This window comes from Olivibacter sp. 47 (assembly GCF_030372825.1).
GTDB classification, from domain to species: Bacteria; Bacteroidota; Bacteroidia; order Sphingobacteriales; family Sphingobacteriaceae; genus Olivibacter; species Olivibacter oleidegradans.
Map to the genome: position 1 here is coordinate 2,237,956 of NZ_JAUCNR010000001.1, position 57,671 is coordinate 2,295,626.

Here is a 57,671-nt window from a genome sequence, read left to right on the forward strand (position 1 = left end):
CTACCTATGGACGGCTATGGATATCCGGTAAATCCTGTTGGACTAATCTGTTCATCGTTTCGTCCGAGTGACGATGCAACTGTACTTTCCTTTTTAATCCCGTCTAATTTCTTCGCTGTGGTCTCTTTGCGTCAGGCGGCAGAGATGTTAAAGGCGATTCATAACGATAACATTTTAGCCAAAGAGCTGACAACGCTTGCACAGGAAGTAGAAGACGCTTTAGCTAAACATGCAACTACGAAGCATCCAAAATATGGCGAAATATTCGTGTTTGAAACAGATGGTTACGGAGGACATTTATTAATGGATGATTCTAATATTCCGAGCCTTTTGTCCTTACCTTATTTGGGTGCGGTGAAAGCGGATGACCCACGTTATGTGAATACGCGTAAGTTTATTCTGTCTTCTGATAACCCTTTCTTTTATAAAGGAAGTGCAGGAGAAGGAGTGGGGGGACCACACATCGGTAAAGATATGATCTGGCCAATGAGTATTGTGATGCGTGCGTTGACGAGCTCTGATGACAAAGAGATTAAAGCCTGCATCCAAACACTACAAAAGTGCCATGGAGGCACTGGTTTCATGCACGAGTCGTACCACAAAGATGACCCGAAAAAATTCACCCGCTCGTGGTTCGCTTGGACAAACACTTTGTTTGGCGAATTGTTATGGGAAACCTTTGAGCGTAAAAAAAGCTTGTTGAGCTAAGGTTCAACTCTCTTTTTTTGTTGTAACTAAAATGTTTTAGTCGTTTCTGTAACAACTAAAACATTTTTAGTATACAATTAAATTACTTATTTTGGCATATCCCATTGTTAACTGTAATGTTCGATTTTAATAAAAAAAATGATTGGAAGGACGTAGGAGACGGAATCTTCCGGAAAATTCTGTCCTATAATAGCAAAATGATGATGGTTCGCGTACGTTTTGCAAAAGGAGCTATTGGTACCGTTCACCAGCATATCCACACACAATCTACTTTTGTTATCAGCGGGAAATTTGAGTTTAATATCGGAAATGAAAAGAAAGTCATCGAAGCAGGTGATACTTGTCTAATGCCATCAAATGTTTTACACGGCTGCAAATGTTTGGAAGAAGGTGAGTTACTGGATGTCTTTACGCCATTGAGGGAAGATTTTCTTTAAAAAGTTTCGTTATCCCCCTTTAATTTTTTGCTCATGATTTTGTCTTCCATTAAATATCCGGAACCGATGTCTATGTCTTCCGTCCCAATTAGTTCAAAACCTAATCGTGCATAAAATTTTTCCGCTTCATTGTGCTTGTTGACATTAAGTAATAATCTTTTATCGCCCTTGTTTAGCGCTATTTCTTCTACAGCCCTCATTAGTTTTTTTCCAACACCTTTGCCTTGTGCTTCCGGTAAGATGTAGATCTTATGGATTTTGGTTTGTAGCGCATTTTTGTAAGCTGATTCATAAGAAATAAAACCTAGACACTCGTTTTCTTCAGCTGCTAATAAAAAATGATGATTCAGTTCAGTCATTTGCCGTAATAACGATGTTGTACTATACATCATTTCGAGCATGTAACTTATTTGCTCAAAAGAAAGAATGCTACCGAAGGTTATCGGCCAAGTTTTATGAGCGATCTCTTGAATTATATGGATATCGTCGATTTTTGCTTTCGTAATATGTAACATGTGAGTCTTTTTCGCCCCGCAAAAATAAGTAAAATGCGGTTAATAGTCATATCTTAAAGAAACACCTGGTCGAAAGTAATCCGAATGTTAAATGCACGTTATCATTTCATTATGTTTTGTACTTTAACCGTTTTTCTTAATACTTTTTAATCCATAATTCTTTCTTTTATAAGATAATAAGATGTGGAAAGTTACAAAGTTTGCCATAACAGGTGGTGTTGGGTTCACTATAGACTTTTTGTTTACTTGGTTCTTTAGAGAACAGATCGGATTGAATCAGTATGCGGCCAACGGTATTGGTTTTTCGATGGCTGTGCTGAATAATTTTTACCTTAATAAATTTTGGACATTTAATAATAAAAGCAGTGTGAGCTTGCAATTCGGCTATTTTATTTTTTTCAGCTTGGTGGGATTAGCTTTAAACACGTTTCTTCTATTCTGTTTTGTTCATTACTGCAAGCTCAACTTCTATCTCAGCAAGTGCCTAGCTATCGGGTTGGTATTTATATGGAATTTTTTGGTAAATAATTTCATAACATTCAAAGATCAATAGACTTTTAAATAGTGTCAATGATGCATATATATCAGCGTGGATCGACTAATCTGGAAGAAAAAGCCTATTATATTGTAATATGGATTATCGCATTTATAAGCATTTTTAGTTTATTTGGAGGTGTGATGGAGCCGGATGGAGCGCTTTATGCATCCATTGCCAAAAATATGCTTCTTTATAATGATTGGTTGAATTTATATGTTAGGGGACAGGATTGGCTCGATAAACCACATCTTACTTTTTGGTTAGCTGCCAGCTCTTTTAAACTGCTGGGAATAAGTGGATTTGCTTATAAGCTTCCTTCTTTGCTCTTCGGGTGGCTTGGTTCTTATTACCTATATTTACTGGGGTCAAAACTTTATAAGAGAAGGATTGCCCTAATTGCAGTCGTTATGTTCATGACCGCCTTTCACGTTGTCATATCAAATTTTGATGTAAGAGCAGAGATTTACTTAACTACGTTTACCTTAGCGGCAGTTTTTCATTATTACATAGCTTATCGCTCGTTATCTTATCATGTCATTCCCGGTTCGTTCTTTTTGGCTTGCGGTATTATGGTAAAGGGCATTTTTGTAATCATTCCTGTTTTATCAGGTTTTATATGTTATTGGATAATTACCAAACAATATCGAGAATTCATCAAACTAAAATGGTGGCTCGCGCTTCTTTTAGTTGGCATTTTCATCCTACCCGAACTATACGCGCTGTACATTCAATTCGACATGCATCCTGAGAAAGTGATCTTTAATCAACAAAATGTTTCAGGTATCCGCTTTTTCTTTTGGGATAGTCAGTTTGGACGGTTTTTTAATACAGGGCCTATAAAAGGGAAGGGGGATGTCAGTTTTTTTCTCCATACTACTTTATGGGCCTTTTTACCTTGGAGCGTGATCTTTTATATAGCGGTGTTTAACAAGCTGAAGAAGCGGTCAATTATAGGAAAAAAGAAAGCGACTACTTTAATAATTAACAGCAATGCGCTCGTAGCTTTTCTTCTTTTTTCTTTTTCTGAGTTTCAATTGCCGCATTATATCATTATTGTTTTTCCTCATTTCGCACTCTTTACTGCTTCTTATTTATCTTCCTTGAAGCACAAGAAACTGAAAGCAATTTCTATCATACAACAGGTCATTTTTGTCTTAGTATTAGTGCTTTTAATCATGATTGCATTCGTGTTCGACGTGCCATTTAAGTTCTTATTTGTTGTTTTAGCTCTGCTTACCGGAACGATTGCCTATATCCTGTTTTTTCGGGTTAGTGTACGGAACTTAGTTTGTCTAAGTGCCGTGTCAGCGGTCATCTTTATGCTATTTGCTTATGCTTTTTTTTATCCGACTTTATTGCGTTATCAAGCGGGTATGGTCGCTGGTAGATGGTTGCAAAATCATCATCCAAATGGGCCAGTGAAAAGTTACCTTGGACATCGCTTTTCCTTCGATTTTTATGCACCTACTAAAGTGGAATATGTAGACGATATTTCCCAGCTTAAATCGAAAAGCGACAATAAGCAAATCGTTTTTCTTCCTACTACTAATGTACCCGATTTGACATCAAAATACCAGGTTAAGATACTCAAGAATTTCAGCGATTATCATATCACGAAATTGAAATGGGGTTTTCTCAATCACAAAACAAGGGAAAAGACGTTAACGAGCTTTTCCTTGGTGGAACTTCGCAAGATTCAGTAAGTTTGCTTTATGGATACCAATATGTTTGTAGAATTGACTGTTGTAAATGGCAATTACCCTTGGGACCTGCTAATGCTGGCAGATCCAAGTAAGTCAGCAATTGAAAAGTATCTATACGACAGCGATTGTTATATTGCCCGGTGTAATGAAGTTGTCATAGGTGTAGCGGTCATAAAATCACAAGATTCGGAAGTTTATGAACTTATGAATATAGCAGTTTTTCCTGCGTACCAAAATAGGGGATATGGGAGCCAAATTTTAAACTCGCTTATAGAAATTTTAAAAAATAAGCAAGCCAATGTATTGGAAGTAGGGACAGGGTCTTTTGGATATCAACTGAAATTCTATCAAAAATTTGGTTTTAGGGTAGACCAAATTAAAACAAACTTTTTCTTAGATAACTATAGTGAACCAATTTTTGAAGATGGGCTACAACATAAGGATATGTTAATACTGCGTTTAACGCTATAAAGGATGCCTACAATAGCGTAGGCATCCTTTATCTAAACAACCTTATCAATTGCTGCGGCCAATTTCCGATCTTTTTCAGTTATAACATTTCCTTGATCATGTGTTGAAAGCCAAATTTCAACTTTATTCCATTCGTTGGTCCATTTCGGATGATGGTTGGACGATTCTGCAAGCAAAGCTACCTTTGTCATAAAAGCAAAGGCATCCGAAAAGTCTTTAAACTCGAACCGTTTATATAAACTATTGTTTTCTTCTTTCCACATAATCAACGTTTTAGCTGATAAACAATCCGAATTGATGTTTTGTTTGGCTAATTACCACCCACCACCTAAAGATCGATATAGCTCTACCATCGCAACTAATTGAGCCTTTTTTATTTGTGCTAGTTCAAGTTCGCTTTGTAGCACATTACTTTGAGCGGTAATAACCTCAAGATAGTTTGCCATGCCTGTATTGAATAATAAGTCTGCATTGTGAATGGCGCTTTGTAGTTTATTAGTACGATTCAAGGCAATGGATTGCTTTTCTTGCAGCTTGTTGAGTGCAATCAGTGCATCGGAAACTTCTCCTACTGCGGTAATCACTGATTGTCTAAACTGGATAACGCTTTTCTCATGATTAATAGCGGCCAACTCGTAATTTGTTTTTAGCTGTCGCCGTTGTAAGATTGGTTGCGCAATTCCACCGGCAACTGTTCCAAAAACAGATGCTGGAATATTAAACCAATTACTCGCTTTAAAGGAGTTAACACCCGCTTGTGCACTAATCGTTAACGAGGGATACATACTTGCTCTTGCATACCGTTGGTTGGCACGTGCGGCCATAACGGCCAATTCTGCTTGCTTCACATCCGGCCGTCTACTTAGCAATAGGGAAGGGACGCCGGTATTGATTTTTTCCGGAATTTGGATATCGTCCAAGGTACTTTGCGTAGCTATACCTTCCGGTAGTTTACCACTTAAAATGCTCAGCGCGTTTTCCTGTATATTAATCTGTTGTTCAAAATCGGGAATCAATGACGCTGCCGCTAAGCGCTGTGCTTCTGCCTGTTCTAAGCCTAAAAGCGTAATCTCGCCTACATCGTATTGCTGTTTGATAATATTTAAGGTACTATCGTTCAAGGCAAGATTTTGCCGTGCAATTTTTAATTGTTCCTGCAACATAAGCAAGTTATAATAGCCCTGTGCTACATAAGAAACAATTTGTGTTTGAACCGCTTTTTTCGCCTCCTCTGTTTGCAGATAAGATGCAAGGGCTTCCGCTTTTTGGTTCTTTATTTTGCCCCATATATCAGCTTCCCATGAGAGTGCTAGCGTCGCATTATAATCCTCTATATGGTTAGTTTTCAGAAACTGATTCAAGCTGACGCCATTTAAGCTGTTGTTAGATGGATTGGTACTGTTGGCACCCACCTGTAGACTAACATTCGGTATATATCCAGCTTTTGCTTGCTTCAACGTAGCCTGCGCGGCATCGATATTTTTTATGGCCAACTGCAAGTCCATATTGTGGGCGATAGCCGTATCAATTAACGTCTGCAAAGTCACATCATTAAAAAAATCACGCCATGGAATGAAAGCTATACTGGTTGAATCATCCGATGGCACTTCAGCATTTCGGAAGTTGGCAGGGACGGGGGCTTCGGTTTGAATGGCCTTGTCCGTTGTTTTGCAGGCGAAGAAGAATGCCTGCAAAACAAGAATTATAAGGAGATTTGATTTACTGTTCATTGTTTAGAATATTGTTATCCTTTATGATTATTAACTTAAAGGAATGGTATCGGCTACTGCTTCCTTATTCTGCTGATCATTCGAGTCACGTGGTATGACGCTTGGCTTGCCCGATACTCGCTCTTGCAAAGCTTGGAAGACAATGAAGAGGACGGGAATAATAAAGAGTCCCAAGATAACGCCTGACAACATCCCGCCGGCCGCGCCGATACTGATTGAGTGATTTCCCTGAGCTGAAGGTCCATTCGCACTCATCATCGGTATCATACCGACTACGAAGGCTAGTGAGGTCATGATAATAGGCCTCAACCTTAATTGAGCAGCTTCTAAAGCTGCCTGGCCGATTGGTTTACCTGTTTTACGGCCTTGTACGGCGAACTCCACAATCAATATGGCGTTTTTGGCCAATAAACCGATAAGCATAACCAAAGCTACCTGTACATAAATATTGTTAGCGATACCAGTCATACCAATCGCTGCAAATACACCAAAAATACCTGTAGGAATCGATAAAATAACAGCTAGAGGAAGGATATAACTTTCATATTGGGCGGCAAGTAAGAAATATACAAACACCAAACATAAAAGGAAAATAATGGTAGACTGTCCTCCGGATGTTATTTCCTCTTTGGTCATCCCTGAAAACTCATAGGAAAAACCGGAAGGAAGATACTGTTTAGCCACTTCTTCTACTGCTCTAATAGCATCACCGGAACTGAAGCCGGGATTCGGCATAGCATTAATACCGATGGAATTAAATAAGTTGTAACGAGAAGCAGTTTCCGGTCCGTATACCCTGTTCAATTTAACCAAGGTATTAATCGGCACCATTTCACCCATTCTGTTCTTTACAAAAATTCCGTCCATAGATGAAGGTTCTGCTCTTTCAGTTTTATCGGCCTGAACCATAACACGGTAATATTTTCCAAATCGATTGAAGTCGGATGCCTGTGAGCTTCCGAAATAGGCCTGCATGGTTTGCAAGATATCTCTCGTGCTCACGCTTAATTGTTCGGCCTTTACATCGTCCACTTGCAGTTCATATTGTGGGTAATCGGCGCGGAAAGTAGTAAAGGCAACCATGATTTCCGGACGTTTCATCAACTCTCCGATAAAGGTTTGTCCTACTTGACCGAATTTGTCTAATTTGCCTCCTGTCCGGTCTTGTAGTACCATGTCCAAACCGTCAACATTACTGAAACCGGGAACGGTAGGAAAAGTAAATACGAAGAAGTTAGCACCTTTTATAGCAGCTAGTTTTTGACTAACTACGCCCATAATGTCATTGATATCCTTTACTTGTCCGCGCTCTTCATGGGGCTTTAACAAAATAAAAGCAACTCCTGAAGACGGACTTGTTGCTTGGGTTAAGATATTAAATCCTGAAATGATATTAAGCGTCTTTGTAAAGGGTGTATTTTGCAAGTGCTGCTCAGCTTCTTTCAAAGCATTTGTAGTACGTTCTAAAGAAGCACCTACAGGCATAGAAAGGGAGATGGCTATAAATCCTTGATCTTCTGAAGGTATAAATCCTGTAGGTGTTCTTCTAATCATGAAAATGGTTACTACCAAAAGCGCTGCTAAACCCGCCATACTAAACCATTTATAACGCACCAAAAAACGTAAACTACCAACGTAATTTTTCGTTAGTCTGTCAAAGCTAGTATTGAAGCCTACAAAGAATTTATCTTTGAAGCTTAGTTGTTGTTTCTTCTCTCCGTGATGAGTTGTATCCTTCAAGAAAAGCGCACATAAAGCAGGGCTAAGTGTTAAGGCATTAATTGCGGATAGCACGATAGCAATCGCTAATGTGAAGGCAAATTGCCTATAGAATACGCCGGTTGACCCCTCCATAAAACCAATAGGTAAAAATACCGCAGACATTACTAATGTAATCGATATGATGGCTCCCGTAATCTCACTCATCGCGGAGGTGGTGGCTATTTTGGGTGGTAAATGCTGGTGCTCCATTTTCGCATGGACAGCTTCTACCACTACAATCGCATCATCCACCACAATCCCGATTGCAAGCACCAGCGCAAAGAGTGTCAGTAGATTAATGGAGAAGCCGAATAACTGCATGAAGAAGAACGTTCCGATAATAGCTACCGGTACTGCAATAGCAGGAATAAGCGTCGATCTAAAATCCTGTAAGAAGATAAAAACCACTAAGAACACCAAAACAAACGCTTCGATCAGTGTATGTTTCACCTGATCGATGGATTGATCCAATGAATCCTTTGTGTTGTACAGTACCAAATACTTCACGCCTTTAGGAAAATCTTTTGCCGCTTTCTCCATAAATTCTTGAATGGCGATCTGTATTTCGTTGGCATTAGAGCCTGCCAATTGCATCACACCGATATTGAGGCCTGCTTTTCCGTTAATACGTGTATGGCTGGCATAAGTATATGCACCTAGTTCAATTCGTGCTACATCTTTAAGTCTGAGCACAGAACCATCTGCATTAGCGCGTATAATGATATTCTCATAATCGCTAGGTTGATTGAGCTTACCTTTATATTTTATAACGAATTCAAAGGCTTCGCTGCTACTTTCACCAAATTTTCCCGGTGCAGCTTCCACGTTCTTATCCTGTATAGCAGCCATCACTTCAGCGGGCGTCAGCTTGTAACTGGCCATTTGATTTGGATTCAGCCAAACACGCATCGAATAATCTTTACTACCACCGAATACTAAGGCCTGACCTACGCCAGGTATACGTTTTAATTCCGGGATAATATTGATCTGCGCATAGTTCGTCATAAACGTTTGGTCATAGGTCCCTTCATCCTCTGTATAAAGGTCTAACACCATGATTAAACTGTTCTGCTGCTTCGCCGTGGTAATACCTGCTTGAACAACTTCAGCCGGTAATTGACTGGTGGCCTGTGCAACCCTGTTTTGAACATTGACGGCTGCTTGATCCGGATCAGTACCTAGTTTAAAATATACGGTAATCATTAACGATCCGTCATTGCTGGCAGTTGAGCTCATGTAGCTCATATTTTCGACACCATTGATCGATTCTTCCAACGAAGGGGCCACTGCCCGAAGAACTGTTTCGGCATTGGCGCCGGGATAAAGGGCCGTTACCTGTACGGCAGGTGGGGCAATATCGGGAAACTGTTGCAAAGGGAGTTTCACAATCCCGATTATTCCAAGAATTACGAGTAGTATGGATATAACCGTAGCTAATACCGGTCTTTCAATAAATCTCTTTAACATGATTATTTGTTATATGCTGTTAACTTAAGACTGTCTGCACTCAATTTCTGAGGGGCGATCACTTGTCCCTCCTGTAATAAGTCCATGCCTTTGTATACAATGTTTTGGCCGTTTTTAAGGCCACTTTTTACGAGATAGTTGGCACCGCTCTTACCTACCACCTGAATGGCCTGTTTGTTCACTTTGTTACTATCGTTCACGGTGTAGACGAAAATTTTATCCTGCATTTCCATGGTCGCCATTTGTGGCACCAGCAATACTTTGGAATGCTGTTTACCTAATCGAATTTTACCGGTATTTCCTGAACGAAGTAATCCTTCTTTATTTGGGAAGGTCGCCCTTAAGGTAATAGCTCCCGTGTTTTTATCGAACTGGCCGTCTACCATATCGATTTTTCCTGGCTGCCCATAGGCTGTCTGATCAGATAATACAAGGGTTACAGGAGGCAAGTTCTTTATCTTTTCTTCCAATGTAACACCTTCGAAATTGTTTTTAAAGTCTACAAAATCGTTCTCGCCTAAAGCGAAATATACATGAAGCTCGTGGATATCGGATAATTCAGTAAGCGCCTGTGCATCCGCCGGACTTACCAAGCTTCCTTGTTTTTTTAACAAACGTCCGATGTAACCTTCAACAGGAGCGGTAATAAGCGTATATCCCAAATTAATTTTTGCGCTTTCTACCCCGGCCTTTGCTTGCTGTAAATTGGCTTTAGCACCATTTCTGGCAGCAATGGCTGTTTTCAATTGAAAATCTGCTAATACTTTGTTGTTGACTAATCTGGTTTTTTTCTCAACCTCGAGTTCTGCATTTTCCAAAGCGGCTTCTGCGGCATGAAGATTAGCTATGGCCTGATTCAATTGTTCACGATAAGGGCGATCGTTGATCTTAAATAGCGGTTGCCCCTTTTTCACTTTTGCACCTTCATCTACATAAATCGCGTCAAGCGTTCCTTCTACTTGAGGCCGTACCTCTACGTTGACGGTTCCTTCAATAGAAGCAGGATATTCCTGAAAAACGGTCTCTTCACCAGAATTAATAGTAATTACAGGCAACGATGGAGGAGGCGGAGCCCCTTGTTGTTGCTGTCCGGAAGAACAACTATATAAAAAAATAGATGATGCTATGATGGCAAGTCTATTTACGTTATTAAATAACTTAACAACGTTAAATAACGGGTTAAAAGTTTCAAACGTCATGGTGGAAAATAGATGTTTCATTTTATTTATATATGTATAATATTTACAAATGTCCGGAGAGTGCTTTCTCCTTTTTAACAGTGTTAAATGATTTACGATTGTTATTTAATGAGTAAAAAAAATTAATCGACTAACGATCGGGTTATGCCATATATGGCATCTTTAAGAACTTGTTGATTTGTTTCTTCTCCATTTCCTTTATTTACCATATTAATAGAAATCAAACCATGTATAATAGACCAATAGGTAAAATATTTTCTGCAAACCATGTCGTCATCAGGTTGTTTCGCTTTCATGATCTCTTTGATAACATCACTGATGAGAACCGCATGTGAGTCGAAACATCGAAACGTCTTTTCCATTTCGCAACATTGGGTTCCAACCCCGTACATAAGCTGATAAAGCTCTTTCTCCTCAAAAGCAAAATCCCAGTATGTTAGCCACATGGCTTCAATCTGTTTCTCTAAGTCAACTTCTTGATCCCTTGCTTCTCTTACCCTTTTTGCTAACATAAAATACCCTCTACCGGCAAGTTCTGTTAAAATAGCTTCTTTATTAGCAAAATATTCATATATCATTGGGGCTGTATACTCTATTATATCAGCGATTTTACGCATACTCAACGCTTGCCATCCTTCTTCTTTAACTATTTGGAGCGATGCGTCAAGAATTTTTACTCTATTTTCATCTTTCAACCGCTGAATACGCTCTTTACTTCCCATGTCTTAACCCCCTAAAGTTATTTAACAGTGTTAGGCAAACTTCGATATTATTTGTGAATTTTAATGACATGAAATTGTCATTAATTATAACGTGTTGATTTGTAGAGTATTTTAGCATATTTTTATAATATTAAACGAACAATTTTTACAAATCGTTTTTGATAGCGATTATCAAGTAGTGTTTCCGTTACACAACGTATCTTGCCTGAAGAGGCATGAATAAAACGTAGAGGTTCCCCTTTATCGGATATAACAATACCTATGTGACCTATTGACTTTACCTTTGGATTAGTACCTCTAAATAAAATGACATCACCGGCTTGCGCTTCAGTGAGTGGTACTTGTCTTCCCTTGCTGTTAAAAGCAGCTGAGCTACGAGGAACAAGAAAGTGGAAATTACTAAAAACATAATTGACAAAACCTGAACAATCAAAACCTTTTTGTGGGCTGCTACCGCCAAATCTATAAGGCACGCCCAAAAACTGTTTGGCAAAAGCTACGATAGCTGCGGGTGTTATTTCTTGGCGTGTGGTGTAAAAGGAGTAGACCGATTGTTTTTTATCACCTCGCCTTGCTTCAGAAGGAAGGCACAAAGAGAAACTTAGCAATATGGTTAGACAAAGAGGCTTGTTCATAATAACTAGCTAAATTGTAGCCTGTCATAAAAAACCTGTCTGTTATTTGTCAACACGTGCTGTATTTCTTCGCTAGTTCCCATAAAAGGTCCTGAACCTTGAATTTTGATTGTCGACATAGCCGCAGCAAATTTTCCGGATTCTTCCAACGTGCCTCCCTTAATTTTCTTGGATAAATAACCGGCCATATAGGTGTCTCCACATCCGGTAGCATCCGTTACTTGAGAAGGAACATATGCAGGAATGGTATAAAATGTATTTTCTTTGTAAAGAACCGATCCCAAACTGCCTAAGGTAATAACCACCTCTTTTACACCATGGTCGGCCAAAATTTTTGTGCCACTATAGATATCTGAGGTACCTGTAAGCGCTTCCATTTCAAATTCATTGGCTTTTAAAATATCTATGTGTGGAAGAGCCTCTTTCTTATCACGCCAGTCGGCATAGTAAACTTGGTAATTTCTTACGATGCGCAGATAACCCTGAACGTCCAGGGAAACCATTCCCTTTTTTGAAAGAAATTTGATGACTTCTACAGGGATATCATTCGTTAGTAAGGGGCCTAAGTGGAAAATCTTAGCCTCTACATCTACTAAGTGCTCAACCGTGAATGGATCGGCCTCCTGTAAGACTCGTTGCGTACGATGATCCTGATTTTCATTGTATATATTTTCAAAGTAAACAGTCTTTTTCGTCGGAACGGTTTTTATCGACAAACCTTTGTCTTGCAGCGCATCGACGATATACTTCTCTGAATCAGCCACGGCAGTAACCAATGAAAAGGCAATATCCATGTTCCTAATGGCATTTGAAAAGTAAAAGGAAGTTCCTCCTGGCATATTTTTGGCAGCATTGCTCGTAACAACCTTGTCTAAAGTAATATGCCCTATACAACAAATATCAAACATGTTTACACTCAAATTATTCGTATGGAATAGCATTCGACAAATTCCAAATGCTGACAAAGGTAATTATTCGCTAAAATAATCAGCTATTTTTTTGGTAAATAAGTTGACACGTAAATACAGCGGATGGGTGTAGCCATAAACGAACGACCGATTTCCGGTTTGTTTATTGGAAAAAAAACATTAGTTTCGTCCTAGATAAAGCCAAGGTTATAAACCATTTTGATGGTCTTTCTTAAATCCAAGCCTAACGAATCAAATTTGATGGAAGCAAAAAGTGACATGCAGCTGTTGTTGGGATTCGAAATCGGAATTCAACGGCATTTGACGAATTGTTCCATAAGTATTACAAACTACTTTGTGGCTATGCTTATTTGTACCTGAAGGAAGAAGAGGAGTCGAAGGATATTGTACAGAATTTATTTATAGAACTATGGGAAAAGAAGCGTTTTGATAAGCTTAATGGCGATGTTAAAAGCTATCTCTATCGTGCAGTACATAATAGGTGTTTGAACTATTTACGGAATACAAAAACAAGAGCTCGAAAACAATCAGACTATGAGAAACTGAGTGAAGATAATTACCAGATGCAAGATAAGGAAATGTTCGAGCAGATTTATAAAAAATTGGAAGCTAATCTGAACGACTTACCAAGGCAAAGAAAAGAGGCCATCAGCTTGGTTTATTTGCACGATAAGAAATACCAAGATGTTGCCGAAACAATGGGAATAAGTATTAATTCGTTGAAAACTCATTTAAAAATCGGCTTAAAAAATTTGCGTGAAAAACTAAAAAAAACTACTAAATATTAACCTGAATTTGTTTTATCCGTGTATTAGTAAAAATGGTAAGCGAAGAATATATACGAAGGCTCTATGTGGAGAAAATAATGGGAGTAATCAGTGATGATGACGACCGTTGGTTACAGGAGGAGCTATTGCAACATCCGGAGAGTCTGGAATTATGGAAAAAGCTAGAAAATGATTTGGATACGAATGGCCTGAGGCTATTTACGGATAAAATAGATATTTCGAAAGACTTGGCTACAGTAAGAAGTCATTTAAGTGAGCAATCAATCTCGATTTCAAAAAGAAGAAGGTTGTCGTATGCCGCGACTGCCATTTTACTGCTGGCTGGTGGTATTTTTTTCTCTTTATATCTAGTTAATAAGGACAAGATGGATGCCGCTTTGTTAGTAAATGGCGGACAACAGAAAGCGGACACGAATCAGGTACAGTTATTGGTGGGCGACCAAGAAGAAGTGGTAACGTTGGATGATGGTCACACCATCTTGAATGTAGCTGGGCAACAAGTGCGGAAAGAAGGCGAAATGTTGATTTACAATAAAGATATCGCAGGCAGTAAAACAAATACTTTAGTGGTACCACCAACAAAAGACTATAAACTTGTACTGGCTGATGGTACAAAAGTTTGGCTAAATTCTTCATCCGAGTTAAAGTTTCCAATGACGTTCTCCGGAAATTCCAGGGAAGTCTATTTAAAAGGTGAGGCTTACTTCGAAATCGCCGAAAAGGCCGATCAGCCGTTTATTGTGCATACAGATAAAGCAAAGGTGAATGTGTTGGGCACCAAATTCAATTTAAATGCCTATGCTGAAGATCATGTCATAACGGCTCTTCTCCAGGGTAAAGTGCAAATGGAAAGCCCAAATGGTACTAGTTTATTACTTTCTCCCGGACTGAGCGGACGCTATAGTAAGAAGAGCGGTTTTTCACAGGAAAAATTTGATCCCCTTACTGTACTGAGTTGGAAAGAAGGTGTTTATTATTTTCATGGAACCACCTTGTTGGAAATCAGTGAAATGATCAATCGTTGGTTTGATTTGCCGGTAAATTTTGAGAATGGTGAACTGAAACATATTCGTATTAGTGGTTTACTTGATAAGAAAGATCTAAAGGGCTTTTTGCATGATTTGAATACGACAGCGGGTGTGCGTGCTATGGTAATAGATGGTACCTTACATTTTAGACTTTAAACAATAGGCTTTACGCGATAAGCAGTAGGATAGATTACTTTATTACATTCAACTACTTCGCTACTTAATGATCTCCGATGAGAAACGGGAGTTTGTTAATAGAGAATAGCTCTTATTTTCTGATCACTATTCCTACTGCCTATTCCCCATTAACACAAAAAATTAATTTTCTTTCACCCATTTTAAAATGCTTGGTGTGTTTATAGTGAATTAGCTAAAAACCATTATAGACATCAAACCATGTATCAAAAGAAAAATCAATTTAACCGATTTTGTCGATCTATAGCAAAAGGCTTGTTGATTGCAGGCCTGCTATTTCAGATGGAACTATTTGCGACTCCTTTATTGGCTCAATACAGGGTAAGCATTAAAAAGGAGAGCATCAGTCTAACCGATCTCTTTAACACGATCAGAAAACAGACGGGTTTAACCGTATTTTACAGTGAGGAAGTACTCAACGACAAAGAACGAGTATCGGTTAATTTTAACAATCTACCATTAGATGCGGTGTTAGAGAACCTTTTTAAAGACAGAGGAATTCAATATGAGATCAGAAGGAATAAGGTGATTGTATTGGAAAAGCAAAGTTCAGCAAATGGGCTTATGGCCACTTCCAAACAAGAACAGAATACCCTAAAAGGAAAAGTGCTTGATGAAAAAGGACAAGCTTTACCAGGTGTTTCTGTCCGAACAAAAGGTAGCCCATCGACAGGTACTTCTACGGATAGTGATGGCAACTTTGTGATCAGCGCTGCTTCGAACGCGACCCTGATTTTTTCGTATACGGGTTACGCCACACAGGAAATCAACGTCGCCGGTAAATCAACTATACGGGTTACCATGACACCGCGAGAGGCAGCTTTGGATGAGGTAGTGGTAGTCGGATATGGCACTGTTCGTAAAGGCGATTTAACCGGATCCGTTTCATCGGTAAAGTCAGAAGACATTACCGCCTTACCGTCAACCAATGCCATGCAAAGCTTAACGGGAAGAAGTGCAGGTGTGCAAGTAGTGCAAAGTTCAGGAGCACCTGGTGCCAGTATGAATATACGCATCCGTGGAGGCAATTCCTTATTGGGTAGTAATGAACCGCTTTACGTGGTGGACGGTTTTGCACTTTCAGGTAGTCCTACTATTCTTGATCCATCGGATATTGAATCGATGGAAGTATTGAAAGATGCGTCTGCAACGGCCATTTATGGTTCTCGAGGAGCAAATGGGGTGGTTATTATTACAACTAAAAGTGGAAAGAGAGATGTTAATCAGGTTACACTTAACAGTTATGTCGGATTTCAAAATGTGGTAAAAAAAATAGACCTTTTAAATGCCCGACAGTTTGCCGAAATCGCTAACGAACGGGCCCGTAATGATAATGCTGCTCCATATTTTACACAAGAGCAAATCAATAGTTTTGGTGAAGGGACCGATTGGCAGGATGCCATCTTTCGTACGGCTCCAATTCAAAATCACAGTCTCAATATCGCGGGCGGAAATGATAGGACCCGCTATTCAGTATCGGGAAGTTATTTCGGTCAGGATGGTATTGTTATCAACTCAGGATATAAAAGAGGGTCGCTGCGTTCCAATTTAGAGCAGGAGGTGTCTGACAAATTTAAAGTAAACTTAAGTACCATATTGAGTCGTACCATTAACAATGCCATCACAAATGATAATCAATCAAGAGGGTCCGGAGTAGTTTCCGCTGCTTTAGTCGCACCACCTACTGTGCCTGTTTATGACGAAAATGGCAATTATTCCAACGTGGTGCCTTATTCATTTAGCTCTAATGCTGCGGAGAATCCGGTAGCTTTAGCCAAAGAACGCGTAGACAGAACAACGGGAAGCGGCGTGTTAGCCAATCTCGGGCTACAATATACCTTTATGGAAGGGTTGACACTAAAAGTTTCTGCTGGTGTAGATTATGCCAATTCCAAAAGAGACTATTACTCTTCCCGCTTAATCAGGTCAACACCGGCAGGTAATGCTTCTACCAATTATTTCACAAGGACAAACTTCTTAAATGAGAATATTTTGAATTATGCAAAGACATTTAACGATCATTCCTTGGATTTAATGGCGGGTGTTACTTATCAATCAGAGGTGGCAAGTACGAACTCATCGGGAGCTAGTGGCTTTATTTCCGATATATTGCAAAATAATAACCTTGGATCAGGAACAGTCATTGCTACCCCTACATCCGGTATTGACGAATGGAAGTTGATTTCCGGTTTATTTCGGGCAAATTATGTTTATAAAAATAAGTATCTTTTAACTGCGAGTATAAGGGCAGACGGATCCTCTCGTTTTGGGGCCGGTAGTCAATGGGGTTATTTTCCTTCAGCGGCTTTTGGATGGCGATTGAAAGAAGAGGAATTTCTTAGCGATGTCAACAGTATTTCCAACTTAAAACTACGGGCCAGCTGGGGACAGTCGGGAAATACCGCAATCTCTCCCTATGGCTCGTTGAATGTGCTTTCCGGTTTTAATATTATTCTTGGAGATGCGTTGAACACAGGCTTTGCACCAGGAAATACCCGGCCGAATCCGGATTTAAAATGGGAAACTACCACACAAAGTAATATTGGCTTTGATTTGGGCTTATTTGACGAGCGTTTGCGCCTAACGGTTGATTACTATATAAAAAACACAAAAGACTTGTTAGCCAACGTCCCACAAGCAACCTCCACGGGTTATCAAAATCAAATGCAAAACATTGGTCGTATTCGAAACAAGGGTCTTGAATTCGAGTTGGGAGGCGATATATCCCGAGGAACCTTTAAATGGGACGCCTCTGTTAATTTTTCAGCTAATCGAAATAAGGTAATCGAACTAGCTAATCATGCGGATGTATTTGGATCCGGTTTATCTATTCCACTTAGTATTAGTCCCAATCTTATCCGGGAAGGTTATCCGGTGGGTGTTTTTTATGGGTTCTTGGAAGATGGCTTGAATGAACAGGGGCGTATACAATATAAGGACTTGGATGGCAATGGTGTAATTAACAATGAGGATAGAACAATCCTAGGCAATCCCAATCCCGATTTTATTTTTGGCTTCAATAACAACCTAAGCTATAAAAATTTTTCATTGAATATCTTTATTCAGGGAGTGCAAGGAGCCGATTTGTTCAACTTTAATCTGTCAAACCAGGCCAATTCTTTCAATTTCGGAGAAAACCAGATCGCGGATATATTAAATCGCTGGACACCTGAAAATCCAAATCCAAATGCACCATATCCAGCTATTAGCGTTGGTTCCAGCTTCCGGGAGTCAAACCGCTTTATAGAAGATGGTTCCTTTATTCGGTTTAAAAATATCCGGTTGGCTTATGATGTCCCGTTGAAAAGTAGCAAGATTAAATCTTTACAATTATATGTAAGCGGACAAAACTTAATTACCATCACCGACTATTCCTGGTATGATCCCGAAGTAAGTAGCCGAACAGCTAATTCGCCCACTACATTGGGTATAGACCAAACCAGTTACCCTGTGGCAAAAACCTATACCATGGGGGTGAAAGTAAGTTTTTAAATAACAAAATATTAAGGTTCCAACAAAAATTATGGAAAAAATGAAAAAGCTCTTATATATATTTTCGATCATTTTATTTGCTGCCTGCAGTAAAACTTTGGAAGAAGTTCCGATAGATCGACTTTCAGAAGAAAATTTTTATCAGACGGCCCAAGATGCTGAAACTGCCGTTAATGCAATTTATGCGCCATTTCGAGAATTGGGCTATTATGGAGGCTTTTATATGTTACTAACCGAAGCTTGCTCGGATTACGCGAACGGAAGAGGTTCTTTTGGACCTGTCAGTGAGTACAATGGTTTGGACGGTGCCAATATCGGTCGTGCAGAGACTATTTGGCGATTTGCTTATCAATCAATCTTAAGAGCAAATATTGTATTGGAAAGAGTGCCGGCTATTAATATGGATGAAAACAAGAAAAATCAGATACTGGCAGAAGCGCGATTCCTTCGGGCCTTGGCTTATTTTGATTTAGTTAGGAATTGGGGCGGGGTACCGTTAAGGCAATCTTCCAATGACCCAACAGATCTGCCTCGGAGTACCGAACAAGAAGTCTACGACTTCATTATAGCAGATTTAAATACAGGAATTGCGAATCTGCCTGCTGTAGCAACAATTCCTGGAAGACCGACCGTAGGGGCGGCAAAAACGCTGTTGGCCTATGTCTATTTAACGTTAGCGAATTGGGAACAGGCACGTAACCTTGCTAAGGAAGTAATGGATGAGGGAACATACCAATTGGTACCGGTTTCTACAGTCAACGACTTTGAAAAAGTTTTCGGTGCTGATGTAGTAACGAGTGCTGAAGACATCTTTTCTTTCAAATACTCTTCTTCCGGAGGCCTGGGTTTCCAATACCTCGTGTATATACATGGTGAGAACACACTTTACGCGCCATTTGGTTTCCGCACCATCTATGCGCGCGAAACCTTTCCGCTGATTGCCAATTGGTCGGATCGTGATTTGCGAAAAGAATTTAATCTGTATGATTCGTATATTCACCGATCAACAGGAGCATTAGTCCAGTTGCCTGGCAATGAGCCCTATCAGTTTAGAAAGTTTAAGGACTTAGCTTCGGTGGCCGTTGACGCTAGTGCAAACGATATGCCCGTGCTACGCTATGCCGATGTACTATTAATTTATGCCGAAGCCGCAAATCAATTGGAGGGAGGTCCTTCTGCTGAAGCTTATGAAGCGTTGAATAAAGTTAAAAGACGTGCGTATGGGGTAGACGTCAATACACCCAATCCGCAGGTTGATTGGGCAGGATTAAATCAACAATCTTTCCGCGATGCTGTTTTTCAGGAAAGGGCATATGAATTTATGGTAGAAGGCAAGCGATGGAATGACTTAAAACGCTTGGGTAGAGACCAGGTTCGTGCAGTAATCCAATCGGCAAAAGGAAAAGCGGTTAGTGACAGCCACTTTTTATGGCCAATTCCTAAAGTGGAAATGGATAATAATAATGCCCTAAATCCGAGTGACCAAAATCCCGGTTATTGATAGTAATAAATTATATGAAAATGATAAGAAATAGAAGTTCTTACTACCTCTTGGTATTGCTGATTGCTTGCATTCAATTGCAGGCGCAAGCTAAGGATTACGATATTTGCATTTACGGCGGCACTTCTGCCGGTGTAATCGCAGCCTACACAGCAGCTAAAGCCGGGAAATCGGTGGTGCTCGTTGAACCGGGAACGCGACTGGGCGGAATGAGTTCCGGTGGTTTAGGTTATACCGATATCGGTAATAAATATGTTGTAAAAGGTTTAGCGCTCGATTTTTATCGCAAGATCGGACAACACTATGGGAAATTCGAGCAGTGGATTTTTGAACCCAAAGTAGCTGATAGTATTTTTAGGGATTACATGCGAAAGGCTTCAATTGACATTGTTTACGAGCACGTTTTATCAGCGGTCGAAAAGAAAGGAACCCATATCGCGCAAATTTTGGTAGCACCAATAAAAGACACTGATGGTCAGGAGCGCGCTATAAGCGCCCATGTGTTTATTGATTGTTCCTACGAAGGTGATTTAATGGCAAAATCCGGAGTTTCTTATCATGTAGGTCGAGAAGATAACCAGGTTTATGGCGAAACGCTTAATGGAGTACAGCTGATGGACGGCCATCAGTTTCCCGATAGGATTGATCCTTATCAAATTCCCGGTGATAAAAGTAGTGGACTCCTGTGGGGAATCAATGACGAAGTATTAAAAGCGAATGGAACCGGTGATAAAAAAGTACAAGCCTATAATTTTCGAATTTGTTTAACTAACAATCCTGCCAATCGGATAACCATTGAAAAACCACGTAATTATGATCCCAAACGATATGAATTATTGAAAAGATGGAAAGAGAAATATCCTTGGAAGTCTTTAAATGACGTATTTATTTGGAGTAGAATGCCTAATAACAAAACCGATATAAATAATCGGAACGGTTTTTCTACAGACATGATCGGGATGAATTGGGATTATCCGGAAGCCGATTACGCGAGACGGCAGGAAATCATTCAGGCCCATGAAGATTATACCAAAGGGCTTCTGTATTTTGTCGGGCATGACCCATCGGTTCCTGAATTCATTCGGAATGAAATGCTAGCTTGGGGCTATCCGAAAGACGAGTATACGGAGCACGGGAACTGGAGTCCGCAACTTTATATACGGGAAGCAAGAAGAATGATCGGTGAAGTAGTGATGACACAACATCACTGCCAGGGGAGGGAGGTGGTAAAGGATGATATCGGCTATGCTGCTTACACGATGGATTCTCATAACTGTGATCGACTGGTGGTTAATGGTATGGTTAAAAACGAGGGAAATGTTGAAGTAGGTGGTTTTCCCCCCTTCCCAATTTCCTATCGCTCAATTGTTCCGAAAAAGACAGAAGTATCTAACCTCCTGGTACCTGTTTGCCTTTCTGCTAGCCATATCGCCTACGGGTCCATCCGAATGGAACCTGTTTTTATGGTACTAAGTCAGTCAGCCGCTATTGCCGCCTGCTTGGCAATCGACGGAAAAAAAGCTATACAGGACGTTTCTGCTCACGAAATAAAGGCCTTATGGAAGAATAATCCTAAGGGTGATGGCCGTAAACCGGACATCTGGATCAATAGCATGGAGCGGAAAGATGTGCAGCTAACCGGCAAATGGGAAGAGGAAAAGCGAGGTGGTTTTGGATCGAGCTATTTGATTTCGACGGATCATAGTCAACGGAGTACGGCTCGCTTTAGGTCTTCCGACCTTAGTCCCGGAAACTACGACATTTATACTTATTTTCCGAAAATCGAAAATTCCAGTGCACAGCTCTTGTATACCGTGTTTGATGGTAAGCAAAAAACAGCGAAAACACTGAATTTAGCGGATATCAAAATTGAAGGACAGACTTCCGGCGAGTGGGTTTGGCTGGGTAATTATTCAATAAAAAACAGCGAAGCCAGCTACGTGGAGATCAGCAATGAAAAAGCCAGTGGAAAAATAGCAGCCAATAGTGTCCTGTTTGTTCCAAAGGAATAAATTTAGTCTTTGGCGGGCAGTATGATATGCTTGATTGTATTTATTTAAGTTCTATCTTTATCTTGAGTAAATATGATTGTCTATTTCCCATATGAACAAAGCTAATCAATTAGCTATTAATGGTTTCCATGAGGCCTTTAAAGCTTGTTTTTTTATACTATTTATCTTCTTAGCGGTTACGGTAAGTGCGCAGAGCAGCTTGAGAACCGAGCGTTCCAGAAACGACTCGTCGTTGTTAGCAGATACTAATATGCTTTCTACCGGCGATTATTTGGAGGGCTTAGAACGTGTGTATGAAACCTTAAACAAGGTGCCTACCGTAACCGCCTCTTTTGGTCGTATTCCGGAAATAAAAAGTAAGCTGGCTGCGGATGACTCCACCATCAGTTTATTGAAACAACGTTTGTCTTTAAATGTTCGAACATTCAATCTGCAAAATTTGCAGATGTTCAGAACGCTATTGGATGAGATGACCGATAATGCAAACGGATACAATGACATTATCCTTTCGTATGATAAAGATTTAGATGGCATTAAAAAAGAAATAGCGGCGCTTAGAAAAGATACAGTCATTCGACAGATTTTTAGAACGAAGGCGCTTCGCGATTCTTTTAGTGTTCAAATAAAGGCGCTAAGATTAAAAAGGGTCGGAACTGATAGCATCATTCGAGCGGCCACAAACACGCTAAACGGCCTGCGCGCGCATGTAGCCACCAACGAACTGGCAATCCAAGAGCTCTTATACCAAACCAATGTGCAACTAAAGTCAATTGGTCCAAAGGCCTTTCTCAAAGAGAAACGTTATTTGTGGGAAAAGCGATCGAGTACAACGGATGCGAAGTATCCGGAGTTTAATCAAATGTTTGATAGTGAAAAGAAAATAAATACGTATTATTTCAAAAACACAAGAAGTAACCGGGTGCTCCTGCTCTTTACGGGTTTATTATTCTTTGTATGGGTGTTTTATAACTTCAAAAGCGTTAAGAATCATGGGAAAATGGATATTTTGGAAGATCTTAATTTAAGGTTATTAACCCCAATTCCTATATTGTCTGCCTTTACCTTAATATTTGCCCTTGCACCTATTTTTGATTTACAGGCACCGGCCTTGTATTTAGAATTTACCCAATTTTTATTACTGATTATACTTACAACAGTATTTTTAAAAAGATTACCTCGAGAGACTTTGCTATCATGGGGCATATTTGTCATCTTGTTCATTGCGCTGTCTTTAGTGAGGTTATTGGGTGTTTCTTCTCAGGCACAACGATGGATGATTTTATTGATCAACTTAATGTCTACTGCCTTTGGTGTGATAGCGTTGCGTAAATTAAAGCCTATTGCGGGGAATTATCGCATATTGGTTATAGCTGGAACATTGTATATGCTATTTAATGGCTTAGCTATTATAGCCAATATGTTCGGAAGAACCACCCTTATGCAGATTTTTTATACAACCGGTGTATATGCGCTATTACATACGGTTGCCCTCATTGTAGTCGTACGTCTAATTACCGAAGCCTTTCTTTTGCAAATTAAAGCAAGTAGGATGCGTAAACGTTACGCCGATCACTTCGAATGGGAGGGGATTGCCAAAGAGTTTTCAACCATTATATCTTACCTTGCGGTTTTCATTTGGTTTGTATTGCTGACAGCTCACTTAGATATTCTGGAATTCTTTAGCGAAGTTATTGGTTCGTTTTTAAGCACACCACGCAAAATAGGGAGCTTCTCTTTTACCTTTGGCGGTGTTTTACTATTTCTTGGAATTATTTGGACGGCTAACTTTTTGCAGAAATATGTTGCCTACTTTTTTGGCGAAACAGGGGATGATACCATCGAAAATGCCAACGCCGAACACTCCAGGTTGCTGATTACCAGATTGGTATTGCTTATTGCCGGTTTTTTATTAGCAGTTGCAGCATCGGGTTTGCCAGTCGATAAAATCACCGTAGTGTTAGGTGCTTTAGGTGTGGGTATCGGCTTAGGCTTACAGAGCATAGTAAGCAATTTTGTTTCTGGGATTATTTTGATTTTTGATCGTACGATCCGCATTGGTGACGTTGTTGAATTAGGAAATCGAAAAGGAAAGGTAAAAGAAATAGGTATTCGTTCAAGCACTTTGTTAAGCGATGATGGCGCCGAAATTATCATACCAAACGGTGATATACTTTCTAATAATATCATCAACTGGACCCTAAGTAATAATAATATTCGCGTTAGCCTAACGGTAACTATTGCCAAACCATTTAATAAAGAGGAAATTGTAGAGATGATCAAAACCATCATTCTGGATAATGAACACGTGTTTAAGCGGAAAGCACCGAGCGTTATTATTAATCCGTTGAATGGAAAATGGTCAACAGTCAAAATATTCTTTTGGTGTAATCTCAATAATACAGACGCTCCCAAGAGTACGATCAGTGAGGCTATCTATCAGCAACTGGCAGAGAAGGAGATTGAAACACTTTAAATAAAAGTTAGTATGGGATAGGTTGCTTTTAGACGATACAACGTAAGTGGCGCCGGCATTTCTTTATTAAATACAGCCAGATAATTTGTTTTAATTTTAATAAAAAGATACTTTCGTTGATACTATGAGCAAATCGTTAGAAAATAAAGAATTTGGTGTCAAGCAGATTGCACGTTTGGCTAATGTTTCAATCGCTACTGTTGATCGTGTTTTGCACAATCGCAAGGGTGTATCGGAAGCAACCAAGAAGCGGATAAACGATATCATTAAAGAGTTCGATTATAAGCCAAATATTATTGCAAGTCGATTAGCATCAAAGAAAGTTTCAAAATATGCCGTGTTAATTCCTAGTTCTACAGAAACGGATTTCTGGGAGGCTCCGCTATCCGGTATTGATAGAGCCGCCAAAGCATTAAAACAATACGGCATTGTGGTATTGAAATTTTTTTTTGACCTTAATGATAAACAATCGTTCCTAAAGCAGGTCGATTTAATTCTCGAGGAAGCTGTCGACGGGCTATTAGTGGCACCATCATTTGTCGAAGAAGCAATACAATTAACCACACGCTGCAATGAACGCAAAATTCCCTATGTTTTTATCAATTCGGATGTACCCGGGCAGAACAGTGTCTGTTATATCGGGCCGCATCTCTTTTGTAGTGGCTATCAGGCAGCGCAATTGATGGATTTTGCCGTCAAAACGGGCAAAGTATTATTGATAAACGTATCAAAGGAACTCGATCAATACCACCACCTCCTTCGGAAAGAGGAGGGATTCCGCGCTTATTTTGAAAAAAATAACAAAAAGCTTCAAATTTTAAAGCTGGATATTAAACAAACAGATTCTTCTTCCATAGAAGATGCTTTAGATAAAGTTTTTAGCGAGCAGAAGGGGATAGAAGGCGTTTTTGTAACAAACTCCAGAGTCTCTGCTGTTGCCCATTATTTCGAACGGAAGAGCATTGTTAAGGTGCTCATCGGATATGATTTCTTAAAAGAAAATATTAAATACCTCGAATTAGGTATCATTCAATTTTTAATCTGTCAGAAGCCTGAGGAACAAGGTTATAGAGGTATTATGACACTCCATCGCTATACAGATCTGCACGAACGGCGAATTGAAGATCAATTTATGCCCATTGATATTGTAACCAAAGAGAATTATCGCTTCTACCATAATTAATAACCTTGAAATTTTTAAAAACAATTTGCATTTGAAATATCTTTTCGTAAATTGCGGTAACGTAACCGTTATTATAAACATTAGCTGAGTATATTTATTGGGAATAGAATAGAATAGAATTTATAAGACAGCTTATTTTATTATTAAAAGTATTCGTGTACGTACACGTTGTATAAAAATAAATTATGAATAGTATTCCAAGAAGAGACTTTATCAAAAAGGCAGCTATTTCGAGCTTGTCAATCAGCCTGCTCAATCTTCCGCTGACTGGCAAAGCAAGTTTCAAAAATGTGAATGGAAAACGGGTAGGAATCATTGGTTTAGATACATCGCATAGTATTGCCTTTGCCAAAGCCTTAAATGCGGCTACACCGGATGCAGCATTAAAGGGCTATCGAATTATTGCTGCCTATCCTTATGGTAGTAGAGATATTGAAAGTAGCGCCAAAAGAATAGCCGGTTATACGCAAGAGATCAGCACATTAGGAATAGAAATTGTAGATTCTATTGCTGATTTATTGAAGAAGGTTGACCACGTATTATTGGAAACTAATGATGGTCGCCTGCATCTCGAGCAAGCTATTCCCGTCATCGATGCCGGAAAAACTCTTTTTATTGATAAACCCATGGCCGCTTCCTATCGCGATGCAAAGAAAATATTCGAATACGCGAGGAAAAAGCGAATTCCGGTATTTTCCGCTTCTTCTTTGCGTTATGCCGAGCATATTAAAGAAATAACGGAAGTGAAGTCGATTGGCGATGTCACGGGCGCAGATACCTATAGCCCTGCTACCTTGGAAGCCACACATCCTGACCTGTTTTGGTATGGCATACATGGCGTGGAAACGCTTTATGCCGTGATGGGAAGGGGATGTAAATCAGTTACCAGAACTTCTACACCGGACACTGACATCGTGGTAGGTACTTGGAGCGATGGACGTTTGGGAACTTTCAGAGGGATCCGAAAGGGAAAACGTGATTTTGGGGGGACTGCTTTTGGCACAACCGGAATCCAGTTAATTGGCCCATACAAAGGTTATCAACCCTTATTGGAAGAAATCGTGCAGTTCTTTGAAACAAAACGGCCCCCTGTTCAAGAAGAAGAGACACTGGAAATATTGGCCTTTATGGAAGCTGCTGATCTAAGTAAAAGCAGGGCAGGGGCCGCCGTCTTTCTGCATGAGATTATGCAATAAAATGAAGGCAATGGTAAAACGTGACTATAAGAGATGGATACTGGTGGGACTATATCTAGGCTTCGCATTTTCGTTAAATGCGCAGGAAACAACATTGTTTAATAGCCAAAAAGAAAAGATATGGAAAAAAATTGCTCCCTATTTTAGCCCACCACAAGAGTTTAAGGATAAACAAGATTCACTTCGACCACTCAACATCTTTTACAATGGCGATAGTGTATCCACCGTGCAAGACTTCTCAAAGCGCCAACTGGAAATAAAAAAGCGCTGGGATAGTCTGATGGGAAATTGGCCGGCCTTACTCAAGAAGCAACAACTGTCAATTATCGATACCAATGAAAAAGAAAGCTACTTTGAGTGTGAAGTGAAATTTTACTGGACGCCAACGGAGGAAACAACCGGCTATTTATTGGTGCCAAAAACCAAGGGAAAGAAGCCGGCAGTTATCACCGTATTTTATGAACCGGAAACGGCTATAGGTAAAGGAAAACCAAATCGTGATTTCGCTCTGCAGTTAACAAAAAGAGGCTTTATAACGTTATCTATTGGAACTTCAGCCACTTCAGAAAGAAAAGAATTTTCCCTGTTTTATCCGAATATAAAGCATGCGCAGGTACAACCTTTATCCATGCTGGCTTACGCAGCCGCTAATGCCTATTATGCATTGGCAAACTTTCCGGAGGTTTCATCCGATAAGATAGGTATTATGGGACATTCCTTTGGTGGTAAATGGGCCATGTTCGCTTCTTGCTTGTTCGATCGTTTTGCTTGCGCCGTATGGTCAGATCCGGGAATTTTATTTCAGCATGATCGTGAATCGATCAATTATTGGGAGCCTTGGTACCTGGGTTATCATCCAAAACCATGGCGAAAACGCGGCTTGATAAGTAAGGAAAATCCGGCTTTTGGATTATATCCCTGGCTTATTAAGAATGGATATAATCTGCATGAGTTGCATGCACTTATGGTACCGAGACCTTTCTTAGTACTAGGAGGTGCCGAGGATCCGCCGGACCGATGGCACACATTAAATCGGATCATAGCACTAAACCACAGGTTTGGCTATGATAATCGTGTCGCTATGCACAATAGGCCTACACATGAGCCGAATAACGAGGCAAATGAAATTGCTTACTTGTTCTTTGAATATTTCTTGAAATAAATAAAATCTTATATGTAAACCACAAACTCACAAACTTAACCTTAAAACTTATGAGAAGAAAAAATTACGCTCTCTTTCTTAGCGTAGTATGGATGTTACTTCTTGGAGAAGAAGTAATGGCACGTACTCAGCAAACCAACAGGTTGAATAGGCAAGATTTTATTGATGTAGTCGGTAACGTAACCGCTTCCGATGGATCTCCGCTGCCCGGGGTCAGTGTCAAGGTTAAAGGTGGGGTGGCAGGTACTTCAACCGATTTAGACGGCAAATTCCAACTCAGGCGTTTGACAGGGAAGGAGACACTCCTATTTACTTTTGTAGGATATAAGCCACAAGAAGTTAGTTTGCTGGGACGGCGATCTTTACAAGTTCGTTTGGAAGAGGACTTTACCAGCTTAGAGGAGATCGTAGTGATTGGTTATGGTACGCAATCGCGGAAAGAACTTACCGGTTCCGTATCTTCTGTTAAGGCTACTGAATTGCAGAAAGTGGCATCTGCTTCTTTTACAGGCGCTATCCAAGGCAAAGTCCCCGGGGTTACGATTAGTCAAACAACGGGTGCCCCGGGTGGTGCAACTTCCGTCCGCATTCGTGGTGTTGGTACGACTGGTGGGAATGAACCTTTATACGTAATTGATGGATTCCCAGTTGGCGGTGGCGGTATGACCGTCGGTGGAAGTACCGATCGAGTTGATGGAATGTCAATCGTAAATCCAAACGATATCGAATCGATTGAGATTTTAAAAGACGCGGCGGCTGCTTCTATATATGGCGCTAGAGCAGCAAATGGAGTAATATTAATTACGACCAAAAGAGGAAAGGAAGGGGTAACGACAGCTGAACTAAATGCATATGGTGGTTTGCAGCAACTGTGGAAGAAGCCACGGTTTTTAAATGCGGAAGAATTTGCCACCTTGGCTAACGAATTATATAGTAACTCGAATATGACCCCTAATCCCGAATGGGCTAATCCTGCTTCGTTCGGTAAGGGAACCGATTGGATTGAAGAGGTGTTCCGCACTGCTCCTTTACAGAACTACGATGTGAATGTAAGTGGCGGATCTCAAAAAGTGCAGGCGGCTCTTTCTTTAGGCTATCGGGATCAACAAGGGACTTTAATCGAAACATGGAGTAAGCGATATACGGGTAGAGCCAATGTGGATGTCAATGTGAGCAATAAACTAAAATTTGGAGGAACCTTGGCTTTTGCTTATACCCATAGTAAAGGGCAGCGCAATGAAGATTTTCGGCTGGGTATCTTTAACCTTGCACAACAATTTTACCCCACACTGGGTTTAAGAGACGTCGTTAACGGTTCTTCAGCCTATTATTCTACCCAAGGTGACAACCCCATTCTCCGCGCAGAGTCGATGGAAAACTTTCTGAAAAATATGCGGATGTATGGAAATGCCTATGGAGAATATGAAATCGTCAATGGCCTGAAATGGCGGACGAGCATTGGCATTGACGCCAATAATAATAGAAGCACCACTTGGGAACCTAAAGTTGAAAGAGGTCATTATCGCAACTTACAAGCTATTTTGGGAGAAACGTATACGCAGGGATTGAATTGGTTGATAGAAAATACCTTGTCATTTAATAAGGCCTTTAATGAGCATAATATTTCAGCGGTTATTGGTCAAACGGCACAAAAAAACACGAACGACTGGATCGGTGTAACGGCTAGAGATTTCCAGAACGAGAATCTTCAGATTATCAATGGTAGTGCCGAATTAGAACGCAGAGCCAATGGCACGGGATCCGTATATTCCTTGGCCTCTTACCTGGGCCGCATTAATTATACTTACCGAAATAAATATCTCTTCTCGGCAAGTATTCGCCGGGATGGCTCTTCTAATTTTGGTCCGAATCATAAATGGGGAAACTTTCCTTCTTTCTCGGCAGGATGGAATATTTCGGAAGAAACGTTCTTTAAGCAGATCAAAGCGATCAACTCATTGAAATTAAGGGCCAGTTGGGGACAGTTAGGAAACGACGCTATTGGCGCCTTTAGCTATGCGAGTACAATCGGATTGGGAAGAGTGGGCGATAATTATGTGCTAGGTCCGGATCAAGGCTTAGCGATTGGCGCAAGTATGATCCGCCCGGGAAATCAAAACCTAAAATGGGAAACGAGTGAGCAGATTAATATCGGACTTGATGCCTCCTTTTTAAATGATCACGCGTATCTGACCGCAGAGTATTATATTAAAGATACGAAGGATATGTTGGTAAGTTTACCGGTGTCGATGGAGGCAGGTTTTGAGAGCGCACCATCCGTAAATGGTGGAAAGGTTAGGAATAAGGGATTGGAATTACTACTGGGATATAATGGTAACAGCGGCGAATTTAAATACGATGTGAGCTTCAATTTGGCAACACTGAAAAATGAAGTATTATCATTGGGGACGGGTCGTCCTATCACTGGACCAACAGTCGGTTTTACGAGTATGAGCTCATCATACACCGAAGTTGGCGAGCCTATCGGATATTTTAGAGGATATATAGTAGATGGAATCTATCAACAGGATGAGGAAGTGAATAAAGCACTGCAGCCGAATGCACAGGCAGGCGATTTTAGATTTAGAGATGTAAATGGGGATGGTGTATTGTCTGATGCGGATCGTGTCAAGCTTGGAAGTCCTTGGCCGTCGTTAACATATGGTGCAAATATGGATTTTTCTTATAAAGGATTCGATTTGAATATTTTGTTACAGGGAGTTGCAGGGAATGAGATTTTTCATGTAAACAAATTTTCGACCTACCCGATTAAATACTTTGGAGGGAGTGGTGTCATTAATGCATCGGCGGAGGTTCTAAATCGATGGACACCCGAGAATGGCGGTAATACGGTTCCAAGATTGACTTATACCGATGCCAACGGAAATTATGCCAATGTTTCTTCTTTTTACATTGAAAAAGGAGATTTTCTTCGCCTACGCAATGTGACCTTGGGTTACAGCTTGCCTAGCGGTTTATTCGCCGATGAGGGTTTGATCAAACGGATTCGCGTTTATGTGAGCGCTCAAAACCTACTAACCTTTACACAATATTCCGGCTTCGACCCGGAAATCGGTAGTACGAGTCCATTGGCTTCGGGTGTTGACGACGGGGTATATCCTATACCAAGAACGTATATGTTAGGACTAAGAGTCGGACTTTAATGAATGACATGGAGTTACATACTAAAAATAAAAAAATGAAAACAACCTATATACTCGGTTTTTTAACCTTTTTCATTTTGATGTCTTGTGGCGATAAATTTCTATCCCTATCACCAAAAGATACATTAACAGAGGAAAACTTTTACCTTAACGAATCGGATGCACAGGGCGGTTTAAATGGCGCATATGGTATGTTACAGCGAGAGGAAACCTTTAGCAATGTAAGAGATGCAGCGGATGTTGAATGGGCAATTGCAGGTGATATGTACGAGATGGATGGAAGTGCTAACCGAATCGAACTACACACCTTGGCTTTTCCCGCAACCAATACAATTCTAAGAGATATGTATATGGGAGCTTACCTTGGTGTAAGTAGAGCAAATATAGTAATTAATAAGGTTAGCGCTATGGAAAATATCGCTGAAGAGTCCAAACAACTTATCTTGGGGCAAGCAAAGTTTTTACGAGCTTTATTTTATTATCGGCTGGTTACTTATTGGGGAGGTGTACCGCTAATTACTGAAATCCTAGATGCTTCTTCTAATTTGGAAGTATCTCGTGCAAGTGCCGAAGAGGTTTGGGCATTAATTGAATCGGATCTTTTGGCGGCAAAGACCGCTTTGCCGAAGACCTGGACAGGTAATAATGTTGGAAAAGCAACAACAGGATCGGCCCTGGCTTTGCTTATTAAAGCCGCTTTGTGGCAAGAAAAGTATGAAGATGTGGTTGGCTATGGGGAAGAGCTGATACAGTTAGGTGTTCACGGCTTGGTACCCAAGTTTAGAGATGTATTCAGCGAGGAAAACGAAAATAATGAAGAGATCCTATTTTCTACGCAGTTCAGACCTTCGCAAGATAGTGAAGGGAACAATTTAGTGAAGAGAACAGCACCCCGCGGTGCGCCTTCTGAATTTACCGGAGGAGCTGCCTGGAGCAATTTTGTACCACAGCAACACTGGGTAAATACATTTGAAAAGGATGATCAAGGCAAGATAAAAGATAAACGGTATTGGGACGTAATTATCGGTCCGGGAGAACCTCATCAAAATATGCCTGCTTTTGTGATGCCAAATGAAGTGCCGACAGGTTGGTCGAAAACGGGATATATTGTAACGAAGTATTGGGAAAAACCTACTATCAACAATTCGGGGATTAACGCACCGATCATGCGTTTTTCGGAAGCTTTATTGAATTATGCCGAGGCTCTCAACGAAATTGGAAGAACGTCGGATGCCATAGTACAAATTAATAAAGTCCGCGAACGAGCCGGGTTGGACCAGCTTTCGGCTGGTCTAGGAAAGGAAGAAACCCTAGATGCAATCTTTAAAGAAAGACGGGTGGAATTTATATGGGAACCGACGGGTGGATTTTCAGATCTCAATCGAAGAGGTCGTTTCATCGACTTTATAAGGAAGGAAAGACCGAATATTAACGACTTAAATGTTGATCAGAAACCTTGGTTACATACCCGACCCATTGTATTCCCGATTCCAAGAGAAGCATGGGATCGCAATAAAGCATTAGAACAAAACCCAAATTATACATTTTGAGTTAATCAATAACGGAGAGCGAAATTATGATGAATCAATTCAACAAATCCCGCCGATCTTTCCTGAAGTCGGCCGCAATCGGAACCTCGGCTATTACCTTTGGCGGCATCTTGCCAGGCTTTTCTGCGAAGAGTTATGCGAATATCGTAGGTGCAAATGAGAAGGTCCATGTCGCGATGATGGGGGTAAATGCAAGAGGGCTGGCATTAGCAAACAATTTTTCTAGTCAACCAAATTGTGAAGTAGTTTACATCTGCGATGTTGATCGAAGGGCAGCGGCTAAGTGTATCAGTCAAGTAGCTAAAAACCAATCCCGAGAGCCGAAAAGTCAAGGAGATTTCCGAAAGGTTTTAGATCGGAAAGAGGTAGATGCGATGGTCATTGCAACACCCGATCATTGGCATGCGCCTGCTGCTATTTTAGCTTCTAAAGCAGGAAAACATGTGTATTTGGAAAAGCCATGTAGCCATAATCCATACGAGGGTGAATTATTGGTGAAAGTTGCGGAAAAGTATAAAAATGTGGTTCAGATGGGGAATCAACGCCGATCGTGGCCAAATGTAGCTGCGGGAATTTCAGACTTACATAACGGCATTATCGGAAAACCTTATTTTGCAAAACTTGGTATACCAATAATCGACCCTCGATTGGTATCGGTAAGAAAGTTGCCGTACCCGAATGGCTGAATTTTGATCTTTGGCAGGGCCCGGCACCTCGGAAAGAATATAAGGACAATATATTGCACTATAATTGGCATTGGTTTTGGCACTGGGGTACCGGAGAAGCACTAAATAATGGTACGCATATGGTTGATTTGGCGCGTTGGGGACTGAAAGTTGATTATCCAACCAAAGTGACTTCCGCTGGAGGAAGATATCGTTATCAAGACGATTGGGAAACGCCTGACACGCAAGTGATAGCCTTGGAATTTGGCGAACAAGGTACCATTACATGGGAGGGAAGGAGCTGTAATGGACGCACCATAGAAGGAGCAAGCGTGGGTGTCATTTTTTATGGTGAAAATGGTGCTTTACAAATCAATGGTGATAATGGTTATGCCGTTTATGATCTTCAGAATAAGTTAGTAAAGGAAGTAAAAAACAGCAAGGAAATCGATACGAGAAATCTTACAAATCCTTCGCAGGCTCTCGATGCACTGCACATTCAGAATTTTTTTGATGCAATAAAGAAGGGAACGGATTTAAATGCAGATATAGTAAGTGGACACAAAAGTACCCTGCTGGTGCAACTGGGAAATATCGCGCAGCGTGCAGGTGGCCTGTTAAAAACGGACCCTACCAATGGGCATATTTTAGCGAATGAAGAAGCGCTTCAATTCTGGAAACGAAGCTATGAAGCAGGCTGGGAGCCTACGCTGGATTAAATATTTAAGGACCGGCAGATATATTGCCTATTGCAGAAAGATTATAAAGACAAACAATGAAAACAGTAACTGTAAGTACGTTGACCAAGAAAGATACCACGATTTCCATTCTGATTATTGGTTTAATGTTTTTTATATTTGGTTTCGTTTCCTGGGTAAATGCGATCCTTATTCCTTATTTTAAGATTGCCTGCGAGCTTACGCATTTTCAATCATATTTAGTAGCCTTCGCGTTTTACATCGCCTATTTTGTCATGTCGGTACCCGCTTCCTATTTATTGAAAGCCCTGGGTTTCAAAAAAGGCATGATGGTCGGCTTTTTTGCGATGGCTTTGGGAGCGCTGATATTTGTGCCTGCAGCCCTCAGTAGAACCTATGGCATCTTCTTGTTAGGCTTATTTACGATCGGTATCGGCCTGGCCATTTTGCAAACGGCAGCGAATCCTTACATCACGATCTTGGGGCCAAAAGAACGGGCCGCTCAACGCATCAGTATCATGGGGATTTGTAACAAAGGCGCCGGAATATTAGCGCCGATTTTATTTGCTGCCGTTATTTTGAAACCAACAGATCAGGCCTTATTTGAACAGTTAACACATATGGGAGTTGCCGAACGAGCGCAAGAGCTGGATGAGCTGATACGAAGGGTTATTGCCCCGTACACGGTTCTTGGAATAACGCTTGTTTTAATTGGTTTGGGCGTGCGGTACTCGCCACTTCCTGAAATCAATACGGAAGAAGAGGATGAGCAGGTAGCAGCGGCGAATAGTGATAAACATAGCATTTTTCAATTTCCGCATCTAATTTTGGGCGCTGTGGCTATATTTATCCATGTCGGCACGCAGGTAATTGCAATAGATACGATCATTAATTATGCAGGCTCTATGGATATTCCCTTGTTGGAGGCGAAAGTTTTCCCATCTTATACCTTATTTGTCACCATCTGTGGTTATTGCTTAGGCATTATCTGTATTCCCCGGTGGATCAGCCAGGTGAATGCATTACGCATTTGCACCCTTCTTGGAGCTGCCTTAACACTCTTAATAATTTTTGCTCGGGGAAATGTGTCTATATTAGGCCATCATACCGACATATCGATATGGTTTGTCGTGCTATTAGGCTTCGGCAATTCCTTGATATGGGCCGGGATATGGCCATTGGCACTCGATGGATTAGGGCGATTCACTAAATTAGGCGGTTCTTTATTGATTATGGGCCTCTGTGGTAACGCTATTTTGCCCTTAGCTTACGGTTATTTTGCCGATGCTTTTAATCTTCGAATGGCTTATTGGGTCTTATTTCCTTGTTATTTATATCTTATTTATTACGCAGCATATGGACATAAAATTAGAAAGTGGTTTTAACTTAAAGGCCGGTGTATCGGCATAATTTTATATGACAGAAAAAACAATAAAAATTTATAGTGCAAAATTGATTAGCCCGCAACGAGTGATAGACCAAGCGATTGTGCTTATTAAAAATGGGAAAATTGCGGATATATTGGAGGAAGATATAGAAATACCGAATGCGATTCATATAGATGCAAAAGGCAAATATCTTTCGCCAGGGTTTATCGACTTGCATATTCATGGTGGTGGTGGTGCAGATTTTATGGACGGTGAAGTAGAAGCCTTTCTCAAAGTAGCAGAAACGCACGTGAAATTTGGTACGACGGCGATGGTTGCGACAAGCTTGACAAGTGATAAGGCAAATCTCCTGAATACATTGAAGGTTTATGAAGAAGCACATCTCAAAAATAAACGTGGTGCGGCATTTTTAGGTTTACATATTGAAGGCCCTTATTTTTCGATGAATCAGCGGGGAGCCCAAGATCCGCGGTACATTCGAGATCCTGATCCCGATGAGTATCGCGAAATTGTGCAATCATCTAATGCGATCGTCCGCTGGAGTGCCGCACCTGAAAGAAAAGGAGCCATCGAATTCGGCCGTTATCTTCGGCAACATAATATTATTCCATCGGTTGCCCATACAGATGCGATTTATGAAGAGGTAGTGGAAGCCTTTGAAAATGGATACACCTTGGCGACCCATCTATACTCTGCAATGTCAAGTGTGACACGGAAGAATGCCTTTCGCTATGCAGGTGTAATAGAAGCTGCCTTTCTGATTGATGAAATGGATGTCGAGATCATCGCCGACGGTGTACATCTTCCCGCACCTTTGTTGAAATTAGTTTACAAGATTAAGGGTCCCGACAGGATTGCTTTGATCACGGATGCAATGCGTGGAGCTGCTATGCCTCCCGGCCCTAGTATTTTAGGTAGTAAAGAAAATGGTTTAGCGGTTATTGTTGAAGATGATGTGGCTAAGTTGCCGGATAGAAGTTCATTCGCAGGTAGCGTCGCAACTGCTGATCGTTTACTCCGAACCATGGTGAACGTAGCGGAGGTACCTTTAGTGGAAGCGGTAAAAATGTTAAGCTATACACCTGCACGCATTATGAATGTGTTGGATCGAAAGGGGTCGATCAGCGTAGGGAAAGATGCAGACCTGGTAATTTTTGATGCCGATTTTAATATTCATTATACCCTTGTTAACGGCGTGGTTCTTTACGAAAGAACCTAATCTATCTTGTTTAACAAAAAGGCGATCAAAGATTGCCTTTTTGCCATTCTTCAACAGCATAATTAGCGGCACGTGCGGTAAGCGCCATATAAGTCAATGATGGATTTTGATTGCCTGTGGAAGTCATACAGGCACCGTCCGTAACGAATACGTTTTTGCAATGATGTAATTGATTCCATTTATTTAACAAGGATGTGTCCGGGTCGTTCCCCATGCGTACACCTCCCATTTCATGCACTTCAAGTCCCGGATTGCGATTACCAACCTCTTTTTGGTCTGCTGTCTTTATATTTTTACAGCCAGCTTTTTCTAACATAGCAGCACCCTCTCGCAGAAAGTCGCGCATCAACTTTTCATCATTTTCTGTATAATCAATGGAAGTGATTAACAATGGTACACCCCACTGATCTTTCGTTGTTGTACTTAATCGAATATGATTGTCGTAAATCGGCACCGTTTCTCCCTGCATCATCATAGATATCGTCCATTGGCCAGCTTCGGTGAGGCTATCTTTTAAGTGCTGACCAATCCCATTTGCCGACTTATTCCAACTTGATCGACTGGCATTGAAGGCAATCATATAGCCTCTTAAAAAATCAGTTTCCTGTTGGTAAACGTTTCTAAAAGAGGGCATAAAAACCTGTGTTGGCCTTCTACCATAATAATAACGGTCTTCAAAGCCCTCCATCGTCGCCGTTATTCTTCCTCGGTAGTTATGGAAGGCGATATACCTACCCATGAGACTATTAAGATTTCCTAAACCTTTCGGGAATTTACTTGATTTGGAATTCAATAAAATAAGATTGCTGTTCAAGGTAGATCCATTCACAAATATTATATGGGCATTATAGATCGTTTCCTTCTTCGTAATCGTATCAACGGTTCTTACGCCGGTAGCTCTTCCCAACTTTTCGTCGTAAATAATGGAATGGACAACGGTATTTGGCTGGATGGTCAAATTTCCCGTTTTCTCAGCCCAGGGAAGGGTAGAGGCATTGGAGCTGAAATAGGCACCGAATGGACACCCCCTTTGACAAAGTGATCGGGCCATACAGGTTGCTCTTCCCTGTCGTAGATGGATGTCTTCCGGTTTTGTAATATGGGCACATCGTCCTATAATTACGGGTCGATCCGGAAATTCTTGTTTAATTTTATCCTTAATATGCAGTTCCACTGCATTCATTTCGAAAGGCGGAAGGACCTCGCTGTCAGGCAAGTTCTCCAAGCCGTCTCTATTGCCCGAAACGCCAATAAATTTTTCGACATAACTGTACCAAGGCGCAAGGTCAGCGTACCGAATAGGCCAATCCGTTGCAAAACCATCCCGTTTGGGCGCCTCAAATTCGTAATCGCTCCAGCGCTGCGTTTGCCTTGCCCATAACAAAGATTTACCGCCCACCTGATAACCTCTAATCCAATCAAATGGCTTTTCTTGAATGTAAGGGTGGAGGTCGTCACGAATGTAAAAATGTTCGGTCGACTCATCAAAAGCATAATGTTTGCTGATAATCGGATTATCTTCAACCATTTGTCGCGTCTTGTTATTATGGTGCTTAAATTGCCACGGATCCAGCATAGCCGTTGGATAATCCTTTACGTGTTTAACCATCCGCCCCCTTTCTATTACCAATGTCTTTAGTCCTTTTTCACAAAGTTCCTTGGCTGCCCAGCCTCCGCTTATACCGGAGCCTATTACGATGGCATCGAATGTGTATTCTCCTGTATCCATACGTGTATCCATGTTAATGGTTCACTCTCTCCTTTTTAATATCGTCTTTGCTTATTTGCTTTCCTTTAGACGCAAACTTCTTTCGTACATAACTTAATACAATCGCTAAATCCTTGTCATTAAGAAAGGAAAAGCTCGGCATTTCATTTTTTCCGTGTAATATCAAGCGAATGAATTCGGCTGTTTCTCCTTCAACTACTTTGTTATGCAGAAGCGAAGGGTAGGTCCCCGTAAGACCACGACCATTGGGTTTATGGCATGAGGCGCAGTAATTCGTATAGAGTATTTCTCCCTCACTTCGCATCTCTTTAGTATTACTTGCGATTTTTGCTTTTAATACAAGGTTGGCAGTTGATATGCTTTTGTCTACTTTCTTGATTTGTAAAATGCGATCATCATTTTCTTCTGCAAATCCATTGGGATTCCAATCACGATTACTGGTGGCCATATACACTGTTCCGTCAGGGGACGCGTATACGGCGCGGATGCGACCGAAGGTGCGTTCAAAAAAATGATAAACCGTATCGGCCTTCGTCCCTTCTTTGTTTAACGGAAGCGCATATAGGCTATTACCCTTAGGGTTGCCAATAGCAATGTATTTTTCCATTCGGGAATTTCAGCTGATGCGTAATAAGCTAAACCTGCGGGTGCGATGGTCGGTGTCCAAGCATGTAAGGGCGGTGCTAATATAGAATCCTGGGCAAATAATCGTTCTTCTTGGCTGTCGACGTATCCGGCTATTTTAGGCCAGCCATAGTTGCCACCCCTTTGGATAATATTGACCTCATCGTCTGTGGCATCACCATGGTCGGAATTATATAAGATCCCCTTGGGACTAAAAACAAGTCCCTGTGGGTTTCGTAAACCCCAAGCCCATACTGCGTTGTTTGGAAACGGGTTATCTGAAGGAATGCTTCCATCTATATTAAAGCGCAGTATCTTCCCATTTGGAGAGGCTAAATTTTGCGCATTCTCATTTTGTGCGCCGTCGCCCGTGGCTATGATCAATTTACCGTCCGGAGCTATAGCTACTCGGGCCCCAAAATGGCCTTTCCATGCCGGATATTCCAATATCGTTAAGGGGTGAACCAATGTATCTGTTTCATAGGTGTAGCGAACCACCCTTGAAACATGAACTTGATCACTTTTACGCGCAGAATAGGCAATAAAAACATAAGGAGTTTCGGACATATTTGGATGTGTTACCATTCCCAATAATCCAGCGGTCCGTTCACGGTAAAGGTTCGGTAGCGTAAGAAGTGTTTTGATATGACCTGATTTAGCATCTATCTTGCTAACTTTTCCTGATTGCTCTGTAAACCAAATTTCATCGTCGGGTCCGCTGGTAATTTCCCACGGTACATCTAAGTGACTCGCTACAATATTTACACTTACATAGGTTGAATCCAGCAGGAAAATAGGTGCTTCTTCCTCTTGTTTATCTGTATGCTTACAGGTAAAAAAAAGAAATATACCGTAAATAATGAGTAGCCACGCAATGCATTTTTTTTCATCTTATCTGTTCATAATTTAAATTTCGATAGCTTTTTGCCAGGAATGCGCAATTAGCCAGGCACCTGCTACCGTCGGATGAACACCATCCCATGACCAATGATTATCAGGAGCAATCTTACGCGCCTCATTAAATATCGCTTGATAGGGTATAAAAGCAGCCTTAAATTGTTGTGCTAATTCTTTGACAATTGATTGGTAGCTGGCAAACTCAGGATGCAGTGCCTCATACGGACTTCCTTTGAAGCCAGGCTGATACCATGGCTCGCCGATAATTAACTTGACTTGCGGTAAGCGGGCTTTAGTTGCTTTCAAAAGTTGCTCATAGGATTGGCGGAAGTCGCGAGTGGTTCCTTGGTAGCCTTTGGTTTTTGTATGCCAGAAATCATTAACACCAACCAATATGCTTAATACGTTTGGTTTTAATTTTAGGCAGTCTTCTTCCCACCTTTCAGCTAACTGATACACCTTATTGCCACTTATACCGCGGTTGTAAAAGACCATTGGTTTATCAGGATGATCAAATTGAAGTTGAGAAGTAACCAAGAATGCATATCCCGAACCGAGTGCCAGGGGATTATTCATCGAATGATCATTTCTTTTTCTTCCGGCATCGGTAATCGAATCTCCCTGAAAAAGTATGATATCATCTCTTTGAAGCTGAATGCTGGAGGAATTATCGATTAATTGGTTAGCTTTGCATAAGGCATCGGCTATCGGCAGTGTCGTAAGTAAACTAAGTGATGCTTTCTTTAGGAATGAACGTCGGGAAGCTGTAATTTCTTTTTTCATGATCGCGATGGTTGATGAGTATAAACTTAAAGATGATAGGGTTTCCTATAAGCGTAGTGCAGGTATTTATTCGCTTCTTCGTGATTCGTGAAGACTTCCTTTTGCGGATCCCAGGTTAATTGTTGCTTCTTTTCCAATGCGATATTAGCCAAATGTGCAAATACCGTAGAGTAATGCCCTTCCTGTAGTGGACAACAAGGCTCCTTTCTTGTTTGTACACTATGTAGAAAATCGCTTACCATGTTTTCGGTAATATCTAATGAATACCCTTTCGGAAGATTTGCTTGTGTTAAGTCAAATGACTCATCTTCTAGGTAATGATCCCATTTCTGAAATTGTCCTTCGGTAGTATGGTAAATTCGATAACCCCGATCACTAACGTACATCGTTCCATTCGTACCTCTGAATTCCAGTTCGCCATAAGGAAAAGGTTTGCCACTTGATCCTTCGTAAATACCTAAGACAGCTAATGTGCCTTTTGATAACTCAAAGCAGATTTGCATGGTATCCGGAATGGTACGGTCGTCATCAACAACAAAATTACCTCCCATGGCTGAGACGGCGATGGGGGCGGTTTCCCCTAACATCCAACGCATCAAGTCTGCATAATGCACACCCCAATTGGCCATTTGACTCGAATAGTCGCTCCACCACCTAAATTTATAGGGTGCAATATTATATTGGTAGGGCCGATAGGCCCGGGGACCAAGCCATAAATCCCAGTCAAAATCGGATGGTGGGATTTCCGGTTTTTGCTTCCCGATGCCTCGGGGGAATAAATTATTAAAGGTGTAGGAACGTGTTAAGGTAATTTTTCCCAAGCGACCCGATTGCACAATCTCAGCCGCTTTTTGATGTACGATAGAGGCTCTCCGATGCAGACCAACACTGACAATACGATCGCTCTGCCTTTGGGCCTCCAGCATTTTCTGTCCTTCATAAACCGTCATACCTAAGGGCTTTTCAATATAAACATCTTTTCCTGCTTTGATCGCGTCGATGGTTTGCAGGGCATGCCAATGATCCGGTGTAGCAATACATACAGCATCCACATTTTTGTCTGCCAATAGATCCTTATAATTTTTATAGCGTTTCACCTGCATAGGGAATTGTTCGCCCATTTGCGGTATTCTTGCCCCATTCTCTTCTTTAAATCGCTGATTAACTCGACTATCATCTCGGGTTAAGTAGGGTTCATAAATATCGCACAGGGCTACAACTTCACAATTTGCTTGCTTCATAAAGCTACGCAGTAATTGTGTCCCTCTATTTCCAACGCCAATAAAGCCCATTTTTACTTTTTTGGTATTAGCCAGCGAGGGGATTGATAGATTCATCAACCCGGCTACGGTTGCTAAGGTAGCTGTGTCTTTTAGGAAAGATCTTCTGGATGTTTGCTTTTCCATATGTCAAGTTGTTATTTGAACGTTTAATGAGATGTATACATAAAGCGTGCGTTTAAAGCAGAGAACTATAATGTTCAGCGCTTTCAAAAATACCACCACTTGTTGCATAGAAATCTTCATTTAAATAAAACACGCCCTGCTTGATTTTCGTCCAGTTCGCGTTATTCTTAGGATGATAAGTGCACATCTTTTCCCAATTAATATAATTCACATCACCATTGGTCTCGATCAGCCCCATGCCGATATCAGGGAAAGGAAGCACCCTACACGCTAGATTTTTATGCCAGTCTACCAGAATAGGATTAACCGTTAAATCAGAACAAGCACAGGGGATTCCTTTTTCCCAAGCAGCTTTTGCGATTTTTATCGACATGCTAAGCGTTTTTGCAATTCCTTTTAGTATAATAGCCCGATATCCTTTCTGTATAGCAACAATTGCCCCCTGTTCATCATGAACGCTTTCGTCAGCACCAATCCGTATGGGCACATCGGAAATGTCTTCTTCATTTGATTCCATAAGCGGTTCTTCGTACAATAATATTTGCTTGGCAGCGCCAATAGATTCAGCATGTTGCAAATACTTTAAAAACGTTTCTTTTTTTTCGTATCGTCCATTGGCATCCATGGTATAAAGTACTTTACCGTCCTTGGTATGGGGAGTTCGATAAGCTTGAAGTGCCTGATGAATTTGTGTTAACCGTTCTTGATCATGTTGTAACATCGTTTGTTGATCGCCTGGATAACCGGTTTTGATTTTGAAAACAAAATAACCCGATTGGGCGGCTTCTTTAATCTGTTCCAAGGGCATACCATAAGGAATTTGGAACATGACTGCCAGCCGATCACTTTTACTGGATAGTGCCGACTGATACGGTGCCGGAATAAGCGCATCGAAAGTTTCTAGACCATGTTCGGCAGCAAATAATAGCCAAGCTGCATGGTCAATGCCCACATAAGAGTTTAGTATAAAATTAATATGCAGATCGGCTTTGTTCGTGATGGATTTTCCATTTGAAATCAAATCAGGGAATATTTTCTCCTGTAAAGAAATGGGATGAGTAAAAGGCGTTTCCTTAATCAGATTTAAAGTGCTATTAGTCAATGCATACATCAAAGCATTACCTTTTGTTTCGCCATACTTAACAAATAAATCGGCGTCTCCATATAAAATACTTTGATTAGACAGGCCGATACTTTCTAAACTGGAAGAAGCTCTTAGTTTGGTGACAATTTGCCATAATTCGGTGAGGTAAGCCCCCTTAAAGCCAAAGGGACGAATCAGCTTCTCAATTTCAAAAGCACTATCGGTTTCAATAATTTGTATCGTTCTATCTTTTTCCATTTGACAAATCTTTAATTAAGAAATCTTGGAGAAATGTGTGATCCACTAAATCCGGATAGGCATTAAAAATGCGATCAATTTCTTCCATTTGTCCGGCTGAAAGGTCTTCTTCAGGATCCAAGCACCAACGACCGGGTAAAAGGCCCTGTCTTCGTAGTACTTCGTGTATTCCCGGGATACAACCTTTAAATTGATGGGCTGAATCGAATATTACCGCATTCATGTCTGTTACTTGCACACCTTTGGTAAGTAATGCCTGAACACCGGTAAAGTTGGTTCGTTTACACGTTTTTATTTCTTCCAGTAGAGCCACCGCTTTGCTTGTAAAAACGGCCCAGTGTCCCAGCAATCCGCCAACAAATTCTTTGGTAACTAGCTTGCCATTGATGGGAAAAGCGTAGGTGGTTAATAAATCGGCGACAATATTATCGTCGTTACCCGTGTATAACGCAATGTCATCTTTACGGCTTGAATGACATAGCGCGCGCACGACATCCAGGGTTTGATAACGATTGAATGGGGCAACCTTAATGGCCTCGAGATGCTTTATTTCGGCAAATTTTGCCCAAAAATCATAGCTAAATATGCGGCCACCCACGCTTGGTTGCAAATAAAAGCCGATAATAGGAATTATTTCCGCCACCTCTTTTGCATGCAACAGGATTTGATCTTCACTCCATTCGTTTAGTCCGCCAAGACTCAATAAGCCTAAATCGTAACCATATTGATTGGCTAACTGCGCTTCTTTAATGGCCTGTTCGGTGCGGCCACAGATCCCGGCAATTTTTAAAAAAGGATAAGGGGGACGATTACGCTCAATTTCGTCCGCAGCAATAGCTAGCACTTTTTCATATAAATTGACATGGGGTGATCGTATTGCAAATTGCGTGCTATGGACGCCTATGGCTATTCCACCTGCGCCGGATGCTATATAATAGCGCGTCAATTGACGTTGATAGAATTCATTTAGAGTCCTATCGGCGTTCAGCGCTAGTGGATGCGCAGGAATAACGGTACCCGTTTGTAAAAGCGATTTCTTCTCAGCTGATAAATATTGAAAGCTCATGTGATAATGTTGTTTGGTCTTAAAATCGGCCTTGTCTTTCTTGAAAATGCGTCGGCTTTTCGATGGTTTTTCCGCCATGATTTAACCAATTAGCGGTGATCTCGATCATTTGCCTTAAGGTTACTTTCGGATAACCGAATAACTGATGGGCCGCTGATGCATTGCTAAGAAGGGCAGTTGGCTGAGTTTCGTTAATAAAACGGGGAGTTTTGTTTAATAAATTACCGAATTGGTTCGCTAACCATTGAATAGAAACAGTTTCCGGCCCCGTGACGTTTAAAATTTTAGCGGGTACGGTACAGTGGAGCAAAGATCTCAACGCAATCTCATTGGCATCTCCTTGCCAGATGACATTTACATTCCCCATACGAAGATCAATAGGTTTGTCTTCCATCACTGCTTTGGCAATTTCCAGTAGAACACCGTATCGTAAATCAATAGCATAATTGAGGCGATAAATCAAGGTGGGAATTTGATATTTCTCAGCAAAGAATTGGAAGATCCGCTCCCGTCCGAGGCACGATTGTCCATATTCCCCAATAGGTTCCGGACTTTGCTCTTCTGAGCATCCTCCTGCAGTTACCAATGATAAGGGGTAGACATTTCCGGTAGAGAATATAACCATACGCGAATTTTTGAAGCGCTCGGCTATTCTACCTGGTAAATAGGTGTTCATGATCCAGGTAAACGGTTCTTTGCCCGTCGTTCCGAATTTCTGTCCTACGAGGTAAATAATATGCTCAACGTCCGGAAGTGACTGTAAGTGATCTTCGTTTAAGAGGTCCGCCGTAATGGTTTCGACGCCGCTTGCTTGAAGCAAATCCCTGCTTTCCCCATCTGAAAATCGGGATACTGCAATCACTCGTCGGTCTTTACCGGCAAGTTTGGAGGCTACATGCGCCGCTTTTGCCATACTTGGTCCCATTTTTCCACCAGCACCCAAGATCATAATGTCACCATCTATTTGAGACATATCTGCGATTAAGGAAGCTGAAGGCTCGTATAGCTTTTGTTCTAATAATTCTAAATTCTGCATCATCATTTTATTTTAAGAATAATTCATTGGCATTGCTGATAGCCAGCATAATTAAGACAATCAAACCTATAGAGGCGAAAAAATTGGTAGGTTTTGTATTGACAAGCGTCCCCATAATGTGGGTATCATTCGATATAACAAACATAGCGATGCCAATGAAGGGCACGAGGAATATGGTTACACTTTGAGCAAATACAATAAGCTCCAAAGGAAGCTTCCCAAAAACAATGGCAATGGCACTTCCAAAAAGCATAACCAAGGCGATAAAAAAACGTACTGCTTTGGCATCCAACTGATAATCAAAGCCAAATGCGTCTGCTATCAGAGTGCCACCAAGCGTCGCGTTTCCAATTAAGGAGGAGAAGGAAGCGCCAAAAAGTCCCATCAAAAATAAGCTGGATGCGTATCTTCCAAATAACGGCTCAAGTGCCCGCGCCATGTCCGAAGCATTATTCACGGGTAATTTTTCCGCATGCAAAACGGCCGCTGCACAGATCATGACCATAGCGCTCATTAGTCCCAGCATAATAATGCCTGTCATACTTCCATTTCGATGGCCGTCCGTAGCCAATGTGTTTTTTTTACGTTCCTGCACTAAATAAGATTGGTAAAATGCACCAACAATAGAGAAGCACGAAGCAAAAAATGCGATAACGAGACCGATTGATCCCGCGGGGAGGGAAGGAACGAATCCCGTAATAATGTCCTCAACAGAAGGCTTAACAAAGAACAAAGTGACGATAAACGAAAAGAGCATTAACGCAATCAATAGAATCATCAACCTTTCCAATATTTTATAAAAACCGCGAAAAAATAACAGCACGATTCCAATGATGTTAAAAAGTATAATCCATATAGGAATAGAACTATTATTGATTTCAGCAATGGAAATCCCTACGCCGATGGCATTTCCGGCTTGGAAGGACGTCGCTACTAAAAATAGCCCTAAACCGATAATTATAGCGGAAATTTTACCCCATTTTTTACGGATCACACCCAATAGCGATTCCTGTGCAGCGATGCCGATCCGCGCACCCATATGAGTGAAGATCGCCATAAAAAAAATGGCTAAAACCACAATCCATAATAAAGAGAAACCATAGTCTGCACCTAGTTTAGAGGTAATTGTCATTTTGCTCGGACCGAATACAAGCGCTGCTGTAATAACTCCGGGACCTAAAGAGGCAAACCAATGCTTGAAATATTGGGTACGTGGCTTGTGGTAAGATGTAGAATTGGAGATTATTTCTTGATTTGGCATTTTATTATGTCTATAATTAATATCCTTCGTTTTGTACCAAAATACCTGCTGCCGATTGATCAATCTGACGTTGAGGAATGGGAAAACGCTTCATATAGGCTTGTGGCTTAAGTGTAACTTTTACGGGTGTTTGGTTTGCGTGATTAAATAATCGCTCTTCTTGTTTCATAACTTCTTCAAATTTTCCAGATCGAACCAGGTCAAACCATCGCTCATTTTCGTACGCAAATTCGAGCTGCCGTTCCAGAAATAACACATGGAAAAAGTCTTGCTCATTTGTAATTGATGCAGTTGTGTAGTTGTGATCGCTATTTCCAAAGGCCCGTGCTCGTATTTTATTAAGTGCATTCAATGCTTCTTGTTGTTGCCCGAGATGATATAGCACTTCGGCCTGCAGGAGTAGAATATCGGCATAACGCAAAATCGGTAAATCGAGTCCTGATTGCCCTTGGGTATGTGGCACGGCGTATTTATTGACATAGGGATACCAAATAGGAGGTACATTAGGTGTGTTTGGCGGAATCCACCATTCCGTAATGGTTGGGCTTTTGCGCCTATCGCCCTCCACATAATTCTTGTGTAGGCTCCAGGAAGGCAATGCAATTTCATTTCCGCGCGAGGCAATGCCAATAACGCCTGAATTCGGCAGAAATGCCGTGGATAAATTATGGCCATTCGAGCCGTCAATGTAGTTCAATGAAAATAGTACTTCCGTATTGTTTTCTGATGCAATCTTCCATAAGGAGCTAAAATCACTTACCAAGCTAAAAGAAGAGCCTGCTTCCTTAAAGAAACGATCCAATTGCGCTTTAGCAAGATCCCAATTTTGTTGGTAAACATGAACCTTTATCAGTAAAGCGATGGCCGCCGCTTTATTTGCTCTTCCATTCTCAATAGCGTTTTTCAGGGGAAGTATTTCAATCGCTCGTTCAAGGTCTTCTATAATCAAGGCGAAAATTTCGTCTTCGGCACTTCTACCGATACTAGCTGCTTCTTCAACAGACAGTATGCCGGTAACTTTGGGCACGTCGCCAAATAGCCTAACCAGATCAAAATAAAATAGCGCACGCATAAATTTGGCTTCTCCTTCAAATTGTTCTTTTTCACCTGAAGCATAGTCTGTCGGTTTATCCAAGTTAGTTAGTACTGCATTTGTACGGAAAATACCGTTATAGGTTGTTTCCCAAAAAGCAGCGATTAAAGGATTCGTAGCATTCACAGATAACATATCCATTTCGGGAGTCCCTTCGATTAAGGTATTCGCCGATAGATATAAGTTATCAGTTGGTACTTCTAAAATTTGATAATCGGTTGGTTTTCTTGTTTGTAATCTATTATAGATACCTAATACAGCTAGATCAATATCATTGGCGGTATTGTAATAGTTTTTTTCAGTTAACACCGATTCAGGAACAGGGTTTAGTAGACTGTCGTGGCATCCGCTTAGCAAAAATGCAAGAGAACATAGCGTATAGAAAATCTTCTTCATGTGACTAGAAATTAACATTTAGGCCTAATGTGAAAATTCGATTAACAGGTTCTGAACCACTATTATAACCAGGAGTACTATTGATTCCGTCGATTTCCCCAGCTGTATAACCTTCCGGGTTATAGCCGTGAAAATTTTTATCGGTAATCATAAAAAGGTTGTTGATGGAAGTGTAGAGCCGAAATTTTTTCATTTTTAGTTTGTTCGCAAGGTGTTCGGAAAAAGTATAACCGAAGTTTACGTTGCGAACGGCAAGAAAAGAGGCATTTTCGATATAGATACTGGAATTCGCCTGAAATTCCAATTGACTTAACGCCGCTGCAGGCATCTTTCCGTCGCCCGGCTCCTGTTCCGACCACCACTGCCCTTCTACTAAGGAGCGGCGCATTGCACCTAAGACATTGCCTTGGTAATATTGGTTCTCGAAGTTATAGATCTTAGCACCCAATGAAGCTTGAATGGCAATGCTGAGATCAAAATTTTCCATGAGAAATCGTTCACCAAACCCAAAATAGTTTTCGGCATATAACTACCTAATATCACCCGGTCTTCGGGGTTAATGCGCCCGTCACCATTGACATCTTGATATTTCGGATTTCCGGGTTTGGATCCTGAAAGAACAGGGGTATTAGCTACTTCTTCCTGATTTTGTAAAACACCTATGGCTTGATAACCATAATAAGAAAACATGGGTTCTCCCAGTCGCAGCAGCCAGCTCATACCAAAACGATCCGTATATAAGCGCTCGGAAAGCCCACCCAGATCAATAACCTTGTTCTTATTATGAGCAAGATTGAAGGAGGTCGACCACGAAAAAGATCCTCCTTGAAAATTTCGAGAAGTCAATTCCAGTTCGATCCCTTGATTGCGGATTTTTCCAATATTCGTAAGCCAGCTTGTAAAGCCGGTAATCGCAGGAATAGATACATTGTACAACAAATTAGAGGTGGTTTTTTGGTAATAATCCACGGTAAGATTAAGTCGGTTTGCCCATAAGCCCAAATCAATACCGAAATCATATTCCTGCGTTTTCTCCCAGCTGAGTGACGGATTACCCAGGGTAGTTTGTACCTGTGCATTGGAAAGCTCATTGTTTGGCGAATAATAAGTGTTCCCGATTTGGCCTAGATAGTCAAAATTGCCAATATTAAAATTTCCGGTCGAACCGTAACTTGCACGTAGCTTTAAATCACTTATGGCAGAGAGACTTTTCATAAATTCCTCTTGCGAAACTCGCCAAGCAAGGGATGCCGAAGGAAACCATCCCCATTTATTATTTGGTCCAAAACGCGATGAAGCGTCCGTTCGCATGGAAGCGGATAATAGGTATTTGTCTTTATAAGCATAATGAACGCGAGAGAAATAGGAAACGAGTCCCCATTCTGTTTTAGACGTCCTGGTTTGGGCGGGATCGATAATCGCATTGTTTAAGGTATGGATAATGTCATTATTGAATGACCCGGGTACGGCCCCCATAGCCGATGATCTGGAGGTTGCTCTTTGATAAGATGCTCCCAGAATCGCATCGAAGTGATGATTATTAAAATCCTTATTATAACTTAATACGTTTTCATTCAGTAAGTTAATGGTTCTGGAGTCACTAGCTGTACCAATGGATATGCCATTGGTTGAACCCCAAGTGCTTCGGAACCGATCGGAAGAAGAATAACTTATGGTGGTTCCTATGGAAGATTTTATTTTGAGCCCTTTGGCAAGATCGATACTGGCATACATTTCGCCTATGGTGGTCATGGCATCGTCAAAGTAGAAAGAACCTTCCATAAATGCCATGGGATTCGTTTGGCCGGATACGACGAGCCCCCAATAATCACGCGCTTTTGGATAGGAGCCATCTGGGTTTTGAACTGGCACAAATGGCGGATATTTGACCAAGTCGATCATCGCATGGGGGGATAAGCGATTACGTGTATAATTGGGATTAAGCATCAGCCCCATATTCACGCGATCGTTTACCTTTACATCCACATTTGCTCGCGCACCGTAACTTTTAAACCAGGTGTTTTTCAATGTTCCTTGCACATCTTTTATAATGGCTGATGCATAGTATTTTACGTTTTCGGTACCACCACTTACTGATAGATCGTAGTTCTGGAAAGGGGCAGGGGATAAGAGGGCATCTTGCCAATTGGTATTGGCATTGTTTCTTAGCGCATCGCTAACCTGATATTGAGGAGGGCGTCGATTGTCTCCCCAAACGGGAATACTGGTATCTCCACCAACATAATTAAATTCCCGGTTTTGGTATCTAACAGCGTAAGCGTAATATTCATCTTTATCCAGCCAATCATCGTGTCCCATGGCTGTCGAAACACCGCCATTTGCATTGATGTTAAGCACCGGCTTTCCCGTTTTTCCACGTTTCGTAGTAATAATAATTACTCCTCCCGCACCTCTCGATCCATAAATGGCAGCAGAAGAAGCATCTTTAAGTACTTCGATCGACTCCACATCATTCATATTGACATTGGCAAACGAGCCGCCGGGGAAACCGTCGACTACCACTAAAGGACTATTGCCTGCATCAATGGACCCTGAACCACCACGGATACGTATCAGCGGCGCCGAACCGGGAGCACTGCGCGTTTGCGATACGTTAACGCCCGCTAGCCTACCCTGGAGAGCGGCTTCGGGTCTAGCTAAGGGAATCTGGTCGAGATTTTTATTTTCCAGTTTTGACACGGCCGCTGTGACCGAGGATTTTTTCATTGTTCCGTAACCGATAACCACCACTTCGTCCAATGCGGAAATGTCTTCTTTTAACGTAATGGTTAAGTGTTGCCTTCCATTCACTTTATGGTTTTGACTGAGGTAACCTATCAACGAGAAGGTTAACGTAGATCCACTATTCGTCATGATACTGAAATGGCCGTCAAGGTCGGTAGTAACGCCCGTACGGTTAACGGTGTCCCGAACGGATACACCGGCCAAGGGTGCATTTTTTTCATCGACTACTTTTCCCTGCATACGAATGGTCTGGGCAGCCAGTTCGCCGATGGTGGAACAGGCCATTAACAAAAAAGCCAAGATTTTTGATGTTAGGTGATTTGTCTTTTTCTCCATAATTTAAGTTTTAATAAGCACCACTTTCGACCTACACCTACAGGTTTAAATCTGTAATGTGTACGTACACGTTAATATCGCAAGCAATTATTCATAAGTAATAGTCTAATGAGCAATATAGTCCCGCAGAAAGAGTTTATAATTTCGGTTACGTACCCGAAGATAGAAATTTAAAATTTACTTATCAAATATTTTGTAAATTTTTAAAGTAACAAAGCTCAGAGGATAACTGATACTTTACGGAGTCGGTCTACAATAATCTATTTAGAATAGAATTCTTTGAAACTTTCCATTTTTCTACTTGTTTTTTTATTGACTTGCATAAGGTTAACGAGTAAACTATAAAAAAGGAGGTTGTGATGTCACTTATTAGAAGAAGTAGAAGTGGTTTTCCTTCCCTGTTTGACGACTTTTTTAACAGGGATTTAATGAATTGGGACAGCGGCAATTTTTCACCGAACGCTACCGTCCCTTCGGTAAATATCAAAGAAACGGCGGACAATTATGAGGTGGAAATGGCAGCGCCGGGAATGAATAAGGATGATTTTAAAATTGAGCTCGACGGTAATCTGTTAACCATCTCTTCAAGCAAGGAATATGAAGATGAAAAAAGGGATGACGGATATGCGCGTAAAGAGTTTAGTTATCGATCGTTTCAACGGAGCTTCAATTTTCCTAAAGATGTAGTGGATGAAGATAAAATTGAAGCAAAATACGAAAATGGCCTATTGAAATTAACGATTCCCAAAAAAGAGGAGGCTAAACGAAAGGGACCCAGATTAATTAATATTTCTTGATTTCTATAGCCACCGACAGGTGGCTTTTTTATACCTTGTGGTATTTAACCAATTTTTACCCCATAATCGATCATAAATTCCTCTTTTTTTTCTTTTTTTAAGTGTTTATTTGCTTCAATTGTAAACTTTTAATCCCCTATTAAACATCTTTAAAGGCTTTTGATTCCATTTTAATAGCGAACATATCAGTTTGTTAGACTCCGCTTTGGCAGACCGGTTGAACAAAATATTGAAGCGGTATTAATTGGAAGAGGTGTCCTTTATTTTTAAAGTAAATAAACATGATAAATAGGATTGTTGCGGCTCACATTTGGTTTGTTTTGTTCGTTCATACGGATTTAGTGAAAGCGCAGTCCCCCCCTGGCCGGGACAGGCGATTGTTATCTATCGAAATGGTAAAAAGGAAAAAATTAAACGGGGCGATTTATTGATTTTTGCTGCTGAAAAAGATGACTGGATTGTTATGGTCAAAGATGGTACGAATCCCACATTATTTAACGCGAAGAAGTGGCCAACTGAATAGCCGGTTGCTTTATTTACATTTATTTACGAAAGATTCGTATTTGAATGAGAAATTATAAATTATAAGTTAATAAATTCATTTAAAAATGAAAAATTGGACTACACTATATAGTCGCAAATATCAACGGTGTATAGTAATTTGTGTATTTCTGTTCGGAATGACCGCACATGCACAAACCATGGATGAAATGTGGGAAAGCCGTTCGAGCGGTAAAGAGCACGCCAACATCCAGTGGTTTAAAGATGCTAAATTCGGTTTATTTATCCATTGGGGGCTTTACTCGCATTTAGGAGGAGAGTGGAAAGGGAAACGATATTATGGGAGTGGCGAGTGGATTATGAATCAAGCAAAGATTCCTGTGAGGGAGTATGAAGCCACTGCTGCAACTTTTAATCCCTCCCGATTTAATGCGGATGAGTGGGCACAACTAGCTAAAGATGCAGGAATCAAATATGTGGTTATTACGGCAAAACACCATGAAGGCTTTGCCATGTATGATTCTAAGGTCAGTACCTTTGATATTGTAGATGCAACGCCTTTTAAACAAGATCCAATGAAATTATTGGCTGATGCGGTTCGTAAACGGGGCATGCATTTTGGCTTTTACTACTCGCAATTTCAGGATTGGCATAATCCAAATGGGGGTAAAAATACCTGGGATTTTGATGAATCTAAAAAGGACTACCAAAAGTATTATCGGCAAAAGGCGATTCCGCAGCTAAAAGAGCTGATGTCTAATTATGGGGATTTAAGTATCGTTTGGTTTGACACGCCTGGTGGTTTGAGTAAAGAGCAAACGCAGCAGTTTATCGATAGTTTACGGTTGCTGCAACCGAAAAGTTTATTCAGTAGCCGAGTCGGACATGGTTTGGGTGATTATCGGGATTATGGCGACTCTGAAATGCCTGCCATGCCCATTAATGGTGCTTGGGAATCAATTTATACCCATAACGACTCCTGGGGTTACATGAAGCATGATATGAATTTTAAGACACCCGAAACGATTATTCGATTATTGGCCGAAGCTGCATCTAAAGGGGGGAATCTCATGCTGAACGTGGGTCCTGATGGTTCAGGTCGTATTCCAGCTTATTCAGCTCAGTTTTTACGGGAAACAGGGCGATGGTTACAGGTTAATGGCGAAAGTATTTATGGCACTACACAGGGCTTGATTCCTCAACAACCCTGGGGTGTAACGACATCAAAACCAGGAAAGCAATACTTACATGTTTGGACCCGACCCCGTAGCGGGAAGCTGCTGATTCCAAATGCCAATATGCAGGTGCAAAAGGTATACGCTTTGGCTGATGGGCAGCCTGTAAAATGGCATAAAAGGGGAGACGCTATTTGGATCGACTTACCCATAACTTTATCTGATGCGAAAAATACTGTATTTGTATTGGAATATGCGGGAGAAGCGCCTACCTATAATAAGAACGCGCCCATCACCATTTCCAACCAGTTTGACGAAAATGAGATAAAAGCAGCCTTTGCAAAAACGACGGGCAATGCCCGTATCGAAAGCTTAACCTACAGTCATTACTATGGTGATTGGAAACATACCAACTGTGTGGTTGGAATGGCTGATAGGGAAAAAGATATAATCGAATTTGACACGCAATTAATGGAATCCGGCAACTACCGGATTACGCTCGAATATGCCTGTGAGCCCGAAAGCGCTAATCAGGAGGGAACATTATCAATCAATGGACAAAACTTTTACTTTAGAACTTTACACACGGGTAGTTTTGATAAAAAAGCACCATTGCTCTTCGTTCGGCATGACGTGGCGACGATTTCAATAAATAAACCGGGACGGTATACTTTGGATATAAGGCCCTTAAGCGGTAAAAGCGAATTATTTAAACTAAAGGCTGTGATAATAAAACCGATAGATTAAAGAAGATGACAAAAACCATTTTGTACCCCTAAATAGAACGAAAATTACCCTTAGAGATTGGAGCGAATTGAGACTTTTGTGCACAAACCTAATGATGGCTAACCGCATAAACTAAAAAAGATGAAGGGTAAATTTACAAGAGGACTATTTATAGTACTATTATTATCTCAAACTTGTGCTTTGAGCTTCTGTGCGCTGGCACAGGGAAATAGCACGGTATCTGGTAAAGTGACAACGCCTGATGGACAAACTGCTCCGGGAGTAAGTGTCAGGGTTAAAGGAAAAAATAAAGGTACAACAACAGATGCTAACGGGCTTTACCAATTACAGGTGGAGTCTCAAGATGTGCTGATTTTTAGTCAGGTTGGTATGGCAACGAAGGAGGCGACCGTCAACGGACAAAAGCAAGTTAATATTATATTACAGGAGCTCAGCAATCAAATGGACGAGGTAGTCGTTGTGGGTTATGGAACGCAAAAGAAGGTAAACTTAACGGGTGCCATTGCTTCTGTAGATGGCGATGTGGTGAATAAGCGAATTGCTACTAATCCGACACAGTTGCTTCAAGGCCGAATGCCCGGTTTGCGCGTTACGCAAGCCTCCGGCGAAGCTGGAAATGAGAACGTGAATCTGCAAGTGAGAGGCTTGGGTTCCTATGGGGCCTCCGCTTCGCCACTGATTATTGTAGATGGTATTCCGGGAAGCCTAACAAATCTGAACCCGCAGGCCATCGAAAATGTTACGGTACTAAAAGATGCGGCTTCAGCTGCTATTTACGGAGCTAGGGCCGCAAATGGGGTGATACTGGTTACTACTAAGCAGGGGAAGGCAGGTAAAGCCAAGCTGACCTACGATTACAATATCGGCATTACCAAGGCGTCGTCGCTGCCGGATTTTGTATATAATTCAGTCGATTACATGAAGTTATATAATCAGGCTGCTATAAACTCGGGCATCACGAATTCCAATGCGATGTTCAGTCAGGAAATGATTGACGCTTATGCAAATGCCACGGATAAAAATTTATATCCTGATTTTAACTGGTTAGATGCGGTGTTTAAAACAGTACCGGTACAAACGCATAACCTATCACTTAGTGGGGGAGGAAGTGGAACAACTTATAACGTTATTCTTGGCTACGTTGATCAACCGGATATTATGGTTGGGACTTCTTTCAAAAAGTACAATTTACAGATAAACCTGAACGCGAAGATCAATGAACGAATTAATTTCGGATCCAGCATCACCTTGAACTATGGAGACCGAAAATATCCGAGGAATGGGAGCGAAGATCAATTTCTATCCACCATTAGTCAGTCACCACTCTATGGCCCTTACCTGCCGGATGGCAGTGGTCGTTATACCTCCCGAGCCTATCCTTTCCAGTCACCTAACAAAAATCCGGTAGCTGTGGCGGAAAATGCCTTAACCAAGTTAAACAACTATTATATGCAGGGCAATCTTTTTCTGAATGTTAAATTGCTGGAAGGATTAGAGTGGAGAACAAGTGGTGGCTTGAATTATAGCTTTTCTAAAAACTATACTTTTAAGCCGGTCGTTGAACAATATCTCTGGTTTGCGGGGCCGAATGATGCATCAAGTAGACTTCTCGATGTTGGCGGACAAGGTCTGACGGTTACGGACGATAATAATGTATATCCCGTAGGTTATACCCAACTTACTTATGATAAATCGTTTGGTAATCATCATTAAAAGTGCTAGCCGGCACGCAAGTAGAATATAATAAAACCCAGATGCTTTTAGGTAGTCGTTTGCAATTCCCTAGCAATGAAGTACCTGAGCTAAATGCCGGTGGTGCAGGACAGCAAACAAATGAAGGTGTCACAGAAGAATGGTCGCTCAGATCTTATTATGGAAGAATAAATTACGATTACAAAGGGAAGTATTTATTAGAAGGAAATGCGCGTTACGATGCTTCTTCCCGCTTCCCTAAAGATTTGAAGTGGGCGTTTTTTCCTTCTGTATCAGGAGGTTGGCGTATAGCTGAAGAGGCTTTTTACGGAGATGGATTAAAAGCTGTTATGAGTGACCTCAAGTTGCGGGCATCTATTGGTACCTTGGGGAATCAGAACATCGGTAATTATCCTTATCAAACGGTGTTGAATTCGTCTTACGCTTATCCATTTGAAGAATCGTTACAGCAGGCTGCTCGTCAGGAAGCCATGGCAAATAATCGCATTAAGTGGGAAAGCACCACTGTTGTCGATTTCGGTGTTGACCTTGGTTTCTTTAACAATAAATTAATTGCCAATTTTGATTGGTACAATAAGGTTACTTCTGATATCTTATCTTCTTCAACCGCTTTCCCCGCTTATATTGGCTTGGCGGCGCCAACGGTTAATTACGGAGAATTGAGGAACCGAGGCGTAGAGCTTGGTTTACAATATAGGGAGACCTTTGGAGAAGTTGCGTTGAGCTTGAGTGGAAATATTCAAGCCAATCGTAATAAAGTGATTAAATATGGGGCCGAGCGCATTCAGGGAAACACGATTATCCGTGAAGGGTTGCCCTATGGAAGCTTCTACTTGCTGCAAAACATCGGTATCTTTCGCTCGCAGGATGATATTACTAATGCTCCTGTTCAACAAATTCCTGCAAAACCAGGCTACTTGCAATTTGCTGATGTCAATGGTGATCATCAAGTGGATAATAATGATCGGGTAGTGGTTCCAGGTGCGTTTCCAAATTTTGACTATTCTTTTAACGCCTCGGCTACCTGGAAAAATTTTGATTTGACCGTGTTTCTTTTTGGGTCACAAGGACAGAAGATATTCGTAAGTGAGTGGGGGATTGTTCCATTTCGGCAAGGCGGTGTATTCACCCGCGATTGGATGGAGGATTCCTGGACGCCTGAAAACCCGAATGCAAGCTTACCAATAGTGGGAGCCGAGGGCACGCCAGCCGCCAATAATGTTAGAACTGCTTCGACCTTTTTTCTTAAGGATGCATCTTTCTTACGATTGAAGAATGTCCAGCTCGGATACAACTTACCGGCAAGCATGCTAAGTAAAATCGGAATCAGTGGTCTACGAATCTATTTTGCAGGAGATAATTTGTTGACTTTTTCAAAATTCCCTGGTTTGGATCCTGAGCGTGGTGTATCTTCCGGCGGGGGAGCTACTTCAGGAAGATATGTAACGCACCCGCAGAATAAAGTATTTGCATTCGGTACTAGTATAACCTTTTA

The 57,671-nt window shown here is 41.1% G+C and carries 42 protein-coding genes and 1 pseudogene (2 of these 43 only partly in view); 23 read left to right on the forward strand and 20 right to left on the reverse strand.

What is annotated here, in order from left to right:
• Positions 1 to 708, forward strand: partial view of a glycoside hydrolase family 125 protein gene (locus QT327_RS09625; RefSeq protein WP_149105536.1) — the 3' portion only. It extends 711 nt beyond the left edge of the window; 708 of the gene's 1,419 nt are visible here — the last part of the coding sequence; its start codon lies beyond the left edge, outside the window; the stop codon is at positions 706 to 708.
• 116 nt (positions 709 to 824) lie between these two features.
• Positions 825 to 1,145, forward strand: coding sequence for a cupin domain-containing protein (locus QT327_RS09630; RefSeq protein ID WP_149105537.1), 321 nt, complete (start codon positions 825 to 827; stop codon positions 1,143 to 1,145).
• Here QT327_RS09630 and QT327_RS09635 read toward each other — a convergent pair.
• Positions 1,142 to 1,660: a GNAT family N-acetyltransferase gene (locus tag QT327_RS09635; RefSeq protein WP_013666089.1), complete on the reverse strand. Its 519-nt coding sequence runs from the start codon at positions 1,658 to 1,660 to the stop codon at positions 1,142 to 1,144. The genes QT327_RS09630 and QT327_RS09635 overlap by 4 nt on opposite strands.
• Positions 1,661 to 1,841: 181 nt before the next feature.
• On the opposite strand from QT327_RS09635, the gene QT327_RS09640 reads away from it, so the two are divergent.
• From QT327_RS09640 to QT327_RS09650, 3 genes are read left to right on the forward strand one after another with little or no spacing between them, the layout of a single operon-like run.
• Complete coding sequence (locus QT327_RS09640) at positions 1,842 to 2,213, forward strand: GtrA family protein (RefSeq protein WP_149105538.1); 372 nt, start codon at positions 1,842 to 1,844, stop codon at positions 2,211 to 2,213.
• 17 nt (positions 2,214 to 2,230) lie between these two features.
• Positions 2,231 to 3,901, forward strand: coding sequence for an ArnT family glycosyltransferase (locus QT327_RS09645; RefSeq protein ID WP_242627354.1), 1,671 nt, complete (start codon positions 2,231 to 2,233; stop codon positions 3,899 to 3,901).
• A gap of 9 nt (positions 3,902 to 3,910) precedes the next feature.
• A complete protein-coding gene (locus QT327_RS09650; RefSeq protein WP_130857611.1) occupies positions 3,911 to 4,372 on the forward strand; it encodes a GNAT family N-acetyltransferase in 462 nt (153 codons plus the stop codon).
• A 32-nt stretch (positions 4,373 to 4,404) separates the two neighbouring features.
• On the opposite strand, the gene QT327_RS09655 is transcribed toward QT327_RS09650, so the two are convergent.
• From QT327_RS09655 to QT327_RS09685, 7 genes are all read right to left on the reverse strand, one after another.
• Entirely contained in the window at positions 4,405 to 4,635 is a 231-nt protein-coding gene (locus QT327_RS09655; protein WP_130857610.1) for a 4a-hydroxytetrahydrobiopterin dehydratase, read from the reverse strand.
• A gap of 51 nt (positions 4,636 to 4,686) precedes the next feature.
• Positions 4,687 to 6,102: an efflux transporter outer membrane subunit gene (locus tag QT327_RS09660; protein WP_130857609.1), complete on the reverse strand. Its 1,416-nt coding sequence runs from the start codon at positions 6,100 to 6,102 to the stop codon at positions 4,687 to 4,689.
• Positions 6,103 to 6,132: 30 nt separating this feature from the next.
• Positions 6,133 to 9,330 carry an efflux RND transporter permease subunit gene (locus QT327_RS09665; RefSeq protein WP_130857608.1) on the reverse strand — a complete coding sequence of 1,066 codons (3,198 nt, stop codon included), beginning with the start codon at positions 9,328 to 9,330 and terminating at the stop codon, positions 6,133 to 6,135.
• Positions 9,331 to 9,332: 2 nt separating this feature from the next.
• Positions 9,333 to 10,550 carry an efflux RND transporter periplasmic adaptor subunit gene (locus QT327_RS09670; RefSeq protein ID WP_289552706.1) on the reverse strand — a complete coding sequence of 406 codons (1,218 nt, stop codon included), beginning with the start codon at positions 10,548 to 10,550 and terminating at the stop codon, positions 9,333 to 9,335.
• Between the two features lie 101 nt (positions 10,551 to 10,651).
• Positions 10,652 to 11,251, reverse strand: a complete 600-nt coding sequence (locus QT327_RS09675) for a TetR/AcrR family transcriptional regulator (protein ID WP_013666097.1) — start codon at positions 11,249 to 11,251, stop codon at positions 10,652 to 10,654.
• Between the two features lie 122 nt (positions 11,252 to 11,373).
• Positions 11,374 to 11,886, reverse strand: coding sequence for a C40 family peptidase (locus tag QT327_RS09680; RefSeq protein WP_130857605.1), 513 nt, complete (start codon positions 11,884 to 11,886; stop codon positions 11,374 to 11,376).
• A gap of 5 nt (positions 11,887 to 11,891) precedes the next feature.
• Complete coding sequence (locus QT327_RS09685; RefSeq protein WP_354004764.1) at positions 11,892 to 12,827, reverse strand: PfkB family carbohydrate kinase; 936 nt, start codon at positions 12,825 to 12,827, stop codon at positions 11,892 to 11,894.
• A 263-nt stretch (positions 12,828 to 13,090) separates the two neighbouring features.
• On the opposite strand from QT327_RS09685, the gene QT327_RS09690 reads away from it, so the two are divergent.
• The 15 genes from QT327_RS09690 to nagA all read left to right on the forward strand — a co-directional run bounded on the left by QT327_RS09690 (position 13,091) and on the right by nagA (position 36,529).
• A complete protein-coding gene (locus tag QT327_RS09690) occupies positions 13,091 to 13,603 on the forward strand; it encodes an RNA polymerase sigma-70 factor (RefSeq protein ID WP_289554420.1) in 513 nt (170 codons plus the stop codon).
• A gap of 32 nt (positions 13,604 to 13,635) precedes the next feature.
• A complete protein-coding gene (locus QT327_RS09695) occupies positions 13,636 to 14,787 on the forward strand; it encodes a FecR family protein (RefSeq protein WP_289552708.1) in 1,152 nt (383 codons plus the stop codon).
• 240 nt (positions 14,788 to 15,027) lie between these two features.
• The gene (locus QT327_RS09700; RefSeq protein ID WP_289552709.1) at positions 15,028 to 18,318 is read left to right on the forward strand and encodes a TonB-dependent receptor; all 3,291 of its coding nucleotides are present in this window, start codon (positions 15,028 to 15,030) and stop codon (positions 18,316 to 18,318) included.
• Positions 18,319 to 18,358: 40 nt separating this feature from the next.
• The gene (locus QT327_RS09705; protein ID WP_013666104.1) at positions 18,359 to 19,819 is read left to right on the forward strand and encodes a RagB/SusD family nutrient uptake outer membrane protein; all 1,461 of its coding nucleotides are present in this window, start codon (positions 18,359 to 18,361) and stop codon (positions 19,817 to 19,819) included.
• Between the two features lie 20 nt (positions 19,820 to 19,839).
• Entirely contained in the window at positions 19,840 to 21,831 is a 1,992-nt protein-coding gene (locus QT327_RS09710) for an FAD-dependent oxidoreductase (RefSeq protein ID WP_289552710.1), read from the forward strand.
• Positions 21,832 to 21,922: 91 nt separating this feature from the next.
• A complete protein-coding gene (locus tag QT327_RS09715; RefSeq protein WP_289552711.1) occupies positions 21,923 to 24,304 on the forward strand; it encodes a mechanosensitive ion channel family protein in 2,382 nt (793 codons plus the stop codon).
• Between the two features lie 124 nt (positions 24,305 to 24,428).
• The gene (locus QT327_RS09720; protein WP_013666107.1) at positions 24,429 to 25,487 is read left to right on the forward strand and encodes a LacI family DNA-binding transcriptional regulator; all 1,059 of its coding nucleotides are present in this window, start codon (positions 24,429 to 24,431) and stop codon (positions 25,485 to 25,487) included.
• A gap of 185 nt (positions 25,488 to 25,672) precedes the next feature.
• Positions 25,673 to 26,683 (forward strand): Gfo/Idh/MocA family protein, encoded by a 1,011-nt coding sequence (locus QT327_RS09725; protein WP_130857598.1) that lies wholly within the window; start codon positions 25,673 to 25,675, stop codon positions 26,681 to 26,683.
• Positions 26,684 to 26,693: 10 nt separating this feature from the next.
• On the forward strand, positions 26,694 to 27,845 hold the full coding sequence (locus QT327_RS09730; protein ID WP_130857597.1) for an alpha/beta hydrolase family protein: 1,152 nt from the start codon (positions 26,694 to 26,696) through the stop codon (positions 27,843 to 27,845).
• Between the two features lie 50 nt (positions 27,846 to 27,895).
• Positions 27,896 to 31,009 (forward strand): SusC/RagA family TonB-linked outer membrane protein, encoded by a 3,114-nt coding sequence (locus QT327_RS09735; RefSeq protein WP_130857596.1) that lies wholly within the window; start codon positions 27,896 to 27,898, stop codon positions 31,007 to 31,009.
• Positions 31,010 to 31,044: 35 nt separating this feature from the next.
• Positions 31,045 to 32,559, forward strand: coding sequence for a RagB/SusD family nutrient uptake outer membrane protein (locus tag QT327_RS09740; RefSeq protein ID WP_289552715.1), 1,515 nt, complete (start codon positions 31,045 to 31,047; stop codon positions 32,557 to 32,559).
• Positions 32,560 to 32,585: 26 nt separating this feature from the next.
• Positions 32,586 to 33,245, forward strand: a complete 660-nt coding sequence (locus tag QT327_RS09745; protein ID WP_289552716.1) for a Gfo/Idh/MocA family protein — start codon at positions 32,586 to 32,588, stop codon at positions 33,243 to 33,245.
• Positions 33,242 to 33,943 (forward strand): Gfo/Idh/MocA family oxidoreductase, encoded by a 702-nt coding sequence (locus tag QT327_RS09750; protein ID WP_289554421.1) that lies wholly within the window; start codon positions 33,242 to 33,244, stop codon positions 33,941 to 33,943. Before QT327_RS09745 ends, QT327_RS09750 begins: the two co-directional genes overlap by 4 nt.
• Before the next feature lie 56 nt (positions 33,944 to 33,999).
• The gene (locus QT327_RS09755) at positions 34,000 to 35,307 is read left to right on the forward strand and encodes a sugar MFS transporter (RefSeq protein ID WP_013666113.1); all 1,308 of its coding nucleotides are present in this window, start codon (positions 34,000 to 34,002) and stop codon (positions 35,305 to 35,307) included.
• A 31-nt stretch (positions 35,308 to 35,338) separates the two neighbouring features.
• Entirely contained in the window at positions 35,339 to 36,529 is a 1,191-nt protein-coding gene (gene nagA, locus QT327_RS09760) for an N-acetylglucosamine-6-phosphate deacetylase (protein ID WP_130857593.1), read from the forward strand.
• Between the two features lie 25 nt (positions 36,530 to 36,554).
• Here the strand turns inward: nagA and QT327_RS09765 are convergent, their stop codons facing one another.
• The 12 genes from QT327_RS09765 to QT327_RS09820 are packed head-to-tail and all read right to left on the reverse strand — an operon-like array spanning position 36,555 to position 51,243.
• Entirely contained in the window at positions 36,555 to 38,258 is a 1,704-nt protein-coding gene (locus tag QT327_RS09765; RefSeq protein WP_130857695.1) for a GMC oxidoreductase, read from the reverse strand.
• Between the two features lie 13 nt (positions 38,259 to 38,271).
• On the reverse strand, positions 38,272 to 38,865 hold the full coding sequence (locus QT327_RS09770; protein WP_289552717.1) for a c-type cytochrome: 594 nt from the start codon (positions 38,863 to 38,865) through the stop codon (positions 38,272 to 38,274).
• Complete coding sequence (locus tag QT327_RS09775; protein WP_354004814.1) at positions 38,805 to 39,758, reverse strand: PQQ-dependent sugar dehydrogenase; 954 nt, start codon at positions 39,756 to 39,758, stop codon at positions 38,805 to 38,807. The genes QT327_RS09770 and QT327_RS09775 overlap by 61 nt, the downstream gene beginning before the upstream one ends.
• A gap of 30 nt (positions 39,759 to 39,788) precedes the next feature.
• On the reverse strand, positions 39,789 to 40,562 hold the full coding sequence (locus tag QT327_RS09780) for an SGNH/GDSL hydrolase family protein (protein ID WP_130857591.1): 774 nt from the start codon (positions 40,560 to 40,562) through the stop codon (positions 39,789 to 39,791).
• 26 nt (positions 40,563 to 40,588) lie between these two features.
• Positions 40,589 to 41,968 carry a Gfo/Idh/MocA family protein gene (locus tag QT327_RS09785; RefSeq protein WP_130857590.1) on the reverse strand — a complete coding sequence of 460 codons (1,380 nt, stop codon included), beginning with the start codon at positions 41,966 to 41,968 and terminating at the stop codon, positions 40,589 to 40,591.
• Between the two features lie 52 nt (positions 41,969 to 42,020).
• On the reverse strand, positions 42,021 to 43,310 hold the full coding sequence (locus QT327_RS09790) for an enolase C-terminal domain-like protein (protein WP_130857589.1): 1,290 nt from the start codon (positions 43,308 to 43,310) through the stop codon (positions 42,021 to 42,023).
• A complete protein-coding gene (locus QT327_RS09795; RefSeq protein ID WP_289552718.1) occupies positions 43,297 to 44,454 on the reverse strand; it encodes a dihydrodipicolinate synthase family protein in 1,158 nt (385 codons plus the stop codon). Before QT327_RS09795 ends, QT327_RS09790 begins: the two co-directional genes overlap by 14 nt.
• A complete protein-coding gene (locus tag QT327_RS09800) occupies positions 44,396 to 45,418 on the reverse strand; it encodes an NAD-dependent epimerase/dehydratase family protein (protein ID WP_242627351.1) in 1,023 nt (340 codons plus the stop codon). The genes QT327_RS09795 and QT327_RS09800 overlap by 59 nt, the downstream gene beginning before the upstream one ends.
• 1 nt (position 45,419) lies before the next feature.
• On the reverse strand, positions 45,420 to 46,673 hold the full coding sequence (locus tag QT327_RS09805; RefSeq protein ID WP_130857588.1) for an Nramp family divalent metal transporter: 1,254 nt from the start codon (positions 46,671 to 46,673) through the stop codon (positions 45,420 to 45,422).
• Positions 46,674 to 46,689: 16 nt separating this feature from the next.
• The gene (locus QT327_RS09810; RefSeq protein WP_289552719.1) at positions 46,690 to 48,162 is read right to left on the reverse strand and encodes a RagB/SusD family nutrient uptake outer membrane protein; all 1,473 of its coding nucleotides are present in this window, start codon (positions 48,160 to 48,162) and stop codon (positions 46,690 to 46,692) included.
• A 4-nt stretch (positions 48,163 to 48,166) separates the two neighbouring features.
• Positions 48,167 to 48,649, reverse strand: a complete 483-nt coding sequence (locus QT327_RS09815; protein ID WP_289552720.1) for a hypothetical protein — start codon at positions 48,647 to 48,649, stop codon at positions 48,167 to 48,169.
• Positions 48,556 to 51,243: a SusC/RagA family TonB-linked outer membrane protein gene (locus QT327_RS09820; protein WP_289552722.1), complete on the reverse strand. Its 2,688-nt coding sequence runs from the start codon at positions 51,241 to 51,243 to the stop codon at positions 48,556 to 48,558. The genes QT327_RS09815 and QT327_RS09820 overlap by 94 nt, the downstream gene beginning before the upstream one ends.
• A gap of 359 nt (positions 51,244 to 51,602) precedes the next feature.
• Here QT327_RS09820 and QT327_RS09825 point away from each other — a divergent pair, with 359 nt between their 5' ends.
• The 3 genes and pseudogenes from QT327_RS09825 to QT327_RS09835 form a co-directional block, all read left to right on the forward strand.
• Positions 51,603 to 52,040, forward strand: a complete 438-nt coding sequence (locus QT327_RS09825; RefSeq protein WP_130857585.1) for an Hsp20/alpha crystallin family protein — start codon at positions 51,603 to 51,605, stop codon at positions 52,038 to 52,040.
• A 608-nt stretch (positions 52,041 to 52,648) separates the two neighbouring features.
• Positions 52,649 to 54,463 (forward strand): alpha-L-fucosidase, encoded by a 1,815-nt coding sequence (locus tag QT327_RS09830; protein WP_013666128.1) that lies wholly within the window; start codon positions 52,649 to 52,651, stop codon positions 54,461 to 54,463.
• 120 nt (positions 54,464 to 54,583) lie between these two features.
• A pseudogene (locus tag QT327_RS09835) lies at positions 54,584 to 57,671 on the forward strand (SusC/RagA family TonB-linked outer membrane protein) (it continues 1 nt past the right edge of the window).

Excerpts from the sequence above, each read along its gene's own strand:
- QT327_RS09630 (WP_149105537.1), top strand. The coding sequence starts at position 825 with ATGTTCGATTTTAATAAAAAAAATGATTGGAAGGACGTAGGAGACGGA.
- QT327_RS09635 (WP_013666089.1), bottom strand. The coding sequence starts at position 1,660 with ATGTTACATATTACGAAAGCAAAAATCGACGATATCCATATAATTCAA.
- QT327_RS09640 (WP_149105538.1), top strand. The coding sequence starts at position 1,842 with ATGTGGAAAGTTACAAAGTTTGCCATAACAGGTGGTGTTGGGTTCACT.
- QT327_RS09645 (WP_242627354.1), top strand. The coding sequence starts at position 2,231 with ATGATGCATATATATCAGCGTGGATCGACTAATCTGGAAGAAAAAGCC.
- QT327_RS09650 (WP_130857611.1), top strand. The coding sequence starts at position 3,911 with ATGGATACCAATATGTTTGTAGAATTGACTGTTGTAAATGGCAATTAC.
- QT327_RS09655 (WP_130857610.1), bottom strand. The coding sequence starts at position 4,635 with ATGTGGAAAGAAGAAAACAATAGTTTATATAAACGGTTCGAGTTTAAA.
- QT327_RS09660 (WP_130857609.1), bottom strand. The coding sequence starts at position 6,102 with ATGAACAGTAAATCAAATCTCCTTATAATTCTTGTTTTGCAGGCATTC.
- QT327_RS09665 (WP_130857608.1), bottom strand. The coding sequence starts at position 9,330 with ATGTTAAAGAGATTTATTGAAAGACCGGTATTAGCTACGGTTATATCC.
- QT327_RS09670 (WP_289552706.1), bottom strand. The coding sequence starts at position 10,550 with ATGAAACATCTATTTTCCACCATGACGTTTGAAACTTTTAACCCGTTA.
- QT327_RS09675 (WP_013666097.1), bottom strand. The coding sequence starts at position 11,251 with ATGGGAAGTAAAGAGCGTATTCAGCGGTTGAAAGATGAAAATAGAGTA.
- QT327_RS09680 (WP_130857605.1), bottom strand. The coding sequence starts at position 11,886 with ATGAACAAGCCTCTTTGTCTAACCATATTGCTAAGTTTCTCTTTGTGC.
- QT327_RS09685 (WP_354004764.1), bottom strand. The coding sequence starts at position 12,827 with ATGCTATTCCATACGAATAATTTGAGTGTAAACATGTTTGATATTTGT.
- QT327_RS09695 (WP_289552708.1), top strand. The coding sequence starts at position 13,636 with ATGGTAAGCGAAGAATATATACGAAGGCTCTATGTGGAGAAAATAATG.
- QT327_RS09700 (WP_289552709.1), top strand. The coding sequence starts at position 15,028 with ATGTATCAAAAGAAAAATCAATTTAACCGATTTTGTCGATCTATAGCA.
- QT327_RS09705 (WP_013666104.1), top strand. The coding sequence starts at position 18,359 with ATGAAAAAGCTCTTATATATATTTTCGATCATTTTATTTGCTGCCTGC.
- QT327_RS09710 (WP_289552710.1), top strand. The coding sequence starts at position 19,840 with ATGATAAGAAATAGAAGTTCTTACTACCTCTTGGTATTGCTGATTGCT.
- QT327_RS09715 (WP_289552711.1), top strand. The coding sequence starts at position 21,923 with ATGAACAAAGCTAATCAATTAGCTATTAATGGTTTCCATGAGGCCTTT.
- QT327_RS09720 (WP_013666107.1), top strand. The coding sequence starts at position 24,429 with ATGAGCAAATCGTTAGAAAATAAAGAATTTGGTGTCAAGCAGATTGCA.
- QT327_RS09725 (WP_130857598.1), top strand. The coding sequence starts at position 25,673 with ATGAATAGTATTCCAAGAAGAGACTTTATCAAAAAGGCAGCTATTTCG.
- QT327_RS09730 (WP_130857597.1), top strand. The coding sequence starts at position 26,694 with ATGGTAAAACGTGACTATAAGAGATGGATACTGGTGGGACTATATCTA.
- QT327_RS09735 (WP_130857596.1), top strand. The coding sequence starts at position 27,896 with ATGAGAAGAAAAAATTACGCTCTCTTTCTTAGCGTAGTATGGATGTTA.
- QT327_RS09740 (WP_289552715.1), top strand. The coding sequence starts at position 31,045 with ATGAAAACAACCTATATACTCGGTTTTTTAACCTTTTTCATTTTGATG.
- QT327_RS09745 (WP_289552716.1), top strand. The coding sequence starts at position 32,586 with ATGATGAATCAATTCAACAAATCCCGCCGATCTTTCCTGAAGTCGGCC.
- QT327_RS09755 (WP_013666113.1), top strand. The coding sequence starts at position 34,000 with ATGAAAACAGTAACTGTAAGTACGTTGACCAAGAAAGATACCACGATT.
- nagA (WP_130857593.1), top strand. The coding sequence starts at position 35,339 with ATGACAGAAAAAACAATAAAAATTTATAGTGCAAAATTGATTAGCCCG.
- QT327_RS09765 (WP_130857695.1), bottom strand. The coding sequence starts at position 38,258 with ATGGATACAGGAGAATACACATTCGATGCCATCGTAATAGGCTCCGGT.
- QT327_RS09770 (WP_289552717.1), bottom strand. The coding sequence starts at position 38,865 with ATGGAAAAATACATTGCTATTGGCAACCCTAAGGGTAATAGCCTATAT.
- QT327_RS09780 (WP_130857591.1), bottom strand. The coding sequence starts at position 40,562 with ATGAAAAAAGAAATTACAGCTTCCCGACGTTCATTCCTAAAGAAAGCA.
- QT327_RS09785 (WP_130857590.1), bottom strand. The coding sequence starts at position 41,968 with ATGGAAAAGCAAACATCCAGAAGATCTTTCCTAAAAGACACAGCTACC.
- QT327_RS09790 (WP_130857589.1), bottom strand. The coding sequence starts at position 43,310 with ATGGAAAAAGATAGAACGATACAAATTATTGAAACCGATAGTGCTTTT.
- QT327_RS09795 (WP_289552718.1), bottom strand. The coding sequence starts at position 44,454 with ATGGCGGAAAAACCATCGAAAAGCCGACGCATTTTCAAGAAAGACAAG.
- QT327_RS09800 (WP_242627351.1), bottom strand. The coding sequence starts at position 45,418 with ATGATGATGCAGAATTTAGAATTATTAGAACAAAAGCTATACGAGCCT.
- QT327_RS09805 (WP_130857588.1), bottom strand. The coding sequence starts at position 46,673 with ATGCCAAATCAAGAAATAATCTCCAATTCTACATCTTACCACAAGCCA.
- QT327_RS09810 (WP_289552719.1), bottom strand. The coding sequence starts at position 48,162 with ATGAAGAAGATTTTCTATACGCTATGTTCTCTTGCATTTTTGCTAAGC.
- QT327_RS09815 (WP_289552720.1), bottom strand. The coding sequence starts at position 48,649 with ATGGAAAATTTTGATCTCAGCATTGCCATTCAAGCTTCATTGGGTGCT.
- QT327_RS09820 (WP_289552722.1), bottom strand. The coding sequence starts at position 51,243 with ATGGAGAAAAAGACAAATCACCTAACATCAAAAATCTTGGCTTTTTTG.
- QT327_RS09825 (WP_130857585.1), top strand. The coding sequence starts at position 51,603 with ATGTCACTTATTAGAAGAAGTAGAAGTGGTTTTCCTTCCCTGTTTGAC.
- QT327_RS09830 (WP_013666128.1), top strand. The coding sequence starts at position 52,649 with ATGAAAAATTGGACTACACTATATAGTCGCAAATATCAACGGTGTATA.